The 57671-nt window shown below is 48.0% G+C and carries 32 protein-coding genes (2 of these 32 only partly in view); 9 read left to right on the forward strand and 23 right to left on the reverse strand.

The genetic code is table 11. From position 1 onward, the window contains the following. From CP943_RS11065 to CP943_RS11085, 5 genes are all read right to left on the reverse strand, one after another. Positions 1 to 5320, reverse strand: partial view of a non-ribosomal peptide synthetase gene (locus CP943_RS11065; RefSeq protein ID WP_105981003.1) — the 5' portion only. 2321 nt of this gene lie to the left of the window's left edge; the window shows 5320 of its 7641 coding nt (coding positions 1-5320); the start codon lies at positions 5318 to 5320; its stop codon lies beyond the left edge, outside the window. A gap of 16 nt (positions 5321 to 5336) precedes the next feature. Beyond that, complete coding sequence (locus CP943_RS11070; RefSeq protein WP_105981004.1) at positions 5337 to 13031, reverse strand: non-ribosomal peptide synthetase; 7695 nt, start codon at positions 13029 to 13031, stop codon at positions 5337 to 5339. Between the two features lie 26 nt (positions 13032 to 13057). Then, on the reverse strand, positions 13058 to 20713 hold the full coding sequence (locus CP943_RS11075) for a non-ribosomal peptide synthetase (protein ID WP_105981005.1): 7656 nt from the start codon (positions 20711 to 20713) through the stop codon (positions 13058 to 13060). A 508-nt stretch (positions 20714 to 21221) separates the two neighbouring features. Next, complete coding sequence (locus CP943_RS11080) at positions 21222 to 22859, reverse strand: AMP-binding protein (protein ID WP_026579606.1); 1638 nt, start codon at positions 22857 to 22859, stop codon at positions 21222 to 21224. 31 nt (positions 22860 to 22890) lie between these two features. Further along, a complete protein-coding gene (locus CP943_RS11085) occupies positions 22891 to 24051 on the reverse strand; it encodes an acyl-CoA dehydrogenase family protein (protein ID WP_023855749.1) in 1161 nt (386 codons plus the stop codon). A gap of 230 nt (positions 24052 to 24281) precedes the next feature. Here CP943_RS11085 and CP943_RS11090 point away from each other — a divergent pair, with 230 nt between their 5' ends. Beyond that, the gene (locus CP943_RS11090; RefSeq protein WP_020451705.1) at positions 24282 to 24842 is read left to right on the forward strand and encodes an NAD(P)H-dependent oxidoreductase; all 561 of its coding nucleotides are present in this window, start codon (positions 24282 to 24284) and stop codon (positions 24840 to 24842) included. Positions 24843 to 24876: 34 nt separating this feature from the next. Here the strand turns inward: CP943_RS11090 and CP943_RS11095 are convergent, their stop codons facing one another. From CP943_RS11095 to CP943_RS11125, 7 genes are all read right to left on the reverse strand, one after another. Continuing rightward, entirely contained in the window at positions 24877 to 25227 is a 351-nt protein-coding gene (locus CP943_RS11095) for a winged helix-turn-helix transcriptional regulator (protein WP_020451706.1), read from the reverse strand. A gap of 208 nt (positions 25228 to 25435) precedes the next feature. After that, entirely contained in the window at positions 25436 to 26707 is a 1272-nt protein-coding gene (locus CP943_RS11100; RefSeq protein WP_105981006.1) for a glutamate-5-semialdehyde dehydrogenase, read from the reverse strand. A 25-nt stretch (positions 26708 to 26732) separates the two neighbouring features. After that, positions 26733 to 27854 (reverse strand): glutamate 5-kinase, encoded by a 1122-nt coding sequence (gene proB / locus CP943_RS11105; RefSeq protein WP_026579604.1) that lies wholly within the window; start codon positions 27852 to 27854, stop codon positions 26733 to 26735. 38 nt (positions 27855 to 27892) lie between these two features. Then, positions 27893 to 28744: a pyrroline-5-carboxylate reductase gene (proC, locus tag CP943_RS11110; RefSeq protein ID WP_075213795.1), complete on the reverse strand. Its 852-nt coding sequence runs from the start codon at positions 28742 to 28744 to the stop codon at positions 27893 to 27895. Between the two features lie 351 nt (positions 28745 to 29095). Continuing rightward, a complete protein-coding gene (locus CP943_RS11115) occupies positions 29096 to 29773 on the reverse strand; it encodes a DUF421 domain-containing protein (protein WP_020451710.1) in 678 nt (225 codons plus the stop codon). A 302-nt stretch (positions 29774 to 30075) separates the two neighbouring features. After that, complete coding sequence (locus tag CP943_RS11120) at positions 30076 to 31215, reverse strand: sulfate permease (protein WP_026579602.1); 1140 nt, start codon at positions 31213 to 31215, stop codon at positions 30076 to 30078. Positions 31216 to 31229: 14 nt separating this feature from the next. After that, on the reverse strand, positions 31230 to 31940 hold the full coding sequence (locus CP943_RS11125; RefSeq protein WP_020451712.1) for a phosphoadenylyl-sulfate reductase: 711 nt from the start codon (positions 31938 to 31940) through the stop codon (positions 31230 to 31232). A 611-nt stretch (positions 31941 to 32551) separates the two neighbouring features. On the opposite strand from CP943_RS11125, the gene CP943_RS11130 reads away from it, so the two are divergent. Continuing rightward, entirely contained in the window at positions 32552 to 33316 is a 765-nt protein-coding gene (locus CP943_RS11130; RefSeq protein WP_020451713.1) for a phosphosulfolactate synthase, read from the forward strand. Between the two features lie 18 nt (positions 33317 to 33334). On the opposite strand, the gene CP943_RS11135 is transcribed toward CP943_RS11130, so the two are convergent. From CP943_RS11135 to gltB, 8 genes are all read right to left on the reverse strand, one after another. Then, positions 33335 to 33958, reverse strand: coding sequence for a YitT family protein (locus tag CP943_RS11135; protein ID WP_020451714.1), 624 nt, complete (start codon positions 33956 to 33958; stop codon positions 33335 to 33337). A gap of 90 nt (positions 33959 to 34048) precedes the next feature. Then, positions 34049 to 35155 (reverse strand): mandelate racemase/muconate lactonizing enzyme family protein, encoded by a 1107-nt coding sequence (locus tag CP943_RS11140; RefSeq protein ID WP_043054332.1) that lies wholly within the window; start codon positions 35153 to 35155, stop codon positions 34049 to 34051. 17 nt (positions 35156 to 35172) lie between these two features. Further along, positions 35173 to 36414: an MFS transporter gene (locus CP943_RS11145; protein WP_020451716.1), complete on the reverse strand. Its 1242-nt coding sequence runs from the start codon at positions 36412 to 36414 to the stop codon at positions 35173 to 35175. A gap of 65 nt (positions 36415 to 36479) precedes the next feature. Beyond that, complete coding sequence (locus CP943_RS11150; RefSeq protein WP_020451717.1) at positions 36480 to 37487, reverse strand: glycosyltransferase family 2 protein; 1008 nt, start codon at positions 37485 to 37487, stop codon at positions 36480 to 36482. A gap of 22 nt (positions 37488 to 37509) precedes the next feature. Then, entirely contained in the window at positions 37510 to 39210 is a 1701-nt protein-coding gene (locus CP943_RS11155) for a DUF6044 family protein (RefSeq protein WP_230368440.1), read from the reverse strand. 139 nt (positions 39211 to 39349) lie between these two features. Then, a complete protein-coding gene (locus CP943_RS11160) occupies positions 39350 to 39550 on the reverse strand; it encodes a hypothetical protein (protein ID WP_020451719.1) in 201 nt (66 codons plus the stop codon). A gap of 233 nt (positions 39551 to 39783) precedes the next feature. Next, positions 39784 to 41265: a glutamate synthase small subunit gene (gltD, locus tag CP943_RS11165; RefSeq protein WP_020451720.1), complete on the reverse strand. Its 1482-nt coding sequence runs from the start codon at positions 41263 to 41265 to the stop codon at positions 39784 to 39786. 16 nt (positions 41266 to 41281) lie between these two features. Further along, positions 41282 to 45847: a glutamate synthase large subunit gene (gene gltB, locus CP943_RS11170; RefSeq protein ID WP_043054334.1), complete on the reverse strand. Its 4566-nt coding sequence runs from the start codon at positions 45845 to 45847 to the stop codon at positions 41282 to 41284. A gap of 148 nt (positions 45848 to 45995) precedes the next feature. Here gltB and CP943_RS11175 point away from each other — a divergent pair, with 148 nt between their 5' ends. Then, positions 45996 to 46898, forward strand: a complete 903-nt coding sequence (locus tag CP943_RS11175) for a glutamate biosynthesis transcriptional regulator GltC (protein WP_020451722.1) — start codon at positions 45996 to 45998, stop codon at positions 46896 to 46898. Positions 46899 to 47054: 156 nt separating this feature from the next. Here the strand turns inward: CP943_RS11175 and CP943_RS22290 are convergent, their stop codons facing one another. After that, entirely contained in the window at positions 47055 to 47219 is a 165-nt protein-coding gene (locus CP943_RS22290) for a hypothetical protein (RefSeq protein WP_020451723.1), read from the reverse strand. 69 nt (positions 47220 to 47288) lie between these two features. After that, complete coding sequence (locus CP943_RS11180) at positions 47289 to 49205, reverse strand: di-heme oxidoredictase family protein (RefSeq protein WP_043054335.1); 1917 nt, start codon at positions 49203 to 49205, stop codon at positions 47289 to 47291. 130 nt (positions 49206 to 49335) lie between these two features. On the opposite strand from CP943_RS11180, the gene CP943_RS11185 reads away from it, so the two are divergent. The 5 genes from CP943_RS11185 (at position 49336) to CP943_RS11205 (ending at position 56518) form a co-directional block, all read left to right on the forward strand. Continuing rightward, positions 49336 to 50910 carry an alkaline phosphatase family protein gene (locus tag CP943_RS11185; protein WP_105978804.1) on the forward strand — a complete coding sequence of 525 codons (1575 nt, stop codon included), beginning with the start codon at positions 49336 to 49338 and terminating at the stop codon, positions 50908 to 50910. Between the two features lie 139 nt (positions 50911 to 51049). Further along, positions 51050 to 51523: a MarR family winged helix-turn-helix transcriptional regulator gene (locus CP943_RS11190; RefSeq protein WP_026579593.1), complete on the forward strand. Its 474-nt coding sequence runs from the start codon at positions 51050 to 51052 to the stop codon at positions 51521 to 51523. After that, complete coding sequence (locus CP943_RS11195) at positions 51520 to 53247, forward strand: ABC transporter ATP-binding protein (RefSeq protein WP_023855736.1); 1728 nt, start codon at positions 51520 to 51522, stop codon at positions 53245 to 53247. Before CP943_RS11190 ends, CP943_RS11195 begins: the two co-directional genes overlap by 4 nt. Then, positions 53244 to 55067: an ABC transporter ATP-binding protein gene (locus CP943_RS11200; RefSeq protein ID WP_026579592.1), complete on the forward strand. Its 1824-nt coding sequence runs from the start codon at positions 53244 to 53246 to the stop codon at positions 55065 to 55067. The genes CP943_RS11195 and CP943_RS11200 overlap by 4 nt, the downstream gene beginning before the upstream one ends. 236 nt (positions 55068 to 55303) lie before the next feature. Continuing rightward, the gene (locus CP943_RS11205; protein ID WP_105981008.1) at positions 55304 to 56518 is read left to right on the forward strand and encodes a cytochrome P450; all 1215 of its coding nucleotides are present in this window, start codon (positions 55304 to 55306) and stop codon (positions 56516 to 56518) included. A 46-nt stretch (positions 56519 to 56564) separates the two neighbouring features. Here CP943_RS11205 and CP943_RS11210 read toward each other — a convergent pair whose 3' ends face one another. Next, entirely contained in the window at positions 56565 to 57281 is a 717-nt protein-coding gene (locus CP943_RS11210) for a 3-ketoacyl-ACP reductase (protein ID WP_020451729.1), read from the reverse strand. A 342-nt stretch (positions 57282 to 57623) separates the two neighbouring features. Here CP943_RS11210 and ppsA point away from each other — a divergent pair, with 342 nt between their 5' ends. Continuing rightward, positions 57624 to 57671, forward strand: partial view of a phosphoenolpyruvate synthase gene (gene ppsA, locus CP943_RS11215; RefSeq protein ID WP_105981009.1) — the 5' end (the start) only. It continues 2547 nt past the right edge of the window; 48 of the gene's 2595 nt are visible here — the first part of the coding sequence; it begins with the start codon at positions 57624 to 57626; the stop codon falls past the right edge of the window.

Genomic DNA, 57671 nt, shown 5'->3' on the forward strand with positions numbered 1-57671 from the left:
TGCGAACGCGATTGACATGGTTTGGCGACAGGGCTTCTCCGCCGAGAATCAATCTGGACAGGTCGGAAAATGTTCGTTCATTTTGTTCTGATAATTGATTAAATAAGGATGATGTCAGCCATAAAGTCGTGATGCCGTTCTGCTGTATGAATGTCTTGAGCCGATCGGAATCTAAATAAGTTTCCTTGTCACTGATGTATAAACAAGCACCGTTTAATAGCGGTCCGAATACTTCAAATGTCATCGCGTCAAATCCCAATGACGCTGTCAATAAAATCCTGTCTTCAGGTGAAAATGCCATATCGCTGTTTTTTACGAGACGGACGACGCCGCGCTGTTCAACCATTACGCCTTTTGGCGTGCCGGTTGATCCGGATGTATACATGATATAAGCGAGAGAATCAGGACCGCCCTGCTGTTCGGGATTGTTTGCTGAAATGCCGACCTCAAGCTGGATGTCTTCTATGAATAACCGTTTTCCTGCCATATGAGATTCTAATCGATCTGATTGGAGGAGCATCACAGCATTGCTGTCAGACAACATCCATTCCAGCCGTTCTGTCGGCATGTCTTCAGTGACGGGAAGATAGGCTCCGCCGGCTTTTAAAATACCTAGAATTCCGACCGCAAGTTCAGGGGTGCGACTTGTTAATAGTGCGACAACACTTTCTGAACCGACGCCATTTGCTCGAAGCGCAGCGGCTATTCTGTTGGCGCGTTCGTTTAGTTCACGGTAAGTCAAGGTTTGTCTGTCATATATAACGGCCGGGGCGTGAGGTGTTTTGGCTGCTTGATATTCAAATAAACGGCTGATCGTTTCGTGTTTCGGGTAGTCTTGTTTTGTCTGATTAAATGTGTGAATGAATGAGCTTGTCTCATGTTCATCTAATACATGGATATCTCCGAGATGAATGTTCTGATGTTCGATCACATGATGGAGAATATGAATATAGTAGGAAAGCCATTTCTTGATCGTTTGTTTTTGATAGATGTCTGTATTGAATTCAACATCAAAACGGATTGTCTCTTGATCTTCTTCAGCTGCATAAAGAGTCATATCAAACTTAGAGACTTTATGGGCGTCATGAGCTATAGTCGTCAAATGCAAGTTATGCAGAGTCAGTGATTCCCGCTCCATATTTTGCAGAGCGAACATAACGTCAAACAGCGGATTGCGGCTCATATCACGGACGACATCAAGCCGGTCGACAAGCTCCTCAAACGGATAATCCTGATGCTCGAACGCCTCAAGCGCCGTTTCGCGGACCTCCTTTAAGAAATCGCTGAAACATTTGTTTTCTGCCGGCTGCGTTCTGATCGCCAATGTGTTGACAAACATGCCGATGACAGGTTCTAAGTCTTTGTGCGGCCTTCCGGCGATCGGCGAACCGATGATGATATCCTCCTGTCCGCTGAGCCGGGCAAGAAGCGTGCTGTACGCGGCGAGAAGAACCATATACAGGGTGCATCCGTTGTCGCGGGCGATCTTGTATAGGCCGGATGAAGTGTCCGCATCAAGTGAAAAGGACACATGATCTCCGGCAAAGCTTCGCACCGCCGGGCGGGCGTTGTCGGCCGGAAGCTCCAGTACCGGCAGCTCTCCGTCGAGCTGCTTCAGCCAATAGGCTTCCTGTCTGTTGTACGCCTCCCCATGTTTGAATGCCTGTTGCCAGACGGCGTAGTCTTTATATTGAATCCGCAGCGGGGCAAGCATCCGGTTGGCGTACAGCTCGCTGAATTCGCGGATTAAGGTGCCGACAGACACCCCGTCGGAAATGATGTGATGCATGTCCACCAACAACAGGTGGCTCTCCTCCGCTTCCTTCACAAGAGCGGCGCGGAAAAGCGGCGCTTCTTGAAGTCGAAACGGACGGACAAAGTCTTCAGCCGCGGCCAACTCCATCAGCTGAAACGGGACATCATCATGGATGCGCTGGACAGGCTCGCCGTCTGCCCCGGTTTCAAACGACGTCCTGAGCGATTCGTGGCGGCGGATCAGCTGCCTGAATACTTCATCAAGCCGGGCGCGGTCGAACGGTCCTGTCAGCTTAAGCGCAGCCGGCATATTGTAGCCGACACCGCCGTCTTCCAGCTGCTGAAGGACATACATCCGCTTTTGCGCCGAGGACACCGGGTAGGTGTCCTGTTTATCTGCCGGTTCAATCGCCGCATGCGGACTTTCATCCAATTCCTGAATCACGGCGGCGAGCTCTTCCAGTGTCGGCTTGGCAAAAATCTCCTTCAGCGGCACTTGCACGCCAAACGCTTTGGCAATGCGGGAGACGAGCGCTGTCGCTTTCAGCGAGTGGCCGCCTTGTTCAAAAAAGTGGTCGCGAGTGCCGGCAGGGCCGTATTTCAGCACCTCTTCCCAAAGCTTGGCGAGCTTCATTTCCGTGATGGTTTGCGGCGCGGTGTAAGCGCGTCGTTCAGCCGCTCCGTCGGGAGCGGGCAGCGCCTTGCGGTCAAGCTTTCCGCTCGGTGTGACAGGCCAGTCACGCATCTCGATGAATGATGAAGGCATCATATAGGCCGGCAGGCGTTTGCCCAGTTCTGTCCTTGCGGTCTTTTGATCCTGACCTTCAATATAGGCGCAAAGCTCGGTTTCCTCCCCTTCTGTCCGGGCGACAACCGCCGCTTCCCGCACGCCGTCGATCTGGCGAAGCGCCGCTTCGACTTCTCCCGGTTCGATTCGGTAGCCGCGGATTTTCACTTGGCCGTCCATGCGGCCCAGCCATTCAACGGTGCCATCCGGGAGCCATCTCGCCAGATCGCCCGTTTGATACATGCGTTCCCCTCGATAAAACGGGTCATCGAGAAACCGTTCTTCTGTCAGCTCCGGACGGTTCAAATAGCCCCTTGCGACACCCGCGCCTGCGATATACAGTTCTCCGGCCACCCCTATGGGCTGGACAGCTTTCTCACTGTCTAAAATATAAAGACGGGCTCCCGGTACAGGTTTTCCGATCGGAAGCCGCATCCGTTCCCTGTCTTTTTCGTGGTCGTATCGAAAAAATGCGGCATCCACCGTAGCTTCTGTCGGCCCGTAGCCGTGAATGACCGCAGTCTCCGGCAAAGACCGGGCAAATCGGGCGGCTGTCTGGGGAGCGAGCGCTTCACCTCCGGCGAATACGCGTTTCAAGGTTTTCGCAAGGCTTGTCCTTTTCTCCTCTGTTTCCATCTCGACCTGGTCTAAAAAGCTGTTGGCCATCGCCGGGATAAAATGCGCCGTTGTCACTCCTTCGTTTGTGAAGGCTTCTGTCATTAAAGCGGGATCTTTCTCCCAGCCCTGCGGAAGCAAATACATGGAGGCGCCGGGAATCATCCACCAAAACAACTGCCAGATCGAAGCATCAAATGAAAACGATGACTTGAGCACGATGACATCATCTTCAGTTAATGGGAACTGGCGCTGCATCCCGGACAAAAAGGCGGCAGCCTGTCGGTGCTCAACCGCGACGCCCTTCGGTGTCCCGGTTGAACCGGATGTATAGATGACATAGGCGAGTGAGCCGCCATCTGTATGAACGCAAACCGATTCGGTCTCCGCTGTCTCCGCTTGAAACGATGACAGGTTGACTTCAAGCGTCTCACCGGCAAAACCGGAGACGGACAAACCCGGCCCTGTGACGAGAAGCTTGGCGCCGCTGTCGGCGAGCATGTATCTGAGCCGTTCTTCAGGATAGTCTGGATCAAGCGGCACGTAAGCGCCGCCGGCTTTCAAAACAGCCAGCACCGCGATCACCATCTCTGGTGAACGGTCAGCGAGCACGCCGACCACACTTTCTTTGGCAACGCCTTTTTTCTTCAACCGGACAGCGAGCTGATTGGTATACTGATCAAGCTCTCGATATGTTAAGGTACCGCCGGAAAAACGAAGCGCCGGCATGTTCGGCGACAGAGCTGCACGGCGGGTGAAAAAGCTATGCAGCGTCGGCGCTAAAGGTGCAGCGGGCTCTGTTTGATTGAATTCGTACAGCATCTTTTTGGCAGTTTCTTCGCCAAGCAATGCAATTTGTGCGATTTGTTGATTGGGATCAGCGATGACAGAGCCTATGATATGGCGTAAATACAGTTCGATTTTTTTCATCATGGCTGGATCATACAGTCCGATATCAAAATTTATGCGAATATAAAGCGAGCTTCCCGGAATGATTTTAATGCTGCATCCATAGTTGGTAACTTCATCCATATCGAAATCATCGACTGTGAAATCGAATGCATCAGCTTGATTCAGACTTTCAATTTCGCGCTGGGCCGGTATGTTTTCAAATACGACAATATGGTCAAACAGCTCATGTTTCAGCGTGCTTTGCGCCTGAATATCATATAAAGGATAATAACTGTACGCTTCCGCTTTCAGTGACTCCTGTTGCAAGTGGCTGACCAATGTCAAAAAGGACTCCGGCCCGCTTTGGACCCGGACGGGAATGGTATTAATGAAAAGCCCGACCATTTTTTCTACGTCCTCAAGATCAGACGGCCTCCCGGAAATAACGGAACCGAAGACTGCGTCATCACAGCGGTTGATCTTTTGCAGAATGATTCCCCATAATGCCTGAAAAACCGTATTCAGCGTCGCGCCTGCTTGCAAGGCCAATTTTCGCAGCCCTTCAGTCTGTTCTTTAGATAGGGTAAATGCCATCTGCTCAAGCTTTCCTTTTGAGGATGATGATGTTTTGGGCAGTGATGCGGTTTGTTTGACATCGACAAGCCTTGTTTTCCAAAAGGCTTCAGCTTCTTTTCGATCCTGTCGCATCAGCCATTTAATATACTTGCTGAACGGCTGAACCGGTTCAAAATCAGGAAGCTGCCCTTTTCCTAAAGCCTTGTAAATCGCAAGAAATTCTTTCATCACAATACCAAAGCACCAGCCATCCATTAAAATGTGATGATGGCTCCAAATACAATGATATTGTTCGTGTGCCCTTTTTAAGATAGATACTCTCATAAGAGGGTCTGTTTGCAGATCAAATCCTTTTTTCTTGTCGTCATGTTCGAATTGATCGACAAATGTTTCTTTAGCCGCCTCGTCCAGATGAGAAATATCAACAAATTGAAGGCGGCTTTGCCGCTCTTTTAACACGACTTGGCGCGGCTTTGCCACATTTTTGTGTATAAACGCAGTGCGGAAAATATCATAGCGTTCAATCAGCGCGTCTAAACTTTTTTGAAACCGTTCTGTATCAAGCGAGCCGTTTATCGTAAATGATGCCTGTTCAAAGTAGGCTCTAGATTCCTGATCCAATAGCGAGTGAAACAGCATGCCCTCCTGCATAAAAGATAAAGGATAGATATCTTGTATTTCCGGTTGCTGCACCATCAGCGACTCTCCTTTTCTATAATTTATTGACAGCTCCCATAATGTCGCTTAGTTCCTCCAAAGTTAAATCTTCATCAGTGAAGTCTGTTGCACTTTTTTCATGGTTTTCTTTTTCTGTGCAATGCTTGATGATCGTTTTGAGAAAAAATTGAACATGGTCTGCTAGAGCTTGTACTGTTTCTTTCTCATATTGAAGCCGGTTGTAGACAAAGTGCATGACGAGACATTCTGAAGATACGGCGCCGCTGATATCGAGAAGATGAGGCCGCTCCCAATCCGGACTGATCTCATGCCCCGCTTTGACGGGAGAAACGCGAAATCCGCTCGACTTGATATCTTCGTCAAACTGTCCCAAATAGTTAAAGCTGATGTCGGGACGCTGGAAATCTTCAGGTTCCCACATGCCGCCGATGTATTTCAGCACCCCGTAGCCAACGCCCTTATACGGAATACGGCGCAGCATGTCTTTTGTCCGCTTGATGTGGTAGCCGAAACGCTCATGATCATCTGCGGACTCCGGAAGGCTTGCATCGAGTAAAACAGGATAAATCGAGGTAAACCAGCCGACCGTCCGGCTGATATCGATATCCTCCAAATGCGCTTCTCTTCCATGGCCTTCCAAGCTGATTTTGAATCGATCATTGCCGGTCCATTTGTGAAGCGCAAGACCTAACGCGGCGAGTAATATGTCATTTGTATCTGTCGTATACGGCTTGTTTACAGCCGTTAACAGACGCTCTGTTTCTTGTTTTGTCAGCCGAATGTCTATGGTGTCTGTATCTTGCAGCAGATTCGTAATGGTTTCGGCATCTTTCGGAAGCGGTTCAACTCTTGTTTTTTCCCTTTCAGTCCAGTAATCTATTTCCCGTAATAGCTGTCGGCTTGTTGCGTAATCAGTCAGCCGCTTGGCATAGGTTTGATAGGAATCTGTCTTTTCCGGAAGCACGATTTCTTTTCCCGCCAGGGCCTGTTTGTATCCGGCGGTTAAATCTTCGAAGAGGATGCGCCATGATACTCCGTCGATGACAAGGTGATGAATCACAAGCAGCAAATGATCGCCGTCCGATCCGCGAAAAACGCCGGCTGCAACAAGCGGCCCTGTCTGAAGCTGAATCGATTTCTGAATATGTTCCGCGGCCCTTTCAATCATCACATGCTCTTGAGCTAATGATCCTGCTTCTCTTACATCAAGCAGTTCAAACGAAAACAGCTCCTCTTTGGCAAGCTCTTCGGCTCTGTTGTACTGTGTTAAAACTCCGTCTTGATATCCGCATACCATCCGCAATGCGTCATGATGGACCACGATATGGGCGAGCGTTTTTTGCAGAGCTGTTTCATCAAATCGCGCGGAACTGTGCAGCATGACAGATTGATGAAAGTGATCGTGTGACAAAGATTGTGAGAAAAACCAGTGCTGTACAGGCGTCAGCGGCACTTCGCCGTTGACGGGCGCTTGATCAATCTCGCGCCGGACTTTCGTTACCCGCTTTGACAGCTCGCCAAGCGTCTGATGTTTAAACAGCTCGCGAACCGTTGTTTCATAGCCTCGCTGCTTTAGCCTTGCGCATACTTGCAGCGCTTTAATAGAATCTCCGCCAAGGTGAAAGAAATGGGCGTTCACACCGAGCCCCTCCATTCCTAAGAGCTCTTCCCAAATCTCAGCCATCATCTGTTCAATATCGTTTCTTGGGCTTATATCTTCACCTGCGCCCTGATTGGCCGCCGGTTCTGGCAGCGCATTTTCGTCGAGCTTGCCGTTAGCTGTCAGTGGCAGTTCATCAACCTGTATGATCCGCGCGGGTATCATGTATTCCGGGAGGAGCGTTCTGAGAGATGTACGAATCTCTGCTTCATTCAGGCTTTGCGCCGTTACCGCATATCCATAGATCGATTGCTGTCCGTCTTTGTCATTTCTTGTTATGACTGCTGCTTCCTTGATTGGAGGCAGTTCTTGAAGGGCGCTTCTGATTTCTCCCAACTCAATCCGGTATCCTCTGATCTTCACTTGCGCATCTTTTCTGCCGACATATTCCAGCTCGCCGTTTGGCATCCTTTTGACGATGTCTCCCGTACGATACAGGCGCTGACCTCCGACATATGGATTTGTGATGAATCGGGAAGCGGTCAGCTCTTCTCTGTTGATATAGCCTCTTGCGACTCCGGCGCCTGCGATATACAGTTCTCCCGGCACACCGACAGGCTGCAGGTTCATATAGGCGTCCGCGACATAGGCTTGTAGGGTTGCCAGAGGTTTTCCGATATTGCTTTTATTGTGTTTCATATCGGTTCGAGTCAGCTTTTTATACGTGGCGTGCACCGTTATTTCGGTAATGCCGTACATATTGATGAGATCCGTTTCTGGATACTTCTCAATCCAGTTCATCAGCATCCCGGGCTGCAGGGCTTCTCCCCCGAAGATGACATAGCGGAGCTGTAAGCGGTCCGAATGCCTTAATTCTTCATCGATAAGCCCGTGAAAAGCTGTAGGCGTCTGGTTTAGCACAGTCACGCCTTCTTTTTGTAAAAGCCGCCGGTAGACATGGGGATCGCGGGCGGTTTCTTTCGGGACAATGACAATTTTTCCGCCGTGTAAAAGAGCGCCGAATATTTCCCAAACTGAGAAGTCGAAACAATAGGAATGGAACAGCGTCCAGACGTCCCAGGATCCGAATGAAAAAGGCAGCTCGTCATGTTTGATCAGGCTGACCACATTGCGGTGTTCAATCACTACACCTTTTGGCTTTCCTGTTGTTCCTGATGTGTAGATCACATATGCCGGCTGTTCGGCTGATATCGGCTGGCGCCGCCTTTTCGCTGCGGCTTTTTCTGCCTCGTCAATATATAAAACAGGTATGTCTATAGGTTCTTCCCATTGTTGTCCGGATTGAGTAAGCAGCAGTTTGGCCCCGCTGTCATTCAGCATAAAGCGGATCCGTTCAGCTGGATAATCAGGGTCGATCGGCAAATAGGCGCCTCCCGCTTTTAAGATGCCGAGAATCCCAACCAGCATATCGAGTGAACGGTCTGTCATTAAACCGACCACTTGCCCTGAACCGACACCATGTTCATTCAACACAGCAGCTGTCCGTTCAGCCTTTTCATCAAGTTCCCGGTAAGACAGCTGCCGATCATCGATCACGGCGGCTATTTGATCCGGAGCGGCCATTGCCTGTTTTTCAAATAGACTCGCGATGTTCTCTTGTCTCGGGTATTCAGCCGTTTCTCCTGCAGCATTGATCAGCATGTTTTGTTCTTTCGGAGTCAGCATTTGCATGTCGGACAGTTTCATGTCGTGATTGGCCGACATGCTGCCGATTAGCGCTTTAAAATGATCAGACCAGCGCGCGACCGTTGCCTTTTCAAATAAGGCGGTACTGTACTCAAAATGACAGCTGATCGTACCGTCATCTTGTTCTTCGGCATGCAAAGTCAAATCAAACTTTGACGAGTGATGCGGCAGTTTATGTGATAAAAGCGTCAGTTCCGGTAATTCCACCTTGAAATCATCGCTGTTTTCAAGCACCAGCATAGCGTCAAAAAGCGGGTTGCGGTTCACTTCTCGTGGGGCGTCAAGGTGTTGGACGAGCTCCTCAAACGGATAATATTGGTTGTCAACAGCCTCAAGTGTCAGTGTTTTGATCTCTTTCAAATATGTACGGACTGTTTTATTCCCTTCAGGCTTGCTTCGCATCGCCATTGTATTCACGAACATCCCGATCACGCCATCAAGTTCTGCGTGTTCTCGGCCATGTGCCGGCGAACCGATGACAATATCCTCTTGGCCGCTCAGTTTAGAAAGAAAGACTGAGAAGCCAGCCAGCAACACCATATATAACGTTGAACCGGTCTCATCCATTAACTGGCGCAGCTTTGCCCCTGTTTCCCTGTCAATATGCGTGGTCAAAGTGTCTCCGCTAAAATCGGGGAGAAGCGGCCGTTTTTGATCAAGCGGCAAGTCCAGCACCGGCAACGTTCCCTTCAGCACTTCCAGCCAGTACTGTTTTTGGCTGCCGAATGCCCCGGCTGAAAACTGTTCATTTTGCCATACAGCGAAATCTTTATATTGCAGTGTCAATGGAGGCAGCTCTTTCCCGCTGTAAATGGCCGAGAATTCACGAATAAACGTGCTCATTGACATACCGTCAGCAATGAGATGATGCATATCAAGCAGGAAGAAATGCCGGTCTTTGTTCAACGCGGCTAAGCAGACTCTGATCAGCGGAGCTCTTTCAAGATCAAACGGCTGAACGAACGATTCCAACACTTCATTGAGCGATTTCTCGGATTGGATGTGCAACTCTGTCCACTTCACTTCGGCAGATGATACGACTTTTTGCATCGGCTCCCCGTCCTGTAAAACAAACGAAGTGCGCAGCGCTTCATGTCTGTCGATTAATGTTGCAAAAGTTTCTTTCAATCGCTTTCGGTTCAGTGTTCCGCAGAGTTCCAAGCAAGCGGGCATGTTGTAGCTTGTACTGTCTTTTGCCAGCTGATGCAGGGCATAGAGCCTTTTTTGCGCGAAAGACAAAGGATACAGATTTTTTTCCGGCGCCGGTTTTATCTCCGGACGGGTCTCACTTTTGACCCGATCTATTGCAGAAGCCATGCTGGCAATCGTCGGATATGAAAAGACTTCGCGAATCGGCAGCTGAACATTAAGCCGCTGATAGATTTTTGAGACAAGCGCCGCCGCTTTAAGAGATTGACCGCCCAATTGGAAGAAATCATCATGTATGCTAATCCGCTCCCGCTTCAACACGTCTTGCCAAATCGACATAAGCTCTGTTTCCAGCAAAGTGCGGGGCGCTTTCGGCATGACGTCTGTCCCGCCTGAATGTGCCGGTTCCGGGAGACCGGAGCGATCCAGCTTTCCGCTCGTTGTAAGCGGCATTTTGGGCAGTATTGTAAAGCTGTCAGGCATCATATAGGCCGGCAATTTCCCGGCAAGGGCTCTATGCAGGTCCAAGCGCTCTGTTTCCTTTTGCAACACAACATAAGCCGCAAGCTCCTGTTCTCCATCTGCTGTGGTGCGTACGAGTGCCGCCGCGTCTTTTACCCCGGAAATACCGCGAAGTGCGGATTCAATTTCTCCTAGTTCTATTCTGAATCCTCTGACTTTTACTTGGTGATCCAGGCGTCCAAGGTATTCGATCGTTCCATCCGGCAAAAAGCGCGCCTTATCCCCTGTCCTGTACAGCCGTTCTCCTTCATGAAAGGGATGGGCGGTAAAGGCTTGATCTGTCAATTCCTTTTGCTGAAAGTACCCTTCAGCAAGGCCTTTTCCTGAAATGCATAATTCACCGACAGCACCGATCGGCTGAAGGAGGTTCCCGTGCATAATATAGACAGATGTATTATCAACCGGCCGTCCGATTGTCAATCGCTCGCTTTTCTGAAGATTCCGCAGCACCGTCGTTGACACGCTGTTTTCTGTCGGTCCGTATTCGTTTATCAGTTCGGCGTTGCTGCAAATCTCGCGGCTTACGGTGATTAAATCAGGTGTCACGGCTTCCCCGGCGAATGTCACAGCCCGGAGTGTTTCCGCGTCTGTTTTTGTCAAGGTCTCCAGCAGTACGCGGTATAAGGAAGGAACGAAGAGCAGATGGCTGACGCCGTGTTGGGCGATAAGCTGTTTCATAGCCACGACATCTTTTGCATCATCTTCATCGGTCAGCAAGACGCAGGAGCCTGACAGAAGCGGTGTGAACAGACCTGTTATTGACCCGTCAAACACATATGAAAAGAGATGGAGCGCGATATCTCGGTCTGTCATGCTGTATTCTTCCCGTCTCCATTGCAATGTATTGGAAATGCTTCTGTGGCTGACGAGCACCCCTTTGGGCTGCCCCGTTGTCCCTGATGTATAAATGATGTAGGCCCAATTTTCGCTGTCTGACTGTGCTGAAAGAGCGGCTTTTGGTTCCGCGTCTGTTTCTTCAATTGTGACAATCTTCCCTTTGTAATCCGCAGGGATAAAAGGGAGCAGTTCTTGTTGCGTAACGAGCCATTTGGCTTGACTGTCGCGTAAGAGAAACGAGAGCCGCTCAGGCGGATGATCCGGATCAAGCGGCATATACGCACTGCCCGATTTCCAGATGCCGAGAAGAGCTGCGACAGTTTCTTTTGAGCGGCGCAGCATAACAGCTGCAACTTGATTTGGACCTGCGCCTTCTTTCCTTAGCGCACGAGCGATTTGATTAGCTCGCTCATCTAATTCACGGTAGCTCCAGCTTGTTTCATTGAATCTGAGCGCCTCTTGTTTCGGTGTTTTGGCGGCCTGCTCTTCAAACAGCTCATAAACTGTTTGATCCGGATAAGTTCGCTGTTTGCCGTGAAAGGAATGAATCAGTTTTTTTTCAGCGAGTGGCACGGGATCAATGCTTGTGATCAATTGATCGGGATCTGATAGTATACAATCGATCACTTCTTTTACATGCCCTTGAAGCCAAAGTATGTCGGTTTGATCATAGACCTCGGCGTTATAGCTGAATTTTATGTAAAAGGTCTCACCGGGAACAATGACAATATTCAAGTCGTAATTGGTTTCCTCTGACGTGGAAAAATGATCAAGATGAAGAGCGTTTTCCTCCGATTCTTCCCAGCCGTTAACCTCTTTCTGCATTTGGACGGGATAATTTTCAAATACAAGGATATGATTGACCAGGTCTTTGTTTAAGCCGCTCTCGTTTTGAATCTCATAGAGCGGATAATAGCCGTGATCTTCACAAGTCAGGATGTCTTTTTGCACTTGTTTGGCGAGTGAAGAAAATGACATACCCGCGGAAGAGCGAATCCGGACAGGCACCGTGTTAATGAACAGTCCGGCCATTGATTCGATTCCGTCAATGGCGGAAGGCCTCCCTGAAACAACTGCGCCGAATACAGCGTCATCAGTCGCGTTGTAGCGGTGCAGAAGCAAGCCCCATATACTTGTAAACAACGTGTTTAACGTCACGCCCAATCGCCTTGCTAAATCGGAAAGTTTTTCAACCGTTTCCGGCTTGAGTGAGTATTGAAGGTGTCTCGGTGTATAACCGCCTTCTGTTGTTTTGCTTTTTGAACCGGGGACAGAGACAGACTCCCCGTACCCTTCCAAATAATCGGACCAGAAGGCAGCTGTTTTTTCTCTATTCTGACCGCGAAGCCAAGTCATGTATGTGCTGTAAGGCGCCGGCTTCCCAAGGCGGAAAGGCCGGCTGTTTCTTAGAGCGTAGTACATATGGAAAAAATCTTGCAGCACAATACCTAAGCTCCATCCATCCATCATGATGTGGTGGTGGGTCCAGACGCATGTATGTCGTTTTTCTCCTGTTTGATACAGGGTCAGCCGCATTAATGGGCCTTTTTGCAGATCGAACCGTTGAAGCCGATCTGCTTGTTTGCGGCTATTTATCAACGTATTCTGTTGTTCAGCCGTCAAGGCAGAAATATCCTCCGTCTGAACAGCTACTTTTCGGTGTGATAGAACGACTTGCTGCGGCCCGTCCAGATCAGGCACCTCTTTTATATAAATCGTTCTGAAAATGTCGTAACGTTCAATCAATAGATCCAGACTCTTCTGAAATGAATCCAGACACAAATCACCGCTGATGGTGAAGGAAATTTGTTCAATATAGGCGTTTGAATCGGGGTGAAGCAGTGAATGAAACAGCATTCCTTCCTGCATATATGACAATGGATAAATATCTTGAATCTCTGTCTCTTGCGCCATGAATGCCACACACCTTTCCGGCGAAATTAAAGTTCTTTTACGAGATTGGCAATACTTTCGAATGAAGCGGAAGTCAATTGTTTATTGCTGTAATCGCTCAATGTTTTTTCTCGTTGTTTCTTGGCGGAACAATGCTCAATGACCTCACAAAGGCGGTCATGGAAGCCATCCATAAATGTTTCAATCGTACGCCTGGAAAAGACGTCGGTATAGACAGTTTGAATATCAAGCCGCTGATTGACGACCATGGCATTGATGTCCAAATCAAATTCTCTCGGCCGCTCTTCTGCAATGTTGTGGCGCGGCTGATAAGGAGACATCCGCATCATTCCTTCGAGACCGTCGAACTGTCCGAGATAGTTAAAGCAGATTTCAGGTTCACGGTGCTGAATACGTTGGGACGATTGCAAAAGCCCGTATCCGGTTCCTTGGTTCGGCACGCGTCTCATCATGTCTTTCACGTTTTTTATACGGCAAGCGGTTTTTTCGCTTGAATTGTCCGGTGCACTCATGTCCAGAAGAACCGGATATATCGAGGTGAACCATCCTACAGTTCTGGAAATATCAATGTCCGGAACATGTCCTTCCCTGCCATGTCCCTCAACACTGACAAGGAAATGCTCACGTTTCGTCCAATCGGCAAGCGCCATTCCCAAGGCCGCCAGCATCAGTTCATTCACCTCTGTGCCGTATGCCTGTTTTGTCTGAAACAGCAGCTGGTTTGTCAGTTTCACGCTTAACAAGCGCGAAGCGGTGAGTGCCGTTTTTTGCAGCCTGTCCGCATTCCTGTGACCGTCTTTTGGTAATGCGGTCGTTTCAAAAGATATCGCATGCTCCCAATATGCCGCTTCCTCAAGCAGTTCGTTGCTTGTTGACAATGGATGCAGCCTGTTTGCATATGTTACGTAAGAATCGCTTTTCTGCGGCAATTTAATTTTTCTGTCTGCTAAAGCTTGCTGATAAGCTGTTTGTAAATCTTCAAGCAAAATTCTCCATGACACACCATCCACAATCAGATGATGAATGGCGATCAGCAGATGGTCTGCATCCCGCAATCTGAACAATCCAATGTGACAAAGGAGTCCTTCGTCCAAACGCATTGCCCGCTGTATTCGTTTTTCCTCCGCTTCTATGCGTTCGGCAATCTGCGTCTCATCGGCGAGGTCTATGGTCTTAAAGCTGAATCCATCCTCATCCGTTTGACTGATTCCGCGATTATATTGAAGGATGCGTCCGTTATCGTCTTTTTTAAACATCATCCGCAAGGCGTCATGATGCTTGATTAAAGCGGATACGGCCCGGCGCAGTGCAGCCTCGTCCAATCTTTTTTCACTTGTGAGCATGACTGCTTGATTGTAATGATGTTCAAAGGCGCCAGGATAGGCAAAAAACCTTTGCTGTACAGGTGTTAGACTGGCATTCCCTTCAACAGGTCCCTGATCGGCAATTGATACGGTCGGAGTCAGGTGACTCGCCAGTTCTTCAATGGTCGGAAATTGAAATAAATCCCGAATCGTCATATCCCATCCTTCAGCGGCAAGACGAGCCGACACTTGCAGCGCTTTTATGGAGTCTCCCCCCAGCTGAAAGAAAGAGTCGGTGATGCCTGCTTGCCGTACATGGAGCACATCCTCCCAAATCCGGCATAGCAATGCTTGTTTTTCATTTTGCGGGGCATGGTAAGTTTCCAAGCTCTGAACATGTGCAGCAGGCAAAGCGTCTTTATTCAATTTGCCGTTAAATGTAAGCGGCATTTTCTCTAAACCGACAAAATGAGCTGGAATCATGTAAGCCGGAAGCCTTTTTGCCAAATCTAAACGCAGATCGATGATGTCTGCTTCTTTAGGAACGACGTAAGCCGCCAAATAGGTTTTCCCTTCAATATCTTTTTGAATGGCGACTGCCGCTTCTTTGACATGCTCGTTCTTCAAAAGCGCATTTTCTATTTCTTCGAGCTCAATTCTGTAGCCCTTTATTTTGACTTGTTGATCAAGACGCCCATAAAGACGGAGGGTGCCGTCAGGAAGCCAGCAGGCCTGATCTCCGGTTTGATACAGCGGCCGACCTTGCGCTAAAGGATCGCTGAATTTGGCTTTTGTCAATTCAGCTTTTCGCCAATAGCCTTTGGCCACGCCTTCCCCCCCAATAAAAAGTTCTCCCGGGACGCCGATGGGCTGAACTTGTTTGTTCTTGTTGAGAACATACATTTGTACATTTGGGAGCGGAATGCCGATCGGTACAAAATCGTGATAGCGCTCTTTACTCATCGTGATTTCATAATAGCTTGAATCAATGGTCGCCTCTGTTACACCGTAGCTGTTGATGATCCGCATCTCTTTTCCGAATCGTTCATTTAATGTGTAAAAATCCTGTGCACTGACAATATCTGAGCCCAGAATCAGCACCTTTAGGCTCGGTAATCGATATTTCCGCCGGTAAACATATTCCATAAAGGGAACAACCAGGGCTGGTGTCGATTCCATTAATGTAATCTGCTGTTGATTCATCAGCTTACATAACAGTTCGGGCTCAATTCGGACATCATCCGGGCAAATCACAAGCGTTCCCCCGTTTAAGAATGCCCGGGCTATGTCTCCTGAAAAGACATCAAACGAGAAACTGGCCATTTGCAGCACTCTCGCCGGTGTGCGGTCAAGCTCATAGATGCTTCGCCAAGCAAGCGCTGCATGTGTGAAATTGCGATGTCTGACTTCAACTCCTTTTGGCGCTCCTGTTGTTCCCGAAGTATAGATGACATAGGCAGTATCTTTTGGAGTTGCTGTTGAAACTATATTTTCCTCGTGCAGGCCATTATGTTCATGGTCAAGATGGATGCAAGGCATACTGCCATCTGTCAAAAGTGAAGCGATATCTATATATTCAGCCTGGGCCAGCAGCGCAGATGCTTCGCTGTCTTTTAATAAAAACCGAATTCTTTCTTCTGGATAATGGGAATCTATCGGGATATACGCTCCTCCCGCTTTCAGCACGGCCAAAACACCTATGATGGCTTCAATCGAACGATTGGCCAAAATCGCAACTCGTTTTCCAGGACCGATTCCGGCTGTTTGAAGCGTCCGCGCCAGTCGATTGGCGCGACCATTCAATTGGTGATAGCTGATCTGTTTCGAGCCCTCAATGACTGCGATTTGCTGAGGATTATTCGCTGTTGTTTCTTCAAACAGTTCGTGAAACACTGCTGTTCGTTCTGGAAGTTGAAGGTGTTTGTGATTAAATTCAACAAGAATTTGGTATTGATCTTCATCGTTCAGAAGATTGAAGCGTGCAAGATCTGTCTCGGGCTGATGGACGATATGGCGCAAAAGTACAAGCAAATGTTTCATCCAGCGCTCGATGGTTGTTTTTAAGAAAAGATCGGTGCTGAATTCCATGTCGAGACGGATATTCCCGTTAGATTCGCAAGCGGTCAATGTAAGGTCAAAAATAGATACTTGATGGGCAAATGTTTGAACGCGATTGACTTGAAGGCCGGCTAATTGCATATCGTGCTGTTCCATGTTTTGCAAAATAAACATGGCGTCAAACAACGGATTGCGGCTCATATCACGGACGACATCAAGCCTGTCGACAAGCTCCTCAAACGGATAATCCTGATGTTCAAATGCCTCAAGCGCCGTTTCGCGGACCTCTCTTAAGAAATTGCTGAAACATTTGTTTTCTGCCGGCTGCGTTCTGATCGCCAATGTGTTGACAAACATGCCGATGACAGGTTCTAAGTCTTTGTGCGGCCTTCCGGCGATCGGCGAACCGATGATGATATCCTCCTGTCCGCTGAGCCGGGCAAGAAGCGTGCTGTACGCGGCGAGAAGAACCATATACAGGGTGCAGCCGTTGTCGCGGGCGATCTTGTAAAGGCCGGCTGTTGTTTTCGCATCAAGCGTGCGGGACACTGTATCACCCGCAAAGCTTCGTACCGCCGGGCGGGCGTTGTCGGCCGGAAGCTCAAGCACCGGCAGCTCTCCGTCGAGCTGCTTCAGCCAATAGGCTTCCTGTCTGTTGTACGCCTCCCCTTGTTTGAATGCCTGTTGCCAGACGGCGTAGTCTTTATATTGAATCCGCAGCGGGGCAAGCGTCCGGCTGGCGTACAGCTCGCTGAATTCGTGGATTAAGGTGCCGACAGACACCCCGTCGGAAATGATGTGATGCATGTCTACCAACAACAGGTGGCTCTCCTCCGCCTCCTTCACAAGAGTGGCGCGGAAAAGCGGCGCTTCTTGAAGCCGAAACGGACGGACAAAGTCTTCAGACGCGACCAACTCCATCAGCTGAAACGGGACATCATCATGGATGCGCTGGACAGGCTCGCCGTCAGCCCCGGTTTCAAACGACGTCCTGAGCGATTCGTGGCGGCGGATCAGCTGCCTGAATACTTCATCAAGCCGGGCGCGGTCGAGCGGTCCTGTCAGCTTAAGCGCCGCCGGCATATTGTAGCCGACACCGCCGTCTTCCAGCTGCTGAAGGACATACATCCGCTTTTGCGCCGAGGACACCGGATAGGTGTCCTGCTTGTCCGCCGGTTCAATCGCCGCATGCGGGCTTTCATCCAATTCCTGAATCACGGCGGCGAGCTCTTCCAGTGTCGGCTTGGCGAAAATCTCCTTCAGCGGCACCTGCACGCCAAACGCTTTGGCGATGCGGGAGACGAGCGCTGTCGCTTTCAGCGAGTGGCCGCCTTGTTCGAAAAAGTGGTCGCGAATGCCGGCAGGGCCGTATTTCAGCACCTCTTCCCAAAGCTTGGCGAGCTTCATTTCCGTGATGGTTTGCGGCGCGGTGTAAGCGCGTCGTTCAGCCGCTCCGTCGGGAGCGGGCAGCGCCTTGCGGTCAAGCTTTCCGCTCGGAGTGACAGGCCACTCACGCATCTCGATGAAGGCTGAAGGCATCATATAGGCCGGCAGGCGTTTGCGCAGCTCTGTCCTTACAGTCTGTTGGTCCTGACCTTCAATATAGGCGCAAAGCTCGGTTTCCTCCCCTTCTGTCCGGGCGATAACCGCCGCTTCCCGCACGCCGTCGATCTGGCGAAGCACCGCTTCGACTTCCCCCGGTTCGATCCGGTAGCCGCGGATTTTCACTTGGCCGTCCATGCGGCCCAGCCATTCAACGGTTCCATCCGGGAGCCATCTCGCCAGATCGCCCGTTTGATACATGCGTTCCCCTCGATAAAACGGGTCATCGAGAAACCGTTCTTCTGTCAGCTCCGGACGGTTCAAATAGCCCCTTGCGACACCCGCGCCTGCGATATACAGTTCTCCGGCCACCCCTATGGGCTGGACAGCTTTCTCACTGTCTAAAATATAAAGACGGGCTCCCGGTACAGGTTTTCCGATCGGAAGCCGCATCCGTTCCCTGTCTTTTTCATGGTCGTACCGAAAAAATGCGGCATCCACCGTAGCTTCTGTCGGCCCGTAGCCGTGAATGACCGCAGTCTCCGGCAAAGACCGGGCAAATCGGGCGGCTGTCTGGGGAGCGAGCGCTTCACCTCCGGCGAATACGTGTTTCAAGGTTTTCGCAAGGCTTGTCCTTTTCTCCTCTGTTTCCATCTCGACCTGGTCTAAAAAGCTGTTGGCCATCGCCGGGATAAAATGCGCCGTCGTCACTCCTTCGTTTGTGAAGGCTTCTGTCATTAAAGCGGGATCCTTCTCCCAGCCCTGCGGAAGCAAATACATGGAGGCGCCGGGAATCATCCACCAAAACAACTGCCAGATCGAAGCATCAAATGAAAACGATGACTTGAGCACAATGACATCATCTTCAGTTAATGGGAACTGGCGCTGCATCCCGGACAAAAAGGCGGCAGCCTGTCGGTGCTCAACCGCGACGCCCTTCGGTGTCCCGGTTGAACCGGATGTATAGATGACATAGGCGAGTGAGCCGCCATCCGTATGAGCGCAAACCGGTTCGTTCTCCGCTGGTTCCGTTCGAAGTGATGACAGATTGACTTCAAGCGTTTCCCCGGAAAATCCGGAGACGGACAAACCCGGCCCTGTGACGAGAAGCCGGGCGCCACTGTCAGCGAGCATATATCTGAGCCGTTCTTCAGGATAGTCTGGATCAAGCGGCACGTAAGCGCCGCCGGCTTTCAAAACAGCCAGCACCGCGATCACCATCTCCGGTGAACGGTCGGCGAGCACGCCGACCACACTTTCTTTGGCGACGCCTTTTTTCTTCAACCGGACAGCAAGTTGATTGGTATACTGATCAAGCTCTCGGTACGTTAAGATACCGCCGGAAAAACGAACCGCCGGCAAGTTCGGCGACAGCGCCGCGCGGCGGGTGAAAAAACCATGCAGCGTCGGCGCCAAAGGTTTGACGGAATCTGTTTGGTTAAAAGCAGACAAAATCCGTTCCTTTTCGTTGGACTCTACCATATCGATGTTTTTAATCGGCTGGTTCGGCTTCTCAAGCGCCTTCTCCAAAACGGTTAAAAGATGGGATTGAATCCGTTTGATGTCATGATCAGTAAACATAGCGGTTTGATAATCAAAATTTAACTGTATGATACCGGTATCAAGGCGCTCTTTAATTGAAACAGACAGCTGATTTGCAGTGCGCCCGCTGAAATACATGGCCGTTTCATATTCAAAGCCATCCGCTTGTTGCCATTGAAGCGGCTGATACTGTATGGAAGTGACAATTAAATTTTGCAGATCACCATGCTGATGCCTTAATTCGTTCATCAGCAGATTGTAGGGATATTTTTGATGACGCATGACTGAAAGCTGTTCTTTCCCGATGCTTGTGACAAATGAAAGAACATCACAATCCGGATCAACTTCCATTCTGATTGGCAGTGTGCTCACAAACATACCGAGCATGTCTTTTTCCAGCCTGGAGGCGCGGTTACCGTAATAGGTCCCAATCACAATATCCTTGCTGGAAGTCATTCTGCTGATGCATATGTAAAACGAAGCCATAAACAGAGAAAGAATGCTGATTTGATGCTTTTCGCAAAAGTGTCGGATTGATTCTGCCAAGGGATGTGAAAGAGTCAGGGTTTCTCTTAAAGCGGCGGTGCTTTGTTGTTGAGGCAAGGCTTTTTCTGTTAGTGGGAAATGTTCTGGAATGGTGTGGTAGGTGTTTGTCCAAAATAAGCGGTCTTTTTCAAACCGGGAAGATTGCAAGTATTGCTTCTCTTTTTCGATATAGGTGAGATAGGAAGGTTCATGATGTTGAGGTAAGGGTTCATTCCGAATCATTTTTTGATACATCTCTATCAGTTGATTGCCTAGCAGATTAAGAGAAATACCGTCCATTATGATATGGTGGAATTTTGCATAGAGCCAAACTTCCTTACTCGAAATCGCCAGCAGGGTGAATTGATAAAGCGGTGAATGAAACAGCTTAAACGGAATCGAAGTCTGATCGTCAATCCACTTATTCCGTTCGGACTTGCCGGCCTTTGTCAAATCAATGGTCTCTATGGAAAGCGGGCGATGTGCAGCGAGATAAAGATCAGGCTCTTCCCCTTTCCCTTCTGTCAGCTGAAAATGAAGAGAATCATGCCGGGAAACTGAAAAGTCCAAAGCCCGCCGCAGCACATCAAGGTCAATAGCGCCCCTGAATTTGACACAGGCTGCAAGATTGCAGATACTTGTACCCGGATCGAGCAGCTCGGTAAACCATACTCTCCTTTGAGCATGGGTCAAAGTGTAGGTTGTGTTCAATGGAACCCCTCCATTTCAAATATAAGAGAATAAAAAAAGTAAAATAATTACAGGTTATATGACAATATATGGCTAAATCATACGTATGAGAATCATTGTAATACAAATTCGATAAAATACAACAATGTTTACAATAAATTCAATAATTTTTTAGAAAATAGTTATTTTATCTCATCTGCAAAATTCTTGTCTTTACTGCTCATAACATAAGAAAAGCTCTAAAGCGGAGAAAATATCACGATGTTTATACCATTTTATTCAAAAAACAGAGCTGGAATTCCACGCACTCCGAGCAGAAATGGAAATGAATTGTCATCATTTATTCGTAAAAAATATCATCTCACGTGTTTTTGAAAAAGCTCATAAAAAAACTGTACCTTAACCAATTAAGATACAGTTTTGCTTCACTTTCAAAAGCTTTAGGCTACACGGCATCCGTTTACATGTACGGATGATCCGTTAAACAAAAGAGTCCCTCATTTTAGTTCGTCGCACTTGCAAGAGAAAATTACAATTGAAAATGTTCAAGCGCTTGCTCCCTTAATTTAAATTTCTGCACTTTTCCTGATGCCGTCATCGGGAACTCTTCGACAAATGCGATATAGCGCGGAATCTTATAACGGGCGATTTTACCTTTGCAGTATTCTTTTAATTCGTCAGCTGTCATGGATGCTCCGCTTTTCAGTTTGATCCAGGCCGATATCTCTTCACCGAATGTTTCGTCAGGCACACCGACAATTTGGACGTCGAGAATGTTGGGATGCTTGTATAAAAACTCTTCTATTTCCCGCGGGTATATGTTTTCTCCGCCTCGGATGATCATGTCTTTTAATCTCCCGGTAATCCGGCAGTAGCCTTCTTCATCCATTACGGCTAAATCACCTGTATGCAAAAATCCGTCCTCATCAATCACCGCTGCCGTGTCCTCAGAATTTTTGTAATAGCCTTTCATGACATGGTAGCCGCGTGTGCACAGCTCGCCTTGAACGCCTCTTGCAACCTCCTGATTTGTGCCCGGTTCAGTTATTTTGACTTCAACATTCGGCAAGGCGCGCCCTACGGTTTCGACCCTTCTTTTGAGCGAATCGTTGACCCTCGTCTGGGTAATGACCGGTGATGCTTCTGTCTGTCCGTATGCAATCGTTATTTCAGACATCCCCATGTTATTGATCACTTTTTTCATAACTTCAATCGGACAGTTTGAACCGGCCATGATACCCGTTCTTAAAGAAGACAAGTCATATGATGCAAAATCTTGATCATTCAGTTCGGCAATGAACATGGTCGGTACACCGTGCAGCGCCGTGCATTTTTCCGTTTCGACAGCAGAAAGCACTCCTTTTGGATTGAATTCTTGCACCGGCACCATCGTCGCACCGGCGGTGACGCAAGCGAGAGTTCCCAGCACGCATCCAAAGCAGTGAAAAAAGGGTACGGGGATGCACATTCTGTCTTTTCTCGATAAATTCATGCATTCCGCAATATTTGCCGCGTTGTTTGCCAAATTGGAATGAGTGAGCATCACGCCTTTTGGAAAGCCTGTCGTACCTGATGTATATTGCATATTGATGACATCATGCTCTTTGAGTCGTTCCATCCTGTGATCAAGCGCTTTTTCGCTTACCGAACCGGAGAGCTTTAATATGTCATCCCAAAGGTACATGCCGGGATGCCTTTTATCTCCCATCAAAATAATATTTTTTAAGAAAGGCAGTCTTTCAGATGCGAGCTTACCCGGTTCCGACTCCTTCAATTCAGGAATCAGTTTGTAAAGGATATCAATGTAAGAAGTGCCCCGGTATGATTCCATTAAAATGAGTGTTGTGGCATCTGACTGTTTCAGCACATATTCAAGCTCTGATAATTGATAGTTCGTGTTGACTGTGACAAGCACCGCGCCCGTTTTTGCCGAGGCAAACTGGGCGGTGAGCCATTCCGGAGTATTGGAAGCCCAAATTGCGACATGTTCACCTTTTTCAATACCGAGCGCCACCAGTCCTTTTGCGACTTTTCTGCACAACTGGTCAAATTGCCGGTACGTATAACGGAGGCGGCGATCCGGATAGACGACAGCCTCGTGATCAGGTGCGTTTGCCGCGGTTTTCTCCAACAATTTTCCGATAGTCAAATGGAGCAGCTCTGCCAACGTTGTCCCTCCCTTCTCCCGGAAAGCGTTTTCATTTCGCCGCTTGTTTGCCTATGCCGAGCTGCCTTGCGATGACGAGCCGTTGAATTTCTGAAGTTCCTTCACCAATTTCCATTAATTTGGCATCCCGCAGCATCCGCTCGACTCCGTACTCTTTCATATACCCGTATCCTCCGTGTATTTGAATGGACTGATTACATGCCCTGAACGCCATCTCTGAGGCATAAAGCTTGGCGAAAGCCGCTTCCTTTGTAAACGGCCGGCCTTGATCTTTCAGCCAGGCGGCCTTCAGCACCATATTGCGGGCAAGCTCAATTTCCATGGCCATGTCGGCAAGCTTGAACTGAATCGCCTGGAAATAGGAGATGGGCCGGCCGAATTGTTTTCGTTCGTGTGCGTATGCAAGCGCGGCCTCAAATGCGCCTTGAGCGATACCGACGGCCAGCGCGGCGATCGAAATTCTGCCCCCGTCAAGTGTATTGAGAAACTGTTTAAACCCTTTTTCCGGGCTTCCCAACAGATTTTGTTTTGGAACGCGGACATTGTCCAAGATGAGCTGCGATGTATTGGAGCCGCGGACACCCATTTTGTCATATTCGCTATTAATGGTGAAGCCTTCCGAATCTGTCGGAACGATGATGGCGGAGATGATGTTTTTTCCGTTGTCATCTTTTCCGGTGACGGCGGTGACGATGACGGTCCGGGCATATCCGGCATTGGTGATCCAGCATTTCTCCCCGCTGATCACATAGCTGTCCCCTTCCGAGCGGGCTTTTGTCCGGGTGCCGCCCGCATCTGATCCTGCATTCGGTTCGGTCAGCCCGAACGCTCCGAGCGCCCGGCCCGTCGCAAGTGGCACGAGATATTCTTGTTTTTGTTCTTCGGTGCCGAAATAATAAACCGGTGCAGCCCCGAGCGATACAGCCGCAGCATAGCTTAGACCGGTGCTCCCGCACGCTTTGCCGATTTCTTCGACGCTAAGCGCATAGGAAATCGTATCCCCGCCTGACCCGCCGTAGCATTCCGGAAACGGAATCCCCAAGAGGCCGAGCTCCCCCATTTTTTTAAATGTCTCAACCGGAAATTCTCCCGTCCTGTCAACATGTTCGGCATGCGGTGCAATTTCCTGTTTCGCAAAATCTCTGGCGAGTTCGCGAACCATTTGCTGTTCTCTTGTTAGTTCAAAATTCATAAAGTGACCCCCTTTTTGGATCGTCAAATTCCTTAGGCAGCAGAGCTTTGTAACATTATATTAAAAAAGTGCATTTTTCATGCCAGAGGATTTTGGACAGGCAAAATCGGACCGTTTGATGACAACTGATACTTACCTTTACGTAAGTACCTGAACCAAAAGTGCATACTTACAAATTCGCAGTGTGAACTTTATAATCAAGATGAAAACATGCCGAAGGAGGAAAATTTTTGAAAACACTGATTATCGTTGCACATCCAAGTTTAGAAACATCAGTTATCAATAAGCGCTGGGTAGAGGAGCTCAAAAAATATCCGGAAAAGTATACGGTTCACGAATTGTCCGACGTATATCCGGATGGAAACATTGACGCGGAAAAAGAACAAAAATTGGTGGAAGCGCACGGCAATCTTGTTTTTCAATTCCCTATCTATTGGTTTAACTGTCCGCCTCTTCTTAAAAAATGGCTTGATGATGTATTGGCTTACGGATGGGCTTATGGTTCAAATGGAGGTGATCGATTAAAAAATCGTAAAGTGGCATTAGGTGTATCCGCCGGAATTAAAGAAGAAGATTATGGTGAAAACGGAAGGTACCGCTATACGCTTGAACAAATATTAGTTCCATTTGAAACGACATTCCGATATTGTCATGCAGACTATCGTTCATTTTTTGCGTTTTACGGCAAGGAAAATGAGCCCGGCGGAAATGAGGAAGAAGCGACCGGGCCGGGAGCGGGAGAATTGGAGAAAAGCGCCCGGGATTATTTGCGTTTTATTGACAATCTTTAAGTTTTGCGGAAATCATTCCGGTTGAAACAGGCTGTCAGCCCAGCCTGTTTTTCTCTCCCCACTCACACATCATATTGAACAAAGGTAAGAGAGAACGTCCGCGTTCAGATAATGAATACTCCACCTTTGGGGGAATTTGGGGAAATTCCTTACGTATAATAAGGCCGTCTGCCTCCAACTCTTTTAACATGATGCTCAGCGTTTTGAAGGAAATGGTGCCGATGCTTCGCTTCAGCTCATTATGCCGCATCACTTCGCGTTCAGACAGCCAATATAGAATGATTATTTTATATTTGCCGCTTATCAATGACAACGTATATCCAAAACCGGTGTTTTTAAGATCCACACCGGTCGGAACGCAGGTTTTTCCGGTTGGGGGTTGCATAACGTACACTCTCCTTCTGAATCCTATATCATAGATCATTATGTAATTTGATTGAAAGGATGTAAAGGAAGGATTTTAAAGGATGCTTAAAGAAAAACCACTGCGCCGTATGTTTTCCGTGATACGGCGGATGCAGCCGTAAGAAAAAACTGCACCTCAATTGTCACCTGACAATCTTGAGGTGCAGTTTCAATGCAGGCTTTTTTATTTATCTTCTGATATGGCCGTCGCCTCTCATGATATATTTGCATGTGGTCAATTCTTTCAGACCCATAGGTCCGCGGGCGTGAAGCTTCTGTGTAGAAATCCCGATTTCCGCGCCGAAGCCGAGTGCGCCGCCGTCGGTGAACCGGGTTGAGGCATTGTGATACAGTGCTGCCGCATCAACGGTATTCAGAAAAGCCTTGGCTGTTTTCGGATTTTCGGTGATAATCGCTTCTGAATGCTTTGTTCCGTATGTTTCGATATGATCGCAGGCTTCTTCAAGACTTGCTGCGACTTTAACCGCGAGAACAAGGCTTAAATATTCGTTCTGCCAATCAGCTTCCCCCGCTGGTATCGCGCCTGGAATCCATTGAACCGCCTTTTCGTCCCCGTGAACTTGAATACCGTGTTCGTTTAAAGCATTGATAAGCGCTGCACTGTTTTCCTCAAGCCATTTTTCGTGAACAATCAGCGTTTCAAGCGCATTGCAGACGGCGGGGCGGTCTGTTTTCGCATTGATCATGACATTGATTGCTTTTTCAGGGTCTGCTTCCCGGTCGATATAGATGTGACAGTTGCCGACTCCCGTCTCAAGAACGGGAACGGTTGCGTTCTCAACGACTTCCTGAATGAGGGCACCGCCTCCCCGGGGGATGAGTACATCGATATGCTCTTTCATCTTGAAGAGCTGCTTCGTGGCGCTTCGGTCCGTGCTTTCGATAAATTGAACAGCATCGCGGGGAATGTCTGTCGTTTCCAGCGCTTGGTGCATGACCGATACGATCGCTGTATTCGAATGAATGGCGGAAGAGCCGCCTTTCAAAACGATCGCATTGCCCGATTTTAGAGCGAGCCCGGTCGCATCGACAGTCACATTCGGACGCGCTTCATAGAACATGCCGATGACGCCGAGAGGAACGCTGACTTTTTCCGCCTTTAGCCCGTTGTCGAGCGTCCAGCTTGATAGCGTTTCTCCGACCGGATCATCCAGTTCCGCGACTTCCAGCAGTCCATCGGCAAAATCCAGTACCCTGTCTTCATTGAGCGACAGGCGGTCGATGTAGGCTGCATCATAGCCTTTTTTTCGTCCCGCTTCAATATCTTTGGCATTTTCAGTGAGAATATAGCTCATGTTTTGTTTCAGGTGTTCGGCCAGTGTAGCAAGCGCCTCGTTCTTGTCTTTTTCAGTTGTCAGCCGCAAAGATTTTGCGGCTGTTTTTGCCTTTATCGCTTTTTCTTCGATTTGTGCCCTGGTGTTCTCGCTTGTCGCCGTCATGTCAATTCCTCCTTTGATTTGTTTTTTAAAGCGGAACGGATAGCTCTAAATGACAGACAAACGCTTCTCTGTCAACGACAGCCTGTGAGGAAGCGGCTGTTTCCTGATTCGTATCCTTCTTCCATTTACGAAGCTGGGATGAGGAAAAGTTGACGACGCCGAGGCCGATTTCCTCTCCTTCCTGATCAAGGATTCGAACGACGGAACCGTTGCTGAAACGGCCGTTAATTTCGTAAATACTAGAAGGATACAGGCTTTTTTTACGGTCGATAATAAACTCTTTGCTTTCGTTGTGGACGATGATGTCTCCTTCAGGTCCAGAGTTAAATGCTATCCATTGCTTTTTATGGTTGAGTGTGTGTGAATCGTCATTCGGAATAAAATACGTTCCCCTCGCAGTCCCGCTGATTGCTTCTTGCAACAGACCGGAGGTGTCTGAACGCCCTAAAAATCCTTTGATGCCTGAAGCCATTGTAATTTTAAAAGCGTCCAGTTTCGACTTCATGCCGCCTGTTCCGACTTCGCTTCCGGCATCCCCTGCTGAAGCTTCTATCTCCGGCGTGATTTCATTTACTTCCCGGACGAGTGCGGCGTCCGGCGTTTTTCGCGGATTCGCGTCATAAAGGCCGTCTATATCAGAGAGGATGGTCAGCAGGTTAGCGTCGATCAGACCCGCCACTTTAGCAGAAAGCGTATCATTGTCTCCGAATTTGAGCCGGTTGACGGTAACTGTGTCATTTTCGTTGATGATCGGAATAATGCCGCGTTTCAACAGAACATTCATCGTATTTCTCACATTGTTGTACCGTTTTTCATCTGAAAAATCGCTTTTTGTGATTAATATTTGTGAAGCGATATAGCCATGGGATAAAAAGAGCTTGGAATACGCTTCGATTAGTAAGCCCTGGCCGACAGATGCGGATGCTTGTTTTTCAGGCAATGTATCCGGCCTGTTAATGAAGCCAAGTTTCCGGTATCCGGCCGCCACAGCGCCAGATGAAACGAGGAGGACTTCGTGCCCTTCATCTTTGAGGCGGACGATCTGCTCAACGAGCTTTTCGAGCTTTTTGCTGCTGATTTCGCCGTGAAGACTTGTTAAAGAACTGCTTCCCACTTTGACAACTACCCTCTGTTGATTAGAGGTCATTTTATCACTCCTGTAGTATTTTTCTTCGTTACGGGTGCTTACTTTGCTGCGACTAATTGTTCAAGTTCGAGACTGATGGTTTTGGATCGTTTTGCGGCTTGTTTGACCGCCTGTTCGATCGCTTCGCCTCCTCCGCTTTCCTCCAAGGCCTTTAAACCGGCGGCAGTCGTACCGTTAGGGGAAGTGATGTTGTCTTTGAGAACAGCTGTATCTTCAGGGCTTTCCAACAGCATTTTGGCGGCGCCTAACAATGTCTGCGCGCCGATTTCCCTCGTTAGTTTTTGGCTTAATCCAGCCTCGGCTCCCGCTTTTTCGATGTGCTCCATTAAATAATAAAAGTAAGCAGGCCCGCTGCCGGCAATGCCGGTGAAAATGTCCATTTTGCTTTCTTCGATGGAATAGACTTCTCCCATGCATTGAAGCAGTTGTTTCGCGGTTTTTGACAGATCGGCTGTTACATGGCTGCCTTCGGCCATGGCGGTTGCAGATGCGCCGATTGCACTTGAGGTGTTAGGCATGATTCGGATGACAGGCTGCATGCCGTGCAGCTCGTTTTCAATAAATGAAATTGATATGCCAGCTAAAACTGACACGATAAGCTGATGGGGTTGAATATGCGGTTTCATGGAAGTAAGAGCACTCTCTGCATCTTTCGGCTTCATCGCCAAGATGAAGCAATCGATGTTCTGATAGTCAAGTTCTTCTTTTCTGACGCCTCGTATTCCATATTTCTGCTGGAGTTCTTCTAAACGCCGGTGGTTCGTGTGGTTTGTAACATAGATTTGCGAAGCAGGCAGTTTTTTGGATTGAACGATGCCTGAGATCATTCCCTCTGCCATTGATCCTGCCCCTATAAAAGCTACGTTTTTTTGATTAAAGATCTTTAACATCTCCCTTTGTTCGCATTTCTGTTCGTATTTTTTCGAACACGGTTAGTATATTAACACTTTAGATATTTATGTCAAGTTTGCGTGTTTTGATTGGACAGCGCAGGTCATGTGAAAAATGGAGATTTTTGAAGAAAAAAGGAAAAGAAAAAGAGGCTGAAAGCAGATTTTTCAGCTTCAATTGCACCTTTTGTCGTTTGTCTTTCCTCCATTTGAAGGCCGTTTGAATGATTTAACGGAATTTTTTAGAGATTGACAGCCTTTCGGACCGGTAAAAAAGTACGATCCTTTAGCCGTGTGAGCGCAAATAGAAAAGCGCGGGCTCGAAGCTTGTCGAACCCGCGCTTGCCAATATCAATAGGTTGTAACGTAAAGCTGCCCCTCATCGCCGCGCCATTCCGCATAAAGCACCTCTTGATACTGTGTAATACCTTGACTTGATAATTGATTTTGCAGCCAAAGCTCGTCAAAGCCGGCTTCATGCAGATTGTTCTTTTCGAGCTCGCCGTCGAGGATTAACGGCACCGGGAGCTGAACCGGTTTGTAAGGGATGTTTAAGTCTTCTTTTGTCGGCATCCCGTATTTGTGTTTTGGCAGGACGCTGAGCGAACCGTCTGTTTCAAGGATGGCATATTGAATCTCGTTTAAGGAAAAACAGCCTTTTTCACGTGCCAATGTCTGCAGCTGGTTCAGGTCCAATTTATTTTTTTTGAGGGCATTATAATCGATTTTTCCTTTATTGATCACAATACTTGGCCTGCCCTCGAGAAAACCTCTGATGTTTTGCACTTTTTGTGATAAAACTTCTATTGAATAGATTAGAATGGCCCAAACGAGGATGGCGAAAAGGACTTTCCAGATGGTGACATCCTGATCGAAAATCGCGTTTCCAACCATTTCCCCCAATATTAAAGCGGAAATAAAATCAAACGGCGTAATTTGGGCAAATTGGGTTTTCCCCAGAATTTTCGTCATCAGAAATAAAGCTGCAAACCCTATCGTCAGTTCGACTACCAAGTGTACATATTCCATCAAGGTTCCCTCCCGAATCTCTCTCTTCATTGTTAACAATCGGGATGTAGTTTAAACCAGAGGAATACTTTTCCTGAGAAAAAGGGCCATCTGCTGCGCCGCGCCTTCTGCCAATCCATTGGTATTCTTCAAAAAATAGCGGCGTCGTGCCAACCTCTTCTTCGATCATACGGCTGAGAAGTGCCGTTCCGCTCATGACTTCTCACGATCAGGCAATGAAACAGATAAAGCTGCACGAGCGCCTTTTTTAAATCCGGCTGATTCCGGGCCTTAGTCCCAATCATCCAAAACAGGCGGGCCGGTTAACTAAAGTCCCTCCATGCGGCAGGTTCTCTTTTACGCCCTCTTCCTCCAACGATCGACTTTACATGATCCCTGTTTCTTCGGACATCTGATTGTTTCTGCCTGGCATGTTTCATAAGGCTTACAGATCCAAGAGTGGCAAGAAAAACACATAAAACAACTGCAACTGAATATAAATCAAAATCGAGAAAGATTTTCACGAGACTATACGAAATGACAAGTGAAAAAACCGGTGAAACAACCCATACTTTCATTAACTTCAAAATAACGCTTTTACGAAAAATTGCCCTTCCCTTTTCAGAAAGGCCAATCCCAATGATGCTGCAAGTCGTAATCTGGGTTTGCGGCACGGGAATGCCAAATAGCGAAGCGCCGATGACTAGGGACGCACCGAGTCCGGAAACACATGACCCTTGCAAAAGCGAAAACTCGGTGATTTTTTTCCCATTCGTCTCAATGACTCTGCTTCCAAGGCAAATGGCTCCGATAGCCACGAACAGTCCCCCAAGAAGCGTTCCGCTGCTGACTGACAAGAGGCCTGCTCCAACGAGAGGTCCGACGGAATTCGCGACATTGTTCATTCCCGCCGAAAAGGCTTCTAAAAACCCGGTTAAAATCACTAGTGCGGTGAGCAGCCGCGCCCATTTTTGCTGTTTAAGCCACCGCAGCCTCTTCTCGGCTTTTTTCAGCAATTGTCCAATGAAAAAAGCGAGAAAAAAAGCGGCAATCGGAATGATCAGCCAATACATGACGATCACCAACAGCTTATCGGTAAATACCGCTTGAAATGCGACGCCGACCCCGACAATCGAGCCGACCGTCACCTCGCTGGTTGAAAGGGGAATCCCCGCGATGTTTGCAATAAACAGCGAAATCGCAGATGCTCCGAGGATAATCACGACAATATGCACATTGAGAATAGACGTGGGGATAATGCCTGAACCGATTGTTTTCACAACCTCTCCTCCGCCTATCATGGCGCCCAAAAATACACCGATTCCGCTGATCCACAAGGCCGCCTGCCTTTTCCGGACGGCACCTGCGCCATACGCTATTCCCATTGAAGCTGCTGCTCCGCTCGCTCCTATGTTCATGGCAAAAAACAAAGCGATAATGAATGCCAAAATGGTAATCGTCATCTTTTACCCAGCTCCTACCGGAATTGATGCAGCCCGCATTCTGTTTTTTCCTGACGGGCCCACCTTCCCGCTCTTAAATTGCCGCCGTCTGCCACGGGAGACGTACACACCTCACAGCCGATGCTCGGATAATCTTGATCATGAAGCTTGTGATACGTCAGCTGATTCAGCTTAATGTAAGTCCAGACATCTTCCCATGTCCAGTGAATAAGGGGGCAGATTTTAATCAGTTTAAAATTGTCGTCCTTGTTGATATAACGGACATGTTTCCGTGTTTCCGACTGCTCCCGCCTCAGCCCGGTCATCCATGCCTCCATCCCTGACAGATGCTCTCTGAGCGGCTCGATCTTGCGAAGGCGGCAGCAATGGTCCGGATGGCGTTTCCAAAGTTCGCTGCCATAGCGTTTTTCCTGTTCTTCAAGCGAGAGGCCGGGTTTTAAAAAGCGAATCGACAGACCGGGATAGCGATCTTTCACTTCATTGATAAGTTCATATGTTTCCGGAAAATGCAGTCCTGTATCTAAAAACACGATGTCCGCTTCTTTCACAACTTTTGAAATCAAGTCGATCAAAACGATTCCTTCCGCGCCGAAACTGCAGGCATAAACAATTTTTTGATACGTGCTGTACGCCCATTTCAAAACGTCCATCTCGCCGCTGAAGGTATCCATCACCTCTTCAGAAGCTTTTTCATTCCATGTGTGATACGTTAAAACATCGTTCATCGATTTTCCCCCAATATGTCCTAAAGGTTAGTTTTCTTACCCCCTGATACGAAACATGAACTGAAAGAACATATAGGCAGATTATTCACTTTTTAAACTAAATGTGATCTGGAAATTGTTATGATTTCAGCAATTTTGTGAATATCTGAAAGACCCGGCGCGCCAAATTGAAATAAACCGATTCATATCAGTCAATCATTACATCTGTCTTGCGGCATTAAAATAAAAACTGGCGGTGAGAGATCCGGATTTGATATACTGATATATTTTCTAAGATTAAGTAAGGGCTTCGCGTATCTGTCGCGGGCCTTCTTTTTACGTCAGTTTTCATTGTGAAGAACTAGTGAGGAACCATATGAAAGGACGGCGAATATACTTACTTTGACTTCACAAAATGGATAGATACCTAGTTGAGAAGCAAGTCAGGAGATGAGAGGCTAACATGCTGCCTAATGGGAGGTGGACGAAGATCACTCCTTGCCGAACGGCAACACATGAATGGGAGAAACGATAAACGGGAAAAGGTGAATTCTTATTGTGACAGCTGAATAATGGCCGACAGACATTTACCTAAAAGTATGAAAGATACAGCAGATTGTGAGGGGTAATCAATGATTTCATCTGAACTGATACTGCCCGACAGGCAGCTTAAACCAAGATTAAAAGGGATCACCATCCTGATTGATAACGGGGTTCCCTTGAACTTTTTTAAAGATACGATTCACGGAGCGGCAGATTATATAGATTTTGTGAAATTTGGATGGGGAACATCTTTAATTACGAAATATTTGGTTGAGAAAATCGATTGTCTGAAGCAAAATGACGTTCAATTCTTTTTTGGCGGAACGTTGTTTGAGAAGTTTTTAAGCCAGGATAAAATTGAAGATTACTATCGCTACTGCAAATTATATGGATGTCGTTATGTGGAAATATCAAACGGAACGGTCCGTCTCTCTAATAAAGATAAAGCAAGCTTTATTTCCGATTTTTCGAAAGAGTTTCACGTGTTCAGCGAAGTCGGCAGCAAAGACAGCGCCCTCAGCAGTGAGCTCGAGTCAGCCGAATGGATCGATTACATCCTCGAAGATCTTGAAGCCGGGGCCGAGAAAGTGATCACGGAAACGAGGGAAAGCGGCACGAGCGGGCTGTGCAAAAGCGATGGAGAAATGCGGTCCCAGCTTATTGAGGAGATCCTTCATTCCGGCATCGCTTCAAGGGATTTAATTTTTGAAGCGCCGACGAAACAGCTGCAGACGTGTTTCATTGAAAAAATCGGTCCTGACGCCAATTTGGCGAATATACCGTTTCAGGATGCCATTCCGCTTGAAACGCTGAGACTGGGACTTCGATCAGATACATTTTATTTATATGATTAGGGTCGTTTGAAAAGCGGCCTATTTTTTATTGCGGAAACTGGCGATAGGCATCAATAACGGACGGAAGCGAATCTGATAAATCGCATCGATGATCCTCGTAGAAATCCACTGGCAGATTAGAGCTTGGATAACGATTCCCCAGGCGATGACAGACGCCGTCAAAAGGAAGATGAATGCGTTCATCATAAACAGCGCCGTTCCCGGTTTTCCGCCGCGGTAAATCGATATCATTAAAGCCAGGGCGCCAAAACCGCCGTTAGAAATATTGTATTTATATAGCAGTCCAACCCCCGTCCCCAAAAGGACGGATCCGTAAAATAAATCCAGCCAGATATTGTTCGTCGTCATGAGGGGCATGCAGGATTCGAAGATCTGCACCGAAACGGACGTCATGGTAATCGCCCCCATCGTCCCGAAGACCGTTACGGGTTCAAGCCATTTAACGGCCGTTAAAAGCAGCGAAAAGTTGACAGCCCAGACGGTTAATCCGTGCGGAACCTGAAACCAAAAATTGAGCAAAACAGCGATGCCGGCTGCGCCCCCTGAAGGAATATGGTTCGGAAACAAAAACAGCGCCATGCCGAGACCCTGTAACACGCTGCCCAGCACGATAGCATGTACGATTTTGAGCTTTCTTCCCATACGGATATAATCCCCTTTAAAGAAACTTGTCCTCTTCCTACTATATGTAAGGGGAAATGAAAAATATCACATTTTTTCGAGTTGGCGCTTTCACATGTAAGACGAGCCGTCCCATCCATACGCTTCTACGAGCTCTGTATCGATTTCGATTTTGTCCGGGACTTGAATGTATCCGTCTTTTATGCTGACGGGCACGAGTTTTGTGAACGGATTCTCCATCGCATCCCATTCGAGCGGTTCGATATCTTCTCCGTCCATTTTGCTCCAAGGCGGCAGACAGGCTTGTCCGAAAACGGCGTACATTCTTGAAAGTCCGCCGTCATAGCTGTGGGGAGAAACCCTTTTTCCGAAATGCCTGGCGAGCTTCAGAACGGTTTGAAAATCGTCTGTGCCGTCACAGTGCATAACATCGGGTTGAGCAATATCGACTGCGTTCTCCAGAAAAATCGGCAAAAACGGTTTTGCGCCTTTTACATTTTCTCCTCCGGCAACCGGAACAGAAAGCGCTGAACGCAGCATCCGGTATTCAGCGGGAACGTCAAACGGCATGGGCTCTTCAAACCAAAGCACGTTGCCCCAGGCGGAAAACCACGTTTCCCACTTCCGTGCGGCGGCCTGGTCATAACTCTGGTTGGCATCGAGTATCAGTCGGGTGTTTTGGCCTGTCATCTCCTGGAACGCCTGAATATGCGCCAAGTCTTCGGAAAACAACTTGCCTCCCGCTTTCAGCTTGACGGTTTTAAATCCGGACCGCACGGCCTTTTCGACGAGCCGGAGGGAATGGCGGCTCCAATCGGGCCTGTCTGAATATGATTGAAATGAGGCATAGACCGGGATCTGCTCCCTCAGTTTTCCTCCCCATAATTCACATACCGAAAGGCCTGCTTTTTTCGCCGTAATGTCCGTTAAAGCCATGCTAACGGCAGCTGCGGCCCGCTGATGCCACTTTTTGATGACGGTGACAAGCTCCGTGCGATTGCCCGCTTCTTTTCCAATTAAGTAAGGAATGATCCGTTTTTTAAAGCCCGCATCCAAAGCAGGCAGCCAATCCGCACATTCTCCCCATCCCGACAGGCCTGAAGCTGTCGTGATCCGAATCAGGTAGCACGTTCTGTAGCTTTTCAATCCGTTCGCATCGCCGTAAGGGGAGGAAAGCCTGTGGAACAGCGGAAATGTGTCAACCTTTTCAATGCGCATATTTTTTCTCTTCCCTCCTATCTTGCGTCAGCAGGCTGCAGCCCCTTCTCCCCTTTTTTGGTGTCTTCCTTTTTGACATGAATCATCGTCAGCACCAACACACCGACGACTAATGTCAGGCCCGCAATCGACATAAACATGCCGAGTTTCGACCATTCCATCAGCCTCCCGAAAATCGGCGGACCGATCGCGACTCCTAAAAATCTGACCGATCCGTACAGCGATGTCACAAAGCCGCGCCTCTCTTTTCCGACAGCCCCGGTTATGAAGCTGTTGACACACGGCAGAACAAAGCCTGTACCGATGCTGCTGATGACAAGGATCGAAATAAAAGGAATGAGCGCGGAGAAAAAAGACAGTGTGCCGTAGGAAACCGTAATCAGAGCGAGCCCGATAACCATCATTTTTTTCATCAGCTGCTGATTTTGTCCGATTTTGCTGCCCGTAATATATGATGTTGTACACATGACAAGCAGAGGGATCGCCAAGATCAGACCTTTCTTTACGCCGTCTGTATGAAATTCTTTTTCCAAAACATCAGATAAGTAAAAGAGGATGCCAAACAGAGTAAACAAACAGACGGCCCCTGCGAGATATGCGGTGAAAAGCCATCTGCCCTCATGTTTAAAAACGCTTGTCAGCCCTTTCACATATTTTCCGAGAGGCGGCGGATCTTTTTTCTTGTCTTTTTCTTTGATAAAAATCCAAGTCAAAATGATCGGTGCAATACAGAAAGCAGGAAATGCAAAAAACACCCAAAACCAAGCGATCAATGCTATCAATGATCCTAAAATCGGAGACAGCACTTTTCCGAAGCCGTTCGAGGCTTCAACGAGACCGAGCACCCGGCTTTCTTCAGATCCTTTAAAAAGGTCTCCTGTCAGCGCCATTGCGATCGGCGCTGTACCGGCTGCTCCAAGCCCCTGCAGTCCTCTCCCGAAAAGCACCCACGGGAAAGCGTTCGCAAAGGTCGTCGATGCAAATCCTGCAAGAATCCCGCCGGCCCCGTAAAGGAACAGGCACGGAATAATCACCACTTTCCTTGAGAAGCGGTCCGCCAAGTAACCCAGCAGCGGAATAAAGAGCGCTGCAGTAATCGAAAACACGGTAATGACAAGGCTGACTTGAAATTGCGATAAATTGAGTTCAGATTTCATCTTCGGCAAAATCGGAATCAGCATCGAATTTCCCAACGTCATAATCAATGGGATCGACCCGATCGCGACAACCGTCATGCCAGAGGTTTGTTTTTCTGTCATAAATTTGTACATCCTTCCTTATTCAAAATGAACTGTAAAAGTTAAGTAATCCGTTTGATCCGTCATCAACTGAACTTCGTTTCCGGCCGTTTTTCAGGTTCGCGCCGGCCGAGCCGTTCCGTATATAAATCGATATCCACCGCATACCTCGGCCTTCTTTTCACTTCGGTGAAAATCGTTCCGATATATTCGCCGATAATGCCGATCCCCATCAATTGCAAACCGCCCAAAAACCATATCGAAATGATCAACGAAGCCCAGCCAGCATTCGTGTAGCCGAGCAGCTTTTGAATCATTGCATATAAACCTGCGATACAGCTTAGGAAAAATAAGAAGAAGCCAATCAGGGTAAAAAAACGGATCGGAGCGACACTGAATGACGTAATCCCGTGAAAAGCGAAAGACAGCATTTTTTTCAGCGGATATTTCGTTTCTCCAGCCAGCCGCTCTTTTCGGTCATAGAACACTTTGGCCGACCGGAGGCCGATCAGGGGCACCAGACCGCGCAGAAAAACATTTGCTTCTGCATAGCGGCTGAGCTCTTCAAGCGCCCGTTTATTCAAAAGCCGAAAATCGGCATGGTTATCGACCAGCTGGATGCCGAGCTTATTCATGATCCGGTAGAACCATGCGGCTGTTGTTCGTTTAAACCATGTATCCGTTTTCCGGCTGCGGCGTACGCCGTAGACGATTTCATAGCCTTCATGATATTTTTCGATAAACCGGCGAATTGCCGAAATGTCATCCTGAAGGTCGGCATCGATTGAAATAACGCAATCCGATTTTTGCTTCGCTTTATCTAGTCCGGCTAAGAGAGCTTTTTGATGTCCCGAATTACGGGCCAGCTTCAAGCCTGTCACATAGCGGTTTTTTGTGCTTTCCATAGCAATCAGCGGCCATGTGCGGTCCGTCGATCCGTCATCGACAAATAAAAGCTTGCTCTCTGCAGAGATCAGCTTGTCTGCTGTGAGATCATCCAATACCGCAGTCAGCTGTTTTGCGGTTTCGGCAAACACGTCCTCTTCGTTATAGCAGGGTATGACGATTGTCAGCAAAGGCTGTTGAAGATTCAATTTGCTTCCTCCTTATCGATGCTTATTTCGCTTCATATACATAGATGTTCCAAGCGGACTGCGGGTGGCTGAACCGCTTTAAAAACGCCAGCTTGTTTTGTTCTGCATTCATAATCGGAACCGAAGAAAAAATATATCGCCCCCCCATTTTTTTGAACGCTTCAGTGTTCAATTCGAGGTTCGTGATTTTTTTCTTCGTGCTCTTTTTGAACGCGTAATGTTTTCCGAGCTCGTCAACAAACAAGTAGCAGCGGCTCCCCCACTCATCGAAATAGCGTTTCAGGACCGGATTTTTATCAAGCTCTTTGGCGATGATTTTCCGGAATTGATACTTGTACTTCAGCGGATAAATATTGGCATACGTATCAAGTGTGTAAAAACCGTTATACTGCGCAATCGCGGGATGCAGGCCGATGCTCGCCACCCGGTAGGAATCGGGAGACCGGCCGATGAACCGTTTGATCTGTTTGAACTGATCTGATGCATAAAATTCCCGAAAGGTCGGGGCATGGTGGTATGCGCCGTAAGTCAGCTCTTCATGAAACGGTATAAGCACGAGCAGCTGGGCGACCAGCGCGACATGGACGAAGCGCCGCCATCTCTTCCCCATTTTCCACAATATGTAGCATGCAACTGCAAAGCTTGCGTATATCACAAGAGGGCGCAAAAAGTGAAAACGCGCGAAATTGAATGCCGAAAGCAGACTGATCTTTTCCTTGGGAAGCGCCCACAGCTTGTTGAACCAGAGGGCATACCATAAAGAAAGCGCATAATTTAAAATGAATAAAAAGATGAACAGCTTTTCTTCTCTTGGCCGCTTTTTTCGTTGTCTCGCAACGACGAGCCCAAAAGTGAGCACAATCAAAGGCAGGATCACCGCCGTATGGACGGTCATGACATGATTGTGGCCGAGCACGAAATTTTTAAATGACAGCCGAAACGAATGAAGGATGTCGTGCCTGGATGAAATAAATTCAACCCGATGCATCGTTTCGCCTGAAGCGAAAACCGAATAAACAAGCCGGTATTCTATCGCCAGAAAAATGCCCGTCATGAGAGCGATGCTTCCGAGAAAGCGAAGGTTAAAGCTGCGCTTTGAAACCAAATCATAAAGCCAAATCAGTGAAACGGCTGCTAGGAAAAAGAAGAAACCGAGCACAAAGCTTGAGTAAAGCGGCAAAAGCGCAAGGGTCGCCCATTCTTTCCATGAGTCTCTTCCTGCCCTGATGTTTAAAAAAGCCCATAAAGCTAAAGGATGGCCAAGCGTGCTGAGCATTCCCGAAGGCCAAAAGGGTGTCAGGGCAAAAGCAAGTGATACCGCGATTCTGATGAAATACGCTTTTTCATCGCGAATCAAATGGCTTTTCAGCAGCAGGTACATCCCGACAAAGGCAAACACCCTCGTGATCGTTTGGCTTATAGCGTATGCGGTCATCGAGGGAAACAAGGCATGAAGCCAGACAATGCCGCTCCATTCCGTTCCGTAAGCATCCCGCGGCAGTCCGTTGATGATTTGCGGAATAACGGCTTTAACACCGCCGAGCAGTTGACCGCTTTCCGCCAGCACCTTATACCATGCAATGTTGGAATCCAGGTTGTCATGCACGCGGATATGAGCGTCTTCATTTAATATGTAAAGCGGAAGGACATAGAGAAGAATGACACTGAATGCGAAAATTAAATATCGCTTTTCCTTGCTGGTCTTTTTGACGAATAACGACACGAATACCACATCCAATTTTGTTCTCTTTTGGAAATATAGAGCTTTTATCATATCGCTGTTATTATTCGTGGAAGCGTTTTGAAAAATTCATCAAAATGAAAAAAGCTGTCTGTTTCACCAGACAGCTTCGCTTTACCCATTACCAAGGGTACGGGTAGTAAGGGTAGTATGGATAAAAAGGAAAGAACGGATAGAAGAATGGATACGGATAAAACGGCGGTCTCGGTCTAGGGCGCGGTCTTGGCCGCGGATAGGGGTAGCCGCCGTAGCCGCCATAAGTAAAAGGCTGCTGTCTATCCGCATCCGTCCAGTCATCTTGATATTGATAAGTTTCTTCCACTGTTATAGCCTCCTTTATTGCGTTGCATACTTTAGGTTATGTTATATACCATTAAATGGAGTACGTACACAATTTTTTTATCATTGCCTTTGTATAAATTCGAACAAATAACGATATGGCAAGTCGAATCAGCAGGTGAATATTGTGAAGCAAACAAAAAAACAGCCTGCCCTGTCAACCTAAAGAAGGTCGCAGGACAGGCTTTATTTATATGATGTGAAAACCCCTTTGTTTTATGGCAGTACAGAACTTCCCATTAAATATTTGTCAACCTCACGGGCGACTTCGCGTCCCTCGTGAATCGCCCAAACGATCAGGCTCTGTCCTCTTCTCGCATCCCCTGCTGCGAAGACTCCATCGACATTCGTTTTAAATTCCCCGTATGCTGCGTCAACTTTATTTCTCACCGTATTTACCCCGAATTGTTCAAGCAGCGGCTGTTCCGTTCCTTCAAAGCCGATAGCGATAAAGACATATTGAGCAGGCCATACTTTTTCCGTGCCCGGAATTTCGTGAAACTCAAATTTTCCTTGATCATTCTTTACTTTTTTCATTTGAATCGTATGCAGTTCTTTCAAATGGCCGTTTTTGTCTGCGACAAGCTTTTTCGTTTGGATCGAATATTGTCTCGGATCGCTGCCGAATGCTGCTTGCGCCTCTTCATAAGCATAGTCCAGTGAATGGACATGCGGCTGTTCAGGCCACATATTTTCGGCGGTTCTTGTATCGGGCAGCTTCGGATGTTTGCCGAACTGGACGACGCTTCGCGCTTTTTGGCGCAAGGCCGTTGCAACGCAGTCTGCTCCGGTATCTCCCCCGCCGATGACGATGACATCTTTATTTTTCGTATTGATAAACTGTTTATCTTTAAAATTCGAATCGAGCATGCTTTTTATAGTGCCTGTTAAATAGTCCATGGCAAAGTGGACACCTTTTGCTTCCCGGCCTTCAATCAAGAGATCGCGCTGTTTTTGGGCTCCTGTGCAAAGGATAACCGCATCGTACTGTTCTTTTAGCTCGTCGGCTGTAATATCTTTGCCGATTTCCGTATTGGTGACAAAGTCGATGCCTTCCTGCGTCAATAGTTTGATGCGGCGTTCGACAACGCTTTTTTCAAGCTTCATGCTTGGAATGCCGTACATTAACAGGCCGCCCGGGCGGTCGCTGCGCTCGTAAACAGTGACCGAATGCCCCGCTTGATTCAATTGATCGGCGCTTGCCAGACCGGCAGGCCCTGAGCCCACGATCGCGATTTTTTTGCCGCTCCGTTTTTTCGGAATCCGCGGCTGAATCCATCCGTTTTCAAATCCTTTGTCAATAATCGTCCGTTCGATCCCTTTGATGGATACGGCCGGGTCGGAAATCGCCACCGTACAAGAGCCCTCGCAAGGCGCCGGACAGACCCGCCCCGTGAATTCAGGGAAGTTGTTTGTCTTCAGAAGGCGGTCAAGCGCTTCTTTCCACCTTCCCTTGTAAACGAGGTCGTTCCATTCAGGGATTAAATTGTGTATCGGACATCCTGACGTATAACCGCCTATATCCATGCCGATTTGGCAAAAGGGGGTGCCGCAGTCCATGCAGCGCGCTCCCTGTCTTTTTGATGCTTCCTCAGAAAATGGAGACGAATATTCGTTCCAGTCATTTATCCGTGTGAGAGGATCGCGTTCAGCAGGCTTTTCCCGCTTGAATTCCATAAATCCTGTTGCTTTGCCCATTTTCCCCTCCCCTTTCTTACTGTGCCACCGCTTCTTTTGATGAAGCAGCCGCAGACGGTTCAATCTTTTGCTTCGTACCGGCTTCAAACGCGTACATCAGCGCTTCTTCATCAGACAAGCCGGCTTCTTTTTGCTCTTTAATCCGCTCTATCATTTGCTTGAAGTCTTTCGGAATCACTTTCACAAACCGGCCGACGGCCTCTTCCCAATGATCAAGTATCGAAGCTGCTTTTGAGCTTTCAGTATATCTGTAATGGTTTTCGATCATCGTTTTCAGTTCGGCGATTTCCTCAGGTGCTTCAAGTGTTTCAAATTCGATCATTTCAGGATTGCATTTCCGTTTAAAGGCTTTTTTGTCTTCGGTGTACACGTAGGCGATTCCGCCTGACATGCCCGCGGCAAAGTTTTTGCCGACGTCGCCGAGAATAGCGACGCGTCCGCCGGTCATGTATTCGCAGCCATGGTCGCCGATGCCTTCAACGACAACGCTGACTCCGCTGTTTCTGACGGCAAACCGTTCGCCGGCGAGTCCGTTAATATAAGCTTCTCCGCTTGTAGCACCGTAGAACGCAACATTTCCGACAATAACATTTTCACGGAATGCAGGGTTGAATTCGTCAGGCGCTTTGACGGCGATTTTTCCGCCTGAAAGACCTTTGCCGATATAATCATTGGCATCCCCTGTCAAATACATTGTCATTCCTTTTGGTACGAACGCGCCAAAGCTTTGCCCCGCTGAACCTGTGAATCTGAGCGTAATCGTATCTTCAGGGAGGCCTTCTTCGCCGTAGCGCTTAGAAATTTCACTTCCGGTTATGGCTCCTGTTACACGGTTGATGTTGCGGATTTCAAAGGATGCTTCCGCAGACGTGCCGTTTTCAACAGCTGACTGGACGGCGGGTAGAATTTGCGTAATATCAAGTGATTCATCGATTTTGTGGTTTTGCGGCGTACGGAATGTGCGTGCGCCTTCCGGCTGATATAGCAGGTTTGATAAATCGAGCTGACCCGCTTTCCAATGTGCTTTCGCCCGTTCGCTGACACGAAGGACATCCGTGCGGCCCACCATTTCATCAACTGTTCTGAAACCGAGCCGGGCCATCAATTCGCGAACTTCCTCTGCGACAAAGAGCATGTAATTCACGATGTGATCCGGATCGCCCATGAACTTTTTGCGCAGCTCAGGGTTTTGCGTCGCTACCCCGACAGGGCAAGTATCCAAATGACAGGCTCTCATCATAACGCAGCCGAGAACAACGAGCGGCGCTGTGGCAAAACCGAATTCTTCGGCTCCTAAAAGCGCAGCCATGACAACGTCTCTGCCGGTCATTAATTTGCCGTCTGTTTCCAATACGACGCGTTCGCGCAAACCGTTCATCATCAGTGTTTGATGAGCTTCTGCGAGTCCAAGCTCCCACGGAAGGCCGGTATGCTTAATGCTTGTTTTCGGTGAGGCTCCAGTGCCCCCGTCATAGCCGCTGATGACGATGACATCGGCAGTCGCTTTGGCGACTCCGGCTGCAATCGTGCCGACACCGGCTTTAGCGACAAGCTTTACACTGATCCGTGCATCGCGGTTGGCGTTTTTCAAATCGTGGATCAACTGCGCCAAATCTTCAATCGAGTAGATGTCGTGGTGCGGCGGCGGTGAAATCAAGCCGACCCCAGGCGTAGATCCGCGTACATTAGCAACCCATGGATACACTTTGTTGCCAGGAAGCTGTCCGCCTTCTCCAGGTTTTGCACCCTGCGCCATCTTAATTTGCAGCTCATCGGCATTGACGAGATAATGGCTCTTCACACCGAAACGGCCTGAAGCGATTTGCTTGATCGCGCTGCGGCGGTTATCGCCATTTGCGTCTGGGGTAAAGCGCGCCGGATCTTCTCCGCCTTCCCCGCTGTTGCTTTTTCCGCCGAGACGGTTCATTGCAATCGCCAGCGCTTCATGGGCTTCCTTGCTTAAAGAGCCGAATGACATCGCCCCTGTTTTAAAGCGGCGCACAATCGATTCAGCAGATTCGACCTCTTCAAGCGGCAGCGGCTTCCGGTTTTCATCAAATGAGAAGAGATTGCGGAGAAAACCGATTCTTTCTTCATCAGCTGCTTTCGAATATTGTTTAAACAGGCTGTAATCACCTTTGCGGCATGCCCATTGCAGCGTGTGAATCGTTTTCGGGTTAAAAGCGTGGTGCTCCCCGCCTTTTCTCCATTGAAAATCGCTTCCCGAATCAAGCGTTTCGCTGAATGTATCTTCATACGCTTCCCTGTGGCGGCGCTTCGCTTCTTCGGCAATCGTATCCAGACCGATTCCGCCGAGCTGTGATGCCGTTCCTGTGAAATAGCTGTCTATGACGTCTTTGCTGATCCCAACCGCTTCAAAAATCTGTGCGCCCCTGTAGCTTTGAACAGTGGAAATACCCATTTTGGACATCACTTTTACGACGCCCTCTGTCACGCTTTTGCTGTATTTTGTAACGGCCTCTTCATAGCTGATGGAAAGTGCTCCGTCTTCAATCGCCTGCTTGTATGTCGCATACGTGAGGTACGGATGAATGGCATCCGCTCCGTAGCCGATCAAGGCGGCAAAATGGTGAACTTCGCGCGCTTCACCGGATTGGGCGATAATGCTGACTTTCGTACGTTTTCCCGCGCGGACTAAATACTGATGCAAGGCACTGACGGCTAGCAGCGCAGGAATCGGCGCTTTCTGACCGTCCATTTTGCGGTCGGATAAAATAAGGAGAGTCACGCCTTCGGCGATCGCTCTGTCCACTTCTTTAAACATATCTTCGAGGCCGCTCTTCAAGTCGTCTGTAAAGAGCGTATGAATCGTCTTGCTTTTGAAATCCTTATGCACAAGTCCTTTTAAAGAATTGAACTGTGCGTTTGTCAAGACCGGTGTATACAATTTAATCCGGCGGCAGCTGCTTTCATTCGGATGGAGAATATCGCCTTCCGCTCCGAGCCATGTCAATGTCGAAGTGACGATCTGCTCACGGATTGCATCAATCGGCGGATTTGTAACTTGTGCAAACAGCTGTTTAAAATAGTTGAACAGCGATTGCGGACGGTCTGACAACACCGCCAGCGGGACATCGTGGCCCATTGAACCGAGCGGGTCTTTGCCTTCTGTAATGACAGGAATTAAATATTTGTGAATATCTTCGTACGTAAAACCGAATGCTTTTTGGCGGGTCAATAGGTCAGGCACAGATTTTTCTTCGGTTTCCTCAATATCGTTTGAGACATGAACCAGTTCTTTACTGAGCCATTCCTGGTACGGAAACTCCCCGGCGATTTCGGATTTGACTTCTTCATCGGAGATAATCCGCCCTTCTTCAAGATCAACAAGAAGCATTTTCCCGGGATCCAGCCGGTCTTTATATAAGATGTTTTCCTGTTCGACATCAATCACGCCGACTTCGGAGGAAAAAATAAGGTAGTCGTCTTTAGTGACATAATAGCGAGCGGGTCTGAGCCCGTTCCGGTCTAAAATGGCTCCGATCTGTTTTCCGTTTGTAAATGAAATCGCAGTCGGGCCGTCCCATGGCTCCATTAAAGAGCTGTGATATTCGTAAAATGCCTTCTTTTCTTTTGACATGTACGGGTTCTCGTTCCACGGCTCCGGAATCAGCATCATTGCAGCATGGGCCGGATTCCTTCCAGCCAGAACAAAGAATTCAAAAGCGTTATCCAGGATCGAGGAGTCGCTTCCGTTTTCATCGAGGATTGGCAAAACCTTTGGCAAGTCTTCGCCGAACGCTTCGGAAACAAACTGCTGCTCCCTCGCTTTCATCCAGTTCATATTGCCGCGCAGCGTATTGATTTCCCCGTTGTGGATCAGATAGCGGTTCGGATGTGCCCTTTCCCAGCTCGGAAACGTGTTTGTGCTGAAACGGGAGTGAACCAATGCAAAAGCTGAGACGAAGTCCTCGTCCTGTAAATCTTCATAGAAAGCATCAACCTGCTCGGGCGTTAAAAGTCCTTTATATACGATGGTATTGCTAGAGAGGCTGACAAAATAGAACGTTTTGTCGTGTTCTTTCGCCCAATTTTCGGCCTGTTTGCGAATGATGTACAACTTCCGTTCGAATGCCAGATTGTCTTTCAGCGCTTCATTTGCTCCGATGAATACCTGGCGGACGACTGGCGCGCTTTTCTGTGCGACTGTTCCGATTTTTCCGACATTTACAGGTACAGTTCGCCAGCCGAGCACCGTCTGTCCTTCCTGTTCGATCAGCTCGTTAATGCGCGCTTCGGTTTTTTCGCGCCCGCTGTCATCCTTAGAAAAGAAGATCATCCCGACGCCGTAGCGTCCTTTTTCAGGCAAGTTGAAACCGGCGCAGACTTTTTTGAAAAAAGCATCCGGAATCTGCATCATGATGCCTGCTCCGTCTCCGGTATGCGGGTCACTGCCCTGACCGCCCCGGTGGTCTAATTGGCAAAGCATTTGTAATCCTTTTTTGACAATATCATGAGTAGGAAGGCCCTTCAAATGAGCGTAAAGGCCGATTCCGCATGCATCATGTTCAAATTCAGGACGGTAGAGACCTTGTGCCTTTGGTAGTTGATTATAAGTCATTGTTCCTCTCCCCCGTTCATTTTTCCCGTTTGTCCCCGGTCATAAAATCTTACAAACTCTAATCCTATTGTAGGTTTTCAAATCTATACAAACAATATATAATTTAGATTAAAACTATCTCATTTTGAGATGAGCAGGTGAAACAACGATGGAATTACGCCAATTGCATTATTTTATGGAAGTTGCAGAAAGAGAGCACGTATCGGAAGCGGCCATGCACCTTCATGTCGCTCAGTCGGCGATCAGCAGGCAGATCGCCAATCTCGAAGAAGAGCTCGGTGTTGATTTGTTTGAGCGCGAAGGCCGCAATGTGAAGCTGACTCCGATCGGGAGACAGTTTTTAGACCATATTAAAACAGCGATGAAAGCGATCGATTTCGCGAAGGAACAAATCGATGAGTATTTGGACCCGAATCGCGGGACCGTTAAAATCGGTTTCCCGACAAGCCTTGCGGGCCAGTTCCTCCCGACGGTTATTTCCGCTTTTAAAGAGGAGCATCCTCATGTCGCTTTTCTTTTAAGGCAGGGATCTTATAAATTTTTAATCGAAGCGGTGAAAAACAGGGATATCGATTTGGCTTTTCTCGGTCCTGTTCCGTCAAATATCGCTGAGATTAAAGGGGACATTTTGTTTTCGGAAAGCCTTTTGGCACTCGTGCCGATCAATCATCCCCTATCAGGCCAGCAAAGCCTTCATCTCGGCGATCTCAGAAATGATCAGTATGTGCTGTTTCCAGACGGATACATCCTTCGAAAAATGGCTGTTGATGCATGCAAGCAAGTAGGATATACGCCTAAAATTTCCTCAGAGGGCGAAGATTTGGATGCGATCAAAGGGCTGGTTTCTGCTGATATGGGTGTGACGCTTTTGCCGGAAAGCGCCTTTAATGAAACGGCTCCCCGTTTTACAAAGAAGATCCCGATTGATTATCCTCAAGTAAAGCGCACAGTCGGAATCATCACCCCTAAAAACAGGGAGCTTTCCCCTTCTGCAAAAGTCTTTTATCAGTTCGTAAAGAAGTTTTTTTCTCGCCTTCAGCAATACCAATAGCCAGTATGACAACGAATTCAGCCGGGCGCAAAAGCTTGGCTGTTTTCATTTTATCATAAACAATGATTAATGTCTGAATTTTCTGTCCATTTATTCTCTGCGCATCTCTTCTATTGTAAAAAGCACATCTTATATATGTATGTTTATCCCCTTTTTTTATGCTGATTTTTCATACTGACGCCAGTTTTTTCTGCCTGGAAACGGACTCGCCTGCACTGGCTGCAGCCTGGAACCGGCCTTTGACTCGTCAAAACCGCTGAAGTGAATGACATATTCCGTCAGCCGGATCGCGCCGTCACAAAGGACCGAAAAGGCGATCATATCGCCGCTCCCGTGATGAAGTTTTAAAAAAAGCCGCCATTCAGGCGGCTTATCGTTTCATTTTATTCCTTACTTTTTCGGCATATCGGCATGGATTAAATAATGAATCAACGCCTTTTGCTCTTGTTCGGAAAAGCCGCTTTTGGCGTCGATCCAGAATTCATGCCCTTTGCCGGTTACCCTGACCGCTTTTAAGTCGGGCGATTCCGAATTGCTTTTGACGACCTGCTGTCTTAAATCTCTGTCGATCATCGCCAGCAAACTGTTATAAGGATCCGCCTGCTTACCTTTTATGACCGTCTTTGGTAAACCTGTCTCTTTTAATGAGCTTCCCACTGCAACCCCTCCGTCGTGCAAATAAGGAGCGCGCCAGTAAACGCCGATCAGACTCGGCACTTTGTACCCGCCTTTGGAATCTCCCTGCGCCCAGGAAAGCTTGATCTGTTCGGGGTCAAACCCGGCTGTCGGGACTTTCAGGATCTTCGGTTTGCGCGGCAGAGGCACCGGTGTGTCAGGCGAATGAATAAGGCTTTTCCCGAATATGTTTTCCGTTTTCTTAAAAGACCGAGCCCTTGTCGGCTCGGTTCCGATTTTTTCAACCGAGATGACCTTGTTGTTCGTCAAATACCGGCCGGCATGACAGGATATGCAGCCCGCTTGTTCAAAAACACGCCTGCCGCGCCTGACGGTTTGGCTGTCGGTTTTTTGCCGCGGATCAGGAGGTCTAAGTGTATTTTGCCAGGCGGATACAGCGTTGTTTTCTTCATTCACTTTTCGTCCGGGTGAGCTCACAAGTACGCCGTCGGGCGCCGCCAATGTGATGTTAGGATAGTTTGGCGGCTTGACCATTTGGTTGACGCCCGGTACTCCGGGAGTGGGATCGGCTTTTTTGAAAAACGCAGTCGGACTTTCCTTTTTTTTCGACTGATACCTGTATGTTGAGACGGGAGCCCTTTGCAGGATCGTCCCATTATAAACATCTTCGCTCATGCCGAAAAGCGCCCGGCTTGCCGGGGCTTGCGAGAGGCTGTCCGAATTTTGCGCATGAACATTATTGCTGAACACAGTCAAGCCTTTAAAAGGACCGGCCATTGCCGAACCGCTCCAGCTGTACGGATGGTCGCCCAATGTATAGGCATCCGGAATCTGCGTGGGATTGCTTTTCATATCGATCGTCGAGTCGAAAAAACCTCTCGGCCACTTCAGGAAAATGCGATCGACCGCATCTTCGAGGCGGTCCGGATCGGGAAGGCGTTCTTTTTTGCCGTTTCTGGCAGTGATCACAGGGCTTTTATCATTCATAAATTGTTGAATATTATCAATTTCGGCATGTGTAAAATAAGCCGCTGAATTTGTCGCCAGCGCCAGCATCAGCCCTGTATTTAAATCAGAGTTTGTCACGCCTTCCATCACCTTCATCGTTTTCGGATCGACTGCGGCGTGGCAGGCCGCACAGCTGATGCCGGCTTTGATTTTTCCGTCAGCGTATTTGAAAGGCATGCCGAGCGGTGCGTATGCCCCTTTTGGAACATCAATGCCGGTGTCGATCTTCTCGCCTTTTTTAAAGATTTTCCCGCCGACCTTAACCGTTTCAGCTAATTCGATGCGCAAGTTCGTCGTCCCTTTCCCTTTCAATCCGGCAATGGCTTTCGTCATGTTGGCTGCTGTAATGGGACCGTCAAGGAGTCCGATGATATCTGTCAAAAACACTTCGTTGCCGAAAGTTTCCTTATAAAATGTCTCCCGTCCCAAGTCGAGAAGGCGGTCATCAACCTTTACAGCTCCCTCCTCTGCGGAGGCGGGCTTGTCCGGTGTAAATGCTCCCCATAGATCGTATCCGTGCACTCGTTTTTCTTTTGAGATGACTTTTTCTTTAGGAGGCATATATACATATTCCGGTTCAAGATGTCTGACCGTGATATAGCCAATTACGGCTAAAATCGCGATGATAGCAAATGCGGCTAACCATTTATGCTTTTTCATCATTGACCCACCTTTCTAATTGAATAGGATTCCCCAGAGCTGCCGTGAATCATTTAGAACGTATTACCAGCTATAACTTCCGGCGTCCCATGCCAGAATATGCATATGATGGGATTAAAGGAATGAGGCCATTTTGAAAAAGCTAAGCATTGTTCTTGCCATTTTTATATGTGCGTTAATTTCATTTATTATATGGCTGAATGCCGGGAATGAAAAATTGGGACTCCCGGATGAAGAAGCAGAGGCCGTCAAATCCTCCAAAAAACCGGTCATTGTCCTTATCATCGACTCTTTGATGGATCAGCCTTTGAAAAAAGCGATTCAAGCAGGCCGCGCCCCGGCATTAAAATTCTTTCTTGAAAACGGTCATTATGAACCTGAAGTGGTAAACGCGTATCCGACCATGTCGGTTTCGATTGACAGCACCCTGCTCACCGGAACTTATCCGAATATCCACCGCGTTCCCGGGCTCGTCTGGTATAATCAGGATGAACAGAGGATCGTGAATTACGGGAGCGATAAAAAAGAAATCGCCACACTCGGCATCAAACAAACGATCGAAGACGGGATATTTTCTCTTAATCACCGCCATTTAAGCCGAAAGGTGACAACGGTTCATGATGATTTGCAAGTGCGAGGAAAACAGTCGGCATCCATCAACGGGCTCATATACAGAGGGCCTGACCGCCACGAATTAAATATCCCGCCCCCGCTCAAAAAGCTTAAATTGATGCCTGAACATATGACGGTAAACGGGCCGGCTCTTTTTTCGTTCGGCCGCTTTGCCCAGCTCGATCCCAATAACTCCTACCACCATATTTGGCAAGGTTATGGCGTTAACGACAAGTTCACAGCACAGGAAGTGGCCTATTTAATTAAAAAGAGGAAGCTTCCTGCGCTGACTGTCGCCTACTTGCCCGATTTTGACCATGATGCACACAAAAAAGGCCCGATGGATATGAAAGGCCTCGAAAAAATGGACCAGCAGCTGCAGCGTATATTGAATGCATATGATTCTTGGCGCGATGCGGCCGAAAAAGCGGTATGGGTCGTCATGGGTGATGGCGGGCAGACAGCGATCGGACGCGATAAAGACAAGGCCGCCATCCGGCTTCATTCGCTTTTTAAAGGATACCGGATCGCTAAAATAAACGAAGCCCCCGATCGAAACGCCCAGCTTCTTTTTGCAGTAAACGACAGAATGGCATACATTTATGTCACGGATCGAAACATGCCGCTGCAAGGTGCCGTCAATGAATTGAAAAAAGACGAACGAATCGCTTTCACAGCGTGGAAAAAAAGCGGCTGGATATATGTTGATTCGAAGCGTTCTTTAAAACCGCTTCGGTTTCGTCCAAAAGGCGGCTATCAAGATCCTTACGGGCAGTCATGGACGATCAGCGGAGATTTTTCTTTATTGGACATTAAAGCAGACGGCGTCTCGATCCAATACGGCGATTACCCGGATGCTCTTGCCCGCCTATACAGCGCCATGCATTCGCATCGCGGACAGTTTGTGATCGCCGACGCGAAACCCGGGTTCCAATTTGCCGGCGAAAAGTCTCCCCTCCATTTTGGCGGAGGCGGCCATGGCTCACTTTATAAAACGGATAGCTTGGCTCCGATGATCATCGTCGGTTCGGAAAAAGTTCCGGAACATCTTCGCCACCTTGAAATGAAAGATTTTTTTATGAAGCTCGTACAATGACCCGGTCATGTCATCAATGATCGGGTTTTTTCTTTTTTATAAGTTTCTTCTTTGACAATCTTTTGTTGTTCTATGTATGATAATACCGTGTTTTAGTTTATTTACTTAATTAATTAAAATGGAGAAGCAGGTGCTTTTTATGAAACAAGATAAAGTCAGCCGCAAGACCGTTGTGCAGTTGATCGAAGCTTTCAACCGGCTGCGGTATGCGGAAATGAAGCAGTCTTTTCCTGCGGTTGAATGGAAAAAGACTGAGGCAAAAGCGCTGATGTTTTTAAATGAAGCAAGCGGTGAAGGCAAAATGGCATCCGAAATCAGCCGCGCTCTGCATGTCACCTCCCCTTTCGTCACGCAGATGTTGAACAGAATGGAAAAAAAAGGGCTCGTTTTTCGGCGCATGGATGAGGATGACAGGAGGATCGTCCGGATTTTTTTAACCGATGAAGGAAAAAAAGCGGCGGACGATGCGCTTAAAGGGCTGAACCGGTGGTTCCTGCAGCTCACTCGGTTTCTGGGCGAGGATGAAAGCAGGCAGTTCGCCGATTTGATTCATAAGTTATCCGAGTTTATCGAACACGGAGAAAAAACAAGTGAAAAGAAGGTTGAAAAATGATCTCACTCTTAAAATATTTAAAGCCTTATAAGCTGCAAGTGATTCTTGTCGCTGTTTTTACTTTGCTGAGCAGTGTGCTTGAGCTTTATTTGCCGACGTTAATGGCAGATGTCGTTGATGTCGGAATCGTGAACGGCGACATGCCATTCATATTGAGAACCGGCGGCTGGATGATCGCCTGCTCCCTTCTGGCCATCATCATGACTGTCGGAAAAGCGTTTTTCGCTTCGAAAACAGCCCTCGGCTTTGGAAGGGATATCAGGCGCAAGCTGTTTGTCAAAGTTGAACACTATTCAATGGATGAATTCGGAAAAATCGGTTCTGCTTCTCTCATTACCCGTACCACAAATGATGTCAAGCAAGTCCAGGATGTACTCAACATGATGCTTTCATTGATGACAAGAGCGCCGTTAATGCTGGTCGGCGGTATTGTGCTTGCCGTGTCCAGAGATGCCAAGCTGTCGATTATATTTCTGGCCGCTCTCCCGATCCTTGCGGGGCTGATTTTTCTCATTACAAGAAAAGCTGTTCCCTTATTCGGCGTTCTTCAAAAAAAGACGGATCGTCTCAACCTTGTTCTTAGGGAAGGTTTGACTGGAGTTCGCGTCGTTCGCGCCTTTAACCGAGTTGATCAAGAAAAAGCCCGTTTTCAAAAGGCAAACGAAGAGTTTCGCGATACAGGCATCGCCGTCAACAGAATTATGGCTTTTCTATTTCCTGTCATGATGATTATGATGAATTTCACGAACATCGCGATTATCTGGTTCGGAGGCATCCGCATCGATCAAGGCAGCATGCAGGTCGGGAACTTAATGGCTTTCCTTCAATATGCATCCATGATTCTAATCGCGCTGATCATGCTTGCGATGACATTCGTGATGATCCCAAGGGCTCAGGCATCTGCCGACCGCATTAACGAAGTGCTGTTAACAGTGCCTTCGATTACCGATCCGAAAGAGCCGCAGAAAGACAGCGGCTTGCGCGGTTATGTGGAATTTCAAGATGTGACTTTTCGTTATGCCGGAGCTGAAAAGCCCGTTCTCGAAAATATTACGTTCAAGGCAAAACCGGGTGAAACGACTGCGATCATCGGCAGCACAGGGGCCGGAAAAACGACGATCCTTCAATTGATCCCGAGATTTTTCGATATTGAAAAAGGGTCTGTGCTTGTCAACGGAACAGATGTCAGAAAGATGGCGCAAAAGGAGCTTCGCGCGAAAATCGGCTATGTCCCGCAAAAAGCTTCAATATTCAGCGGGACGATCAAGGACAATATCCGATTTGGCAAAGAAGATGCAACAGATGAAGAAATTTTGGAAGCACTTGAAACGGCACAGGCTGCCGAGTTTGTGGAAGGCAAGGAAAATGGAATTGAATCTGATATCGAGCAGGCCGGAGCCAACCTTTCAGGCGGCCAGAAACAGCGGCTTTCCATCGCCCGGGCATTGGTCAGAAAACCGGAAATTTATTTATTTGACGACAGCTTTTCGGCGCTTGATTACAAAACGGATCAAAAGCTTAGAAAAGCGCTTCAGAAAACTACCGCTGATGCCGCCGTCATTATTGTTGCCCAAAGGGTAAGCACGATTACAGATGCGGACCAAATCATCGTATTAAATGAAGGAAAAATAGCCGGTATCGGCACCCATCAACAATTGCTTGCTGAAAATGGAATTTACCAGGAAATTGTGGCATCACAGCAGGCCGAGGAGGAAAGCGCATGAGCCAACAACAAAAGCATCACGGCTCGATACCAAAAGGAATGCACGAGACAAAACCGAAAGAATTTAAAAAGACCCTCTTGAGATTGGCCCGCTATTTAAAACCGCGGACCTTCCAGCTGGTGCTCGTTGTCTGTGCTGCAATATTGGCGACGTTGTTTAATGTCATCAGTCCAAAACTTCTCGGAGATGCGACCTCTTCCCTTTTCGCAAGCTTTACAGAAGGCACCGGTGTTCAATTCGGCTTTCTCGGCCGGATCACGATGATCCTGGCAGGACTGTATCTGCTTTCTGCTTTCTTTACGTTCTTGCAGCAATACCTGATGGCCGGCGTAGCCCAGAAAACGATATACGAAATGCGCCAGGAAGTGAATGAAAAGCTGACGCGACTCCCTTTAAAGTACTATGACAAGCATTCGCATGGCGATACGCTCAGCCGCGCCGTCAATGATATTGACAATATTAATACGTCACTGCAGCAGGCGCTGACGCAAATGATTACGTCTGTCATTACCATAGTCGGAATCATCGTCATGATGCTCCTGATCAGCCCTGTGCTGACGCTCGTCGTCTTCATCACGGTTCCGCTCAGCATGCTCGCTGTCCGATTTATCGCCTCATTTTCGCAGAAACACTTCGGCACGCAGCAGAAAGAACTCGGCGACATCAACGGACACGTTGAAGAGATGTTTACAGGGCACCAGGAAGTAAAGGCATTCGGTCATGAAGAAAAAGCGATTCAGCAATTCAATGAAGTGAATGAGCGTCTTTACCAGTCAGGCTGGAAAGCGCAGTTTATTTCAGGTCTGATGATGCCGATCATGACATTCATCGGCAACCTCGGCTATGTGTTTGTCAGCATAACCGGCGGTATTTTCGTTCTTAACGGCACCCTCTTAATCGGAGGCGTGCAGGCTTTTATCCAATACACGCAGCAATTTTCCCAGCCGCTCGTTCAAGCTGCCGGAATCGCGAATACAATCCAATCGGCAATCGCATCCGCCGAAAGGGTGTTCAGTCTTTTAGACGAAGACGAGGAAACCGAGGAGACGCCGGCTTCCATCGATACCGGCGCATTAAAAGGCGATGTATCGTTTGAACGTGTCGCCTTCGGCTATGATAAAAACGTTCCGGTCATCCGCGATTTAAGCCTCCATGCCAAAGAAGGCCAGACAATTGCGATCGTCGGACCGACTGGTGCAGGAAAAACGACGATCATCAATTTGCTGATGCGGTTTTATGAATTAAACAAAGGCAGCATCAAGGTCGGCGGCACTGACATCAGCGAACTGTCGCGCGAACAGGCCAGAAGCATGTTTGCGATGGTTTTGCAGGACACATGGCTGTTCAACGGCACCATCCGCGAAAACATCGCCTACGGACGTGATGGCGCAACAGATGAAGACATCATCAGGGCGGCAAAAGCCGCCTATGCCGACGATTTTATCCGTACCTTGCCGGACGGCTATGATACGGTACTGGGCGAAGATGCCCAAAACATCTCGCAAGGGCAGCGGCAGCTCCTCACGATCGCGAGAGCCATTTTAGCCGATCCGAAGATTTTAATATTGGATGAAGCGACTAGCAGTGTCGACACCCGGACGGAAATGAATATTCAAAAAGCGATGAACAAACTGATGGCTAACCGCACGAGTTTTGTCATCGCCCACCGTCTTTCTACCATTAAAGATGCCGACCTGATTCTTGTGATGAAAAACGGAGATATTATTGAAAAAGGCAGCCATGAAGAGCTTCTCCGCGAGAACGGTTTTTACGCCGATTTGTATAACAGCCAGTTCTCCCGGGAAGAAGCCGTAAGCTGAAAGATCGAGGCCGTACCTGATCAGGTGCGGCCTCGTTTTTTTCATCCATCTCTGAGCTGATGTTCCCGGTGTTGTGAGCATACCTCGCCTTTTTTCCTTTTTTAGATCCGATACTTTCGGCCAATTGACAATTTTTTCATGATATGTCCGTTGAAACCGTTGTAAAAATAGTGATAACGTAAAGATTGAACCGGTTCATCATGTATAAACGATTCATGTTAAAGGAGAGAGTTGACGTGGCAAATTCAAATTCACTTCAATCAAGCAAGCACTATGCCAATTGGATTCCGATGAAAGAAATCAGCTCCAGTAATGACCGGCTGTTTCCGTTCCCGATTTATAACCGGATCAGAAAGACGTCTCCTCTGCGTTACGATGATGAGCGAAAATGCTGGGATATCTTTTCGTATGAAGACGTTCAATTCGTGTTAAAAAACCCGAAGCTTTTCTCTTCAAAACGCGGCGGTAATATGGAAGGAAAAAGCATATTAACAATGGACCCGCCGAAACACACAAAAATGAGGGCCATCGTTAATAAAGCTTTTACGCCGAAAGCGGTGAAAGAGCTTGAGCCGCATATCGAAGAAGTGACGGCTTTTTTATTTAACGAAGCGAAACAGAAGGATTTGTTTGATGTGGTGGATGACTTGGCTGCTCCCCTTCCCGTCATTATCATTGCTGAACTTTTGGGCGTTCCGGCTGAAGACCGCCTCATGTTTAAACATTATTCAGACATCCTTGTCGCAGGTGCGGAAGACCGCTCGGCTGAAGCCGCTGAACAGATGTACAAACGCCGTGAAGAAGGCAATCGGTTTTTGGCGGATTATTTTAAAAACATTATCAAGCAGCGCAAAAAAGAGCCAAAAGACGACCTGATTTCGCTTTTGCTACGGGCAGAAGTTGACGGCAAGTCGCTGACAGAAGAAGAACTGCTGAATTTTTGCATCATTCTTTTGGTCGCAGGCAACGAAACGACAACTAACCTGATCGCAAACAGCGTCCGCTATCTCACCGAAGACAAAGCCACACAGGAAGCCGTAAGGCAAGATTTGTCCCTCGTTCCTGTTTTTGTTGAAGAAACACTGCGGTATTATCCGCCCGTGCAAGCAATCGGCCGCACGGCGGCTGAAGACCTTGACATCAAAGGCGTGCGGATTGCAAAAGGTTCCACGGTGATCAACTGGGTCGCTTCAGCGAACCGTGACGAACTGAAATTTGACGACCCTGACAGCTTTAAGCTTGATCGTAAATCAAACCCTCATATGAGCTTCGGCTTCGGCATCCACTTTTGTCTCGGTGCTCCCCTTGCCCGGCTTGAAGCGAAAGTCGCACTCGATTACTTGCTGCGGCATGCATCCGTGGAAAAGGACAGCTCAGAGGAGCTTAAAGCGATTCAAAGTCCGTTTGTCTTCGGCGTCCGTCATCTCCCCGTACGCCTTTCGCAAAAATAGCACGAAAAAAGGACAGGCTGTTTCAAGCCTGTCCTTTCCTGATTGTTTAAGGGTTTGTAGACCACATGCCCGCTGATTTAATAAAAATGCGCGGATGCAGTTTAAGTTGGGCAACCATGTATTCCGCCAGATCTTCAGGCTGCATGACGCGTTCCGGATTGCCGTCTGTTAATTTGGAGTCGATTGCCAAGTCCGTCGCAACCGTGCTCGGTGTAAGAGCACTCACGCGGATATTGTGCTTTCTGACTTCCTGCATCAGCGATTCGGTCAGTCCGAGTACCGCGAACTTAGACGCGCTGTAGGCGCTTGTCCCGGCTGCTCCCCTTTGGCCTGCTGTAGAAGAAATATTAATAATATCGCCGGCTTTTCTTTCGATCATTTCAGGCAGAACGGCGCGTGTTACATTATAAACTCCCATCAGATTCACCTGGACAATATTTTCCCACTCCTCGGGGGATTGCTCAAGAAATCCTGCAAACCCGCCGATCCCGGCATTGTTAATGAGAATGTCGATTTGTCCAAGCTCTCCTTTTACGGATTGGACTGCACGTTCTACAGCTGTTAAATCCTTTACGTCAGCTGCGGCTACAGATACTTTTACGCCGAACGCCTTTAATTCCTCTGCTGCTTTTTCAAGATTCGCAGCTGTACGGCCGATAAGGCCGATATGTACGCCTTCTTTTGCAAGGGCAATCGCTGTTGCGCGGCCGATCCCTCTTCCCCCTCCTGTAATCAGAGCGGTTTTGTTTTGTAAAGATTGCATATGAAAAACTTCCTTTCTATATGTATCACACGTTTAAATTATAGGAAAATAAACTACGTTTTTGCAAATATGACGACTTGCGAAGAATAAACCTCCTGCGCAGCTGGCATCTTCCGCGAACCGACCGGATTAAATCGGCCATCGTTATATTCGATTGCATGAAGAAACAAAAAAAGAACCATGGTTTTACCAGGTTCTTTTAATATTGCATAAAAACAGACGCGATGATATAATCAGATCACGTACGTTTAAAATTAAATGTCATAGATATCCCATCTTACATTTTAAGTCTACCATATCAGAAAGCTCTTGTCAAATTTTTTTTCGAAGGAGAGATGCAGAATGAGTCATTTCGTTCTCGGTTTTCATGAAATGGAAAAAACACAGCTT

Origin of the sequence: Bacillus paralicheniformis (assembly GCF_002993925.1) — a bacterium.
GTDB lineage: Bacteria > Bacillota > Bacilli > Bacillales > Bacillaceae > Bacillus > Bacillus paralicheniformis.

Bases quoted from the DNA above. Each gene is read 5' to 3' on its own strand.
- gltB (WP_043054334.1), bottom strand. From the start codon at position 45,847: ATGACTTATAATCAACTACCAAAGGCACAAGGTCTCTACCGTCCTGAA.
- CP943_RS11100 (WP_105981006.1), bottom strand. From the start codon at position 26,707: ATGACGGCGACAAGCGAGAACACCAGGGCACAAATCGAAGAAAAAGCG.
- proC (WP_075213795.1), bottom strand. From the start codon at position 28,744: ATGTTAAAGATCTTTAATCAAAAAAACGTAGCTTTTATAGGGGCAGGA.
- CP943_RS11095 (WP_020451706.1), bottom strand. From the start codon at position 25,227: ATGCAACCCCCAACCGGAAAAACCTGCGTTCCGACCGGTGTGGATCTT.
- CP943_RS11210 (WP_020451729.1), bottom strand. From the start codon at position 57,281: ATGCAATCTTTACAAAACAAAACCGCTCTGATTACAGGAGGGGGAAGA.
- gltD (WP_020451720.1), bottom strand. From the start codon at position 41,265: ATGGGCAAAGCAACAGGATTTATGGAATTCAAGCGGGAAAAGCCTGCT.
- CP943_RS11085 (WP_023855749.1), bottom strand. From the start codon at position 24,051: ATGAATTTTGAACTAACAAGAGAACAGCAAATGGTTCGCGAACTCGCC.
- CP943_RS11145 (WP_020451716.1), bottom strand. From the start codon at position 36,414: ATGACAGAAAAACAAACCTCTGGCATGACGGTTGTCGCGATCGGGTCG.
- CP943_RS11195 (WP_023855736.1), top strand. From the start codon at position 51,520: ATGATCTCACTCTTAAAATATTTAAAGCCTTATAAGCTGCAAGTGATT.
- CP943_RS11135 (WP_020451714.1), bottom strand. From the start codon at position 33,958: ATGGGAAGAAAGCTCAAAATCGTACATGCTATCGTGCTGGGCAGCGTG.
- CP943_RS11200 (WP_026579592.1), top strand. From the start codon at position 53,244: ATGAGCCAACAACAAAAGCATCACGGCTCGATACCAAAAGGAATGCAC.
- proB (WP_026579604.1), bottom strand. From the start codon at position 27,854: ATGACCTCTAATCAACAGAGGGTAGTTGTCAAAGTGGGAAGCAGTTCT.
- CP943_RS11070 (WP_105981004.1), bottom strand. From the start codon at position 13,031: ATGGCGCAAGAGACAGAGATTCAAGATATTTATCCATTGTCATATATG.
- CP943_RS11190 (WP_026579593.1), top strand. From the start codon at position 51,050: ATGAAACAAGATAAAGTCAGCCGCAAGACCGTTGTGCAGTTGATCGAA.
- CP943_RS11140 (WP_043054332.1), bottom strand. From the start codon at position 35,155: ATGCGCATTGAAAAGGTTGACACATTTCCGCTGTTCCACAGGCTTTCC.
- CP943_RS11120 (WP_026579602.1), bottom strand. From the start codon at position 31,215: ATGACGATTACCATTTTGGCATTCATTATCGCTTTGTTTTTTGCCATG.
- CP943_RS11180 (WP_043054335.1), bottom strand. From the start codon at position 49,205: ATGATGAAAAAGCATAAATGGTTAGCCGCATTTGCTATCATCGCGATT.
- CP943_RS11130 (WP_020451713.1), top strand. From the start codon at position 32,552: ATGATTTCATCTGAACTGATACTGCCCGACAGGCAGCTTAAACCAAGA.
- CP943_RS11115 (WP_020451710.1), bottom strand. From the start codon at position 29,773: ATGGAATATGTACACTTGGTAGTCGAACTGACGATAGGGTTTGCAGCT.
- CP943_RS11175 (WP_020451722.1), top strand. From the start codon at position 45,996: ATGGAATTACGCCAATTGCATTATTTTATGGAAGTTGCAGAAAGAGAG.
- CP943_RS22290 (WP_020451723.1), bottom strand. From the start codon at position 47,219: ATGATCGCCTTTTCGGTCCTTTGTGACGGCGCGATCCGGCTGACGGAA.
- CP943_RS11125 (WP_020451712.1), bottom strand. From the start codon at position 31,940: ATGAACGATGTTTTAACGTATCACACATGGAATGAAAAAGCTTCTGAA.